Here is a 57,671-nt window from a genome sequence, read left to right on the forward strand (position 1 = left end):
ATTTGTATAATTCCTATATAAATACTTGCTTTTATCGGATGGTATGTTATATTTTTTAAAGTAAAAAATAAAATAACACTGACTTAATTTGGAGTGAACATCATGCTGCATCAATTTTCTCGTAACGAGCTTGCGATTGGAAAAGAAGGCCTTGATATCATGAAAAATAGCACGGTTGCCGTTCTCGGAATTGGCGGTGTCGGCTCGTTTGCCGCGGAAGCCCTTGCCCGTTCTGGTGTCGGCCGCTTAGTGCTGATCGATAAGGATGATGTTGATATTACCAACGTTAATCGCCAGTTGGTAGCATTGCTTTCTACAGTTGGCCGGCCAAAGGTTGAAATTATGGAAGAACGGATTCGAGATATTAATCCTGATTGTGAAGTTATTTCACTAAAAATGTTTTATACGGAAGAAACATATGAAGAAATATTCAGCCACCATCTGGATTTTGTTGTCGATGCTTCCGATACGATCGTCTATAAAATTCATTTGATGAAGGAATGTTTAAAACGAGGGATCCCGATGATTTCCAGCATGGGAGCGGCTAACAAAATGGATCCGACACGTTTTCAAATCGCCGATATTTCAAAAACCCACACAGATCCGATTGCCAAGATTATCCGGACAAAGCTTCGCAAAGAGGGGATTCGAAAGGGGATTCCGGTTGTTTTTTCCGATGAAAGTCCGATTGTCATTCGTGAGGATGTCCGCAAGGTTGTCGGTAACGATGCTGCGGAGATTAGAAAAGCAAAAATGCCGCCATCATCGAATGCTTTTGTCCCATCAACATGCGGATTGATTATGGCCAGCTATGTTGTGAGACAATTGCTTAAGGATATTAAGATCCAACGCGTGAGCGATGAGAAATAGAATTGTTAGATTTGGCCCCGAACTAAAGTGTTCGGGGCTATATTATTTTTTAATCTTCACAAATTGTTCCTAATTATAGGATGAGAACTTCTTTATAATAAAAATATAGATAAGAAAAAATCTGTATTTTTCAACTATTGGAGAAGGTGGTACGAAAAAAAGAAAAACGTGTCTGGAAGGTTAAGATGGGTGACATTTTTGAGAGCGTATACAATTGACTGAATTGAATGTGAACAAAGGAAACTGTCTATGAGCCGTTCAGTAAGGACAAACAGCCGCTGTTTTAGCAAGTAGGATACATTGGATTAGCAAACAGATTGGAGGGAATGATGATGACGGCAGTTGCTGAAAAGCTTAACCTTGAGGAAAGATTAAAATCTATTTTTGGGGACAGAGTCAGAATGGACCGGATTGAATGTAAAATGTATTCCTATGATGTAGGGGCTCTCCCTGGTTTGGTGAAACCCTTTCTTCCGGTAGGAATTCCAAGCGGGGTTGTCCGGCCAAAAACAGAAGAGGAAATTTTTCGGCTTGTAAAACTAGCTAAGGAAGAAGGCTTGAAACTTGTTCCGAGGGGAATGTCTACTTCCGGATTTGGGGGTGTACTTCCGGATAATGGAGCTATTGTTGTCGATCTTTCAGGAATGAACAAAGTGATTGCGATAGACAAGGAGAATCTTCTTGTAACGGTAGAACCTGGTATTATTTGGGAAGCATTGCAAACCAAACTCCACAGAGCTGGATTGGACTTAATTCTTTATCCGACTTCCCTGCCCTCTTCCACTGTAGGAGGTTTGCTTGCTCAAGGGGGAACCGGATTTGGCGGCTATGAATACGGACTCTTTAAGGAAAATGTTTCAGAAGCAACGGTTATTTTTCCGGACGGAGAATTAAAAACCGTTTCAAAAGAAGAACTTCTCCTTTATATCGCAGACTTAGAGGGAATTACCGGAATTATTACCAGAATCACGTTTAAAGTCAGAAAATTGGAGCCTGAAATCCACCGCTTAGTTTCTTTTACAGACAGCCAAAAAGTGGAGAATGTGTTAGAGGCTGTCCGTAAGGCGGATTTGCCAATTTGGTCGATCACCTTGCAAAATCCTCAAGCAATGAGGCTGAAAAAACAGATTCCGATACGGAAAGGCCATCCTTATGAAGAGAGAAATCGCCGAAGGGAACCTGAACTCCCTGAAACATATGTCCTTTTATTGGCATATCCTGCTTCAAGGAGGAAGGATATTGATCCTGGGCTGGAACAGATGATTCAAGAACATAGTGGTGTTGAGCTGTCTGAAGAGGCAGCAGAGCACGAGTGGCAGGAAAGGTTCAAACCGATGCGTTTTAAACGGGTCGGGCCTTCTTTAATCCCGACGGAGGTTGTGGTTCCGTTGGCAAGGTTAAGTAAGGTCTTAAATGAAATCGATGAAAAAATAAAACATCCCCTTGTTCTCGAGGGCATGGCCGTAAAAGGAGATAAAGTCGTGTTGCTCGGGTTCATTCCCCATGATGAACGGACATTTGGCTTTAATATGGCTTTTGCCTTATCCTTGTCCGTTATTGAAATCGCCAAAAAGCACGGGGGATCTTCCTATTCAACTGGCTTGTATTTCCGCCGTGAAGCGAAGAATGTACTTGGTACTGAACGTTATGAAAAGGTGAAGAATTTTAAAGAAAGAATGGACCCGGATGGCATCATGAATCCGAATAAGGTATTGGGGCGGGGAGTAATTGATACGATTATGGGAACGGCGGCAACGCTAGAACCAATAATCAGACCCTTTGCCAATGCTGCAACCGCTCCGTTCGGGGAAGCTGTACGACAGGGAAAGAAAAAGGGCATTCCTGCTGATGTTGCTTACTATGCAACCGCATGTGCCCGCTGTGGTTACTGTGTATCCACATGTGAGCAGTTTTCAGGCAGGGGCTGGGAATCTCAATCACCAAGAGGCAAATACCATTATATTCGGGAAGTTATAGCTGGAAGAGAAAAATTTAATCCCGAAACGGTTAACAATTTCTTGCTTTGTACCACTTGTGAAGCGTGCAACATCCGCTGCCAGTTGGATATGCCGGTTGAACATAATTGGATGGAAATGAGGGGGACTCTGATTCATGAAGAAAAACGGATGACATTCCCTCCGTTTGAGATGATGGCTGCATCAGTCCGGGGAGAACGCAACATTTGGGCAGGCAAAAAGGAAAAACGGGCCAATTGGGTTCCTGAAGAGATAAAACCAAAAATAAAGGAGAAAAGTGATGTTCTGTATTTCGCTGGCTGTACGGCTTCATTTGTCAATACAGACGTTGCCCAAGCAACGGTTCGACTGTTGGATAAAGCGGGAATTGAGTTTACCTATATGGGGACCGACGAAGCCTGTTGTGGCATTCCAATGAAAGTTGCGGGAAAATGGGATGTCTTCGAGGAGATTTTTGAGCACAATGTTTCCGAAGCTCGAAAACGGGGGGCAAAAACGATTGTTACATCCTGCCCTGCCTGTGCTTTAGTTTGGAAGGAACTATATGCCGAACTGGCTAAGGAAAAGGGAATAGACTATGATTTTGAGGTCAAGCATTATTCAGAAATTGTTTCAGAGGCGATAAAAGAAGGAAATCTTACATTTGATCATGAAGTGCATCAACGGGTCACTTTCCATGATTCCTGTCATATAGGCAGAGCACAGGGAATTTATGAACAGCCGCGGGACATGTTAAAAGCCATCCCGGGAGTTGAATTTGTTGAGATGGAACATAACCGGGAAGAAGGACTATGCTGCGGGTCGGTCCTGACTCTTGTCGGCGAAACCCCTGTTGCCCCCAAGTTGGGTGGAAATCGACTACAGGAAGCAATCGATGTAAAGGCAGATACTGTCGTTGCCCTGTGCCCATGCTGTCAAGTCCAGTTAAGGGATTCCAATATTAAGAACCAATTTAATTTAAAGGTAACAGATTTGGCCCGCATTGCCATGGAGGGACTTGGCTATGATATAGAAGATAAAACCGAATACTCAATGGAAATGTGGGGATACTTTGAAAAATTCATCATGCTCATGAAGCCGGAAGTACTGGCAGATATTATGGCCTCCCTATTCAAGCCGATGTTCGATAACATGCCTTCAAAAATGGTAAGCATGATGAAAGCAATGAAGCGTACCCCGGGGGGCCTTGCGATGATGGAAAAAATGATGCCAACCTTGATGCCCAAAATGGTTCCGGATCTGATGCCTAAAGTGATGCCTGATATGTTGCAGGAAGTATCAAGGAGGGTCGGGCCGCTGCCGGATGATATGGAGGAATTGATGCCTGATCTCCTGCCAAAAACGATGGAATCGCTAATGCCAAATATGCTTCCACTCATCATTCCATATATCACACCAAAAATGATCGACTATATTCAAAAAAATCTGTAGAGTTCAAGAAGCCTGAATAAAAATGCTGACCTTAAAACAGGCCAGCATTTTTTGCACTTAAAATGTTTTCGCTATTTCAGCGGCTTTTTGAACTGCTTTTTCAACTATTTCGTTGGCTTTATCTGGTGCATGGTCCATTCCTTCGACAAATAATTGATGAAAATCTGTGATTCCTAAGAAAGTAAATAAAGTTTTTACATACTGGCTTGCCGGGTCTGAACCATTGTAGAAACCGCCGTTAGCCTGAATATGCAAGAGTTTCTTGCCTTCCACTAATCCAACTGAACCTGAATCAGTGTATTTAAAGGTTTTGCCAGCAACTGTAACTGTATCAAACCAAGATTTTAACCGAGTGGGTACGCTCAAATTCCATAAGGGATTGGCGATGACAATTTTATCCTGTTCCAAAAAGTCAGCAGTAAAGGAATTAAATAAGGTAACTTTATGCTGCTGAGCATTCGATAACCGGTGGAAAGGTGTCCCTTTACCTAATTCATCCCATGCGTCCAATAAATCTCCGTCGATTTCCGGCACATTCATATTATATAAATTGATATCCTCAATAATATCATCAGGATGATGCTCCTTATAAGATTGAACAAAAGCATCTGTTACCTTCATAGATCGGGATACTCGTTGATTTAAGGGATGTGCTCTGACGATTAACACTTTTGCCATTTATCATACCTTCCTTCAAAATTAATCATTTTTACTATAAACAAACTAAAAAAATATTGCATTATCCAAACGAATATTTCATTAGTTTGACAAATATTTGTGGAGAAAATATGTAAAAGAGACTTCGCCGGTTTCCACCAGTATTATTTTGCACCAAATCCTTGGTTTTATTTAAAAACAAAACACTGCTGATCAGCAGTGTTTACTGTGCTTTGATTAAAAAGCGGCAATGATCTTCATTATCTGTTTTGCAGGTAATCCGTTGAACATTTTCAATTCCAAGAACTTCTTTAAACATATTCGTTTCGCAGGTACAAGCCTTTTTGTACGCCTTGGCGACAGAAAAGATTGGGCAATTATATTCAATCAGTTCATACGTATCTTGCCCCAGTTTGTTAAGTTCCGCCATATAGCCTTTGTCGCGTTGAATTTTCTGCAATTCCGCGACTTTCTCGTGGAAATTCTTATTTGCCATTTTTGGCAAATAGCTGAGTCTTTGTCTTTCGCTCCTTTTCTCAAAAAGAAAATCAATTATTTCTTCCCCATGTAATGCTTCTAAATCGTGAAGAAATTCAAGCGTTAACGTTTCATAATGATTGGGGAATAGTTCATCTGCCTTTGATGATAAAGAATATACTTGTATCGGTCTGCCCATTGGTTTTCTGACTTCGTTTATGGTGAGGAAGGAGTCGCGTTCCAATATATTTAAATGCTTTCTGACAGCCATTTCCGTTATTCCTAAAAAAGTAGACAGTTCACTGACAGTTAGGTTTGTTTTCTTTTTTAATAATTCGAGGATTTTATCTTTTGTTGATATTCGTTCAATCATTTTTTTCACCTGCTCATTATGTGGTCTTGAGAAAAATCCCTAGAGGACCGTAAATGATTATTTTCTAAACAAAAAGGTATAAAAACTATTTTATTTTACCATACATCTGAATAGAGAAAAAGTTAAAAAGGAATCATTACTTTGGTAAAATACCATCTTTATATTTTTAAACTTATCAGTTGAAAAAGTTAATGAAGAAGTTCTATAATTAAAAGGTAAACAATTATGAGGAGGAATGAACAATGGCAAAATATGAACTTCCTGCATTACCTTATGCAGCAAATGCACTTGAGCCTTATTTCGATGAGCAAACGATGAATATTCACCATGATCGTCACCACGCTACATATGTTAATAACTTAAACGCAGCCCTAGAGGGTCATGACGATCTATCTGCCAAAAGCGTTGAAGATTTGATTGCAAACCTCGAGGCTGTTCCGGAAAATATTCGTACTGCAGTACGTAATAATGGTGGCGGACATGCAAACCACAGCCTATTCTGGAAGGTTCTTGCGCCGAATGCAGGCGGTGCCCCAACCGGCGAGATTGCTGATGCGATTAATCAGGCTTTTGGCAGCTATGATCAATTTAAAGAGGAATTTACCAAGGCAGCCACAGGCCGTTTTGGTTCCGGTTGGGCTTGGCTTATCGTTGATAACGGGAAACTGGCGATTACCAGCACTCCAAATCAGGATAGCCCTCTAATGGAAGGGAAAAAACCAGTTCTTGGTTTAGATGTTTGGGAGCATGCTTATTATCTTAAGTATCAAAACAAACGTCCTGATTATATTGCCGCTTTCTATCATTTAATTAATTGGGATGAAGTCAATAAACTATATAAAGCGGCCCAAGCTTAAAAAGAAGTTATCAAAAAAAGGATCCCTCGTGTTCAGTTACAAGAGGGATCCTTTTTAGCTATTTTTTGGGGGTTAATTTTTCATAAACGGCAGCAAAGGCTTGTTCGAATTTACCCGTTTTCTTAGGATGATAGTATTGTTTATGTTTAATTTTATCAGGCAAATATTGTTGTGGTACCCAGCCGTTCGGATAATCATGAGGATATAAATAACCGATTCCGCGTCCAAGCTGTTTTGCCCCCTTATAATGGGCGTCCCTTAGGTGGTCCGGGACATCACCGGTCATTCCTTTGCGAATATCCTCGAGGGCCGCATCAATCGCCATTATGGCGGAATTAGATTTGGGAGACAGGCATAGTTCAATGACAGCGTTGGCAAGCGGAATTCTCGCTTCTGGGAAACCGATTCTTTCTGCTGTTTCAATTGCTGCCAGCGTTCTTGCTCCAACCTGTGGATTAGCCAGGCCAATATCCTCATAGGCAATCACAATTAGCCGTCTGCTGATGCTGGGAAGGTCTCCTGCTTCAATCAATCTGCCTAGATAGTGAAGTGCGGCATTGACATCACTGCCCCGGATTGATTTCTGAAAGGCGGAAAGCACATCGTAATGGGCATCGCCGTCTTTGTCAGCGGTAATACTTTTCTTTTGCAGGCATTCTTCAGCCGTATCAACATCGATATGAATGATGCCCTCTTCATCCGGATCGGTGGAAAGAACAGCCAGTTCTAACGCATTTAATGAACTTCTCACATCCCCGCCCGACCCCTGGGCAAAATGATTTAGGGCATCTTCTGAGATTTCTACCTTCAGTTTTCCTAATCCCCGTTCCTCATCCTCAAGGGCCCGTCTTAATGCCTGCTTTACTTCTTCAGGAGTTAACGACTTAAGTTCAAAAATCTGGCAGCGGCTGCGGATGGCGGGGTTAATTGCGTGATAGGGGTTGCTCGTTGTTGCTCCGATCAGGACAATCATCCCATTTTCCAAATAAGGCAAGAGAAAATCTTGTTTTGCTTTGTCTAAACGGTGAACTTCATCTAGCAATAATATCACTTTTCCGGACATTTTTGCTTCGGCGGCAACGATTTCCATATCCTTTTTATTATTTGTAACAGCATTAAGTGTTCGAAAAGCGTATTTTGTACTGCCGGCAATGGCACTGGCGATGGAAGTTTTCCCAATTCCCGGTGGCCCGTAAAGAATCATCGAGGTCAGTTGTTTTGCTTTTACCATCCGGGCAATAATTTTTCCCGCTCCGACAAGATGCTGCTGGCCAACAACTTCTTCAATGGTTCTTGGACGCATACGGAAGGCTAAAGGTTTTTGCTGCATTTCGATCTCTCCAAACAAATTTTCGCTCTTACCTTTACCATACCATTTTTTATTGGAAAAGCATACGAAAGAAGAATATGTTATAATGCTAATGCCTATCAAATTACTGAGATTAGAATTTAAATTATTTATTGGATAGAGGTGCTATAAATGAAAATTTCAACAAAAGGCCGTTACGGTCTAACGATTATGATCGAGCTTGCGAAAAATTATGGAGAAGGGCCGACTTCACTAAAATCAATTGCTCAAACAAATGACTTATCGGAGCATTACTTGGAACAGTTAATTGCCCCGCTGCGAAATGCCGGATTAGTAAAAAGTATCAGAGGGGCATATGGAGGCTATATTTTATCTAATCTGCCTTCCAAAATTACCGTTGGTGATGTGCTTCGCGTATTGGAGGGGCCGATTACACCCGTCGAAGGAATTGAAGAGGAGGAGCCGGCCAAGCGTGAGTTATGGATTCGGATCCGTGATGCGATTAGAGATGTAATTGACAATACAACATTGGAGGATTTAGCCAGCCATAGTGAAGACAATGATATGGAGGGTTATATGTTTTATATTTAGGAAATAATAGAGCATTATTTTGAATGAAGGTGTAAATATGGAACGAATCTATCTCGATCATGCCGCCACTTCCCCCATGCATCCAAAAGTGATTGAAAAAATGCTGAAGGTCATGAAGGAAACGTTCGGAAATCCATCCAGCATTCACTCATTTGGACGGGAAGCGCGGCATTACCTTGATTTAGCAAGAGCAGCTTTAGCTGGCAGTATTGGGGCAAAGGAAAATGAGATTATTTTTACCAGCGGTGGAACCGAAGCGGACAATATGGCCTTATTCGGGGTGGCCGAGAGCTACCAACATAAGGGCCGGCATATTATTACGACACAAGTAGAGCACCATGCGGTTTTGCATGCGTGTCAAAAATTAGAAAAGCAGGGTTTTGAGGTTAGCTATTTGCCTGTGGATGAAACGGGACGTATCTCCATCGCTGATCTAAAATCGGCATTGCGGGATGATACAATCTTGGTGTCAGTCATGTATGGCAATAATGAAGTTGGCACATTGCAGCCGATCGCCGAAATAGGCCAAGTCCTTGAAGGTCATCAGGCAATTTTCCATACGGATGCGGTTCAAGCTTACGGGGTGGAAAAAATGGATGTGAACGAAAGCCATATTGATTTATTATCTGTCTCTGCCCATAAAATAAATGGCCCCAAAGGGATTGGTTTTTTATATCTTAGATCCAATATAAAAATTGCTCCTAGGGTTTTTGGCGGTGAGCAGGAGCGGAAAAGGCGTGCCGGAACGGAGAATGTAGCTTCCATTGCTGGCTTTCATGAAGCGGTCGTCATTGCGGCGGCGGATCGTGAACGAAAACGTGCAAAATTTCAAGGATTTAAGCGCCTCTTAATCGAAAGACTGCAAGATCAAGGAATTGAATTCGCAATAAACGGATCACTTGAACATTCACTGCCACATGTATTAAACTTAAGTTTTCCGGGTACAAATGTCGAGTCGATGCTGATGAATCTCGATTTAGCAGGAATTGCAGTATCAAGCGGTTCAGCGTGCACAGCCGGGTCAATTGAGCCTTCGCATGTGCTTGTTGCCATGTTTGGAAAAGGGTCGGAGCGTTTAGCCAATTCGATTCGCTTCAGCTTTGGCTTTACCACAACGGAAGAAGAAATTATCAAGGCAGCGGAAGAAATCGTTAAGATTATTATGCGGCTAAAAAAATAGATTTTTTGCTAATAAGGAAAAGAGAGAGGTGAAATGAAGTGGAAAGGAAAGATCCGAAAAATACCCGGGTCGTAGTCGGCATGTCCGGCGGTGTTGATTCGTCAGTTGCCGCATTATTGTTAAAACAGCAAGGCTATGACGTGATCGGGATTTTTATGAAAAACTGGGATGATACGGATGAATTCGGAGTATGTACAGCGACCGAAGATTATAATGATGTCATCCGAGTCTGCAATCAAATCGGGATTCCTTATTATGCTGTTAATTTTGAAAAGCAATATTGGGACAAGGTGTTCACCTATTTCTTAAACGAATACCGCGCTGGACGGACGCCGAATCCAGATGTGATGTGCAATAAAGAAATCAAGTTTAAAGCATTTCTGGAGTATGCCATGAATTTAGGGGCCGATTATTTAGCGACAGGCCACTATGCCCGTGTGGAGTTTCGTGATGGTGAATACAAAATGCTGCGCGGCTTAGATGAAAATAAGGATCAAACTTATTTTCTCAATCAATTGACACAGGAGCAGATCAGTAAAGTCATGTTCCCGATCGGACATTTGGAAAAATCAAAGGTCCGCGAAATTGCCAGGGAGGCAGGGCTGGCAACAGCCGCAAAAAAAGATAGTACTGGAATTTGTTTTATTGGCGAACGGAATTTTAAAGAGTTTCTCAGTCAATATCTGCCAGCACAACCGGGAAATATGGAAACATTTGAAGGCGAGATCAAAGGACGCCATGAAGGGTTAATGTACCATACGATTGGTCAGCGCCATGGACTTGGGATTGGCGGTGCCGGTGAACCCTGGTTTGCCATCGGCAAGGATTTAAAACGGAATGTTCTTTATGTGGGACAAGGCTTCCATCATGAAAAACTTTATTCCGATTCCATTATTGCTACAGATGTCAGCTGGGTTTCTAACCGGGAAAAACCTGCGGAATTTGATTGTACGGCAAAATTCCGCTATCGTCAGGAAGATCATAAAGTAAAAGTACGCCTATTGGCAGACAATAAGGTGGAGGTTATTTTCTATCAACCCATCCGGGCGGTAACACCGGGTCAGGCTGCTGTTTTTTATCATGGTGATGAATGCCTTGGCGGCGGAACGATTGATGAAGTGTATAAAAATGGTGAGCGTTTAACATATGTTGGGTAGAATTTTGCTCTGATTCCTCTTAGATGAATCAGGGCTTTTTTTTCTGAGGATTAACGGATATATCGATTTGCATACCATAAGGTAATCTCTGTCTGGACTTGTCCATTAAAACGGAGAAATATGATATACTTCCCTTTAGAATGGAGTTGAATAGGATGGACAAAAACCGACTAGGTGTACAATATATGCAGGAAGGCAACTTGGAAGAGGCGGCAAAAACCTTTAATGAGGCGATTAATGAAAAACCCGACGACCCAATCGGATATATAAACTTTGGAAATGTACTCTCAGCGCTGGGTGATAATGAGAAGGCCTTAAAGTTTTTCCAGAAAGCCATCGAGCTTGATGAAAATGTTCCGGCCGCTTATTACAGTGCCGGCAGCCTCTACTTTGACCATGAACAATTTGCGGAAGCAAAGCAGATGTTTGAGACGGCGATGAAAAAAGGGTTGGAATCAAGCGATACCTACTTTATGCTTGGGCTTACGCTTGTTCACTTAAGTCAAGGCAAATTGGCATTGCCCTATTTACAAAGGTCAGTGGAACTAAATGAAAATGACACGGAGGCGCGCTTTCAATATGGACTGTGTCTGGCACAGGAGCAGTTTATTGACGAAGCGATGATCCAGTTTGAAAAATGTCTTGAATTGGATCCAAACCATTCTGATGCCTATTATAATCTTGGTGTTTCCTATGCCTTTAAAGATGACTTCGAAAAGGCCATCCGCTTGTTTAACAAAGCACTGGAAATTCAACCAGACCATCTACTGGCCGGCCATGCAAAGAAAATGATCGAACAAGCCTGACGACAAAACGAAAATTGATCTGAAAGGAGGGAGCCATATGGCACAGCAGGAATCTCTCGATTTATTTGGGGACGAGGGTCGATATATTAAAGGAAGACCGATTGTGACCATTTTTCACAATGAACAAAATCTTTACACCGTTCTTCGGGTTCGTGTCGATGAAACCAATCATTCATACGATGAGAAAGAAGCAGTAATCACCGGCTATTTTCCCAAAGTGTATGACCAGGAAACGTATATTTTTTACGGGGAATTTAAGGAACACCCTAAGTTTGGGTTGCAATTTCAAGCCAAGCACTACCGCAAAGATATGCCGCAGTCAAAACAAGGGATTATCGCCTATTTATCCGGAGAAATGTTTAAAGGAATAGGGAAGAAAACGGCAGAAAATATTGTTAATACATTAGGCGAAGATGCGATTTCCAAAATCCTCAATCAGCCCTCATTGCTGGATTCAGTGCCGAAACTCCCTCCAGATAAAGCAAAATCATTATATGATACGCTAATGGAACATCAAGGGCTCGAACAGATTATGATTGCTCTTAATCAGTACGGCTTTGGACCACAGCTATCAATGCGAATTTATCAAGTTTATAAAGAGGAAACTTTGAATATAATTCAAAAAAATCCCTATAAGCTTGTCGAGGATGTCGAAGGAATCGGGTTTGGCCGGGCAGATGAATTGGGATTCCAGCTTGGAATCTCCGGAAATCACCCGGACCGGATTAAGGCTGGTTGCTTGTATGTGTTAGAAAATGAGTGCATGCAAGCAGGACATGTTTACATGCTTGCTGAAGACCTGCTTGAACAAGTAAAAGCACTTCTTGAAGAAAATAAGCGTGATCAAATTGAATTCCTGGATATCTCCAATGAGATAATCAAGCTTGAAGAAGAAGGAAAAATCATTGGTGAGGAAAAGCGGATTTATTTGCCCTCGTTATTTTTTGCTGAAAAAGGACTAGTAACCAGTATTCAGCGGATCTTAAAACAAACTGAATACAAAGATCAATTCCCGGAATCGGAATTCCTGCTTGCATTAGGAAGTTTAGAAGAACGGCTTGGGGTTCAATATGCCCCGACGCAAAAGGAAGCAATTCAAACGGCGCTCATGTCACCGATGCTGATTTTAACCGGCGGACCGGGAACGGGAAAAACAACGGTCATCAAGGGGATTGTCGAGCTTTACGGGGAATTGCATGGCTGCTCATTGGACCCTCAGGATTATTATAAGAAGGACGAAGCTTTTCCATTTTTACTGGCGGCCCCAACTGGAAGAGCAGCCAAAAGGATGAGCGAGTCAACAGGACTACCGGCAGTAACGATCCACCGGCTCCTCGGTTTTAACGGCACAGAAGGCTTTGACCGCGATGAGACAAGCACATTGGAAGGAAAAATTTTAATTGTTGATGAAACCTCAATGCTTGATATATGGCTGGCCAATCAACTGTTTAAGGCTTTGCCGGAAGAGATCCAAGTCATCCTCGTCGGCGATGAAGATCAGCTTCCATCGGTGGGCCCGGGTCAGGTGTTAAAGGATTTACTCCGATCCGAGCGAATTCCAACCGTCAGACTGACAGATATTTATCGCCAGGCAGAGGGATCGTCAATCATCGAGCTTGCCCATGAAATCAAACAAGGACGGCTGCCCGCTGATGTTACCATGAAGCAGACGGATCGCTCGTTTATTAAGTGCTCTACAGCACAGGTCGCCCAGGTGGTTGAAAAGGTTGCTCTGAATGCAAAATCTAAAGGATATACCGCGAAAGATATTCAGGTGCTGGCACCGATGTATCGCGGACCGGCGGGGATCGATCGGTTAAATCTGTTATTACAGGATATCTTTAATCCGAATCCTGACGGCAAGCGCAAGGAAATTTCTTTTGGTGAAGTGAAGTACCGGATTGGCGATAAGGTGCTTCAGCTTGTGAATAAACCGGAGAACAACATTTTTAACGGTGACATTGGTGAAATTATTTCCATCATCTATGCCAAGGAAAATACGGAAAAACAAGATTTGGTCTATATTTCCTTTGAAGGAACTGAAGTTGAATACACAAGGCAGGATTTAAACCAAATTACCCATGCCTATTGCTGCTCCGTCCATAAATCACAGGGCAGCGAATTTCCGATTGTGATTCTTCCGATTACAAGAAGCTATTACCGAATGTTACAAAGGAATTTAATTTATACCGCTATTACCAGAAGCAAGCAGTCATTGATTCTGTGCGGCGAGCCTGATGCGCTCAAAATGGGTGTTGAAAGAGCGGATGAATCAAAACGATTAACCACATTATGTGAAAAGCTTCAGGAGGCCGTGCCTTCAGCTGGAGAGAAAATTGAACGAACTACAAACATGAAACCTGAACTGTCATTAGAGGAAGAATTAATGCTGGTCGATCCAATGATCGGAATGGAAAACGTTACACCTTATGATTTTATAACAAATGACTGAAACTAAGAATGTTCGAAGGAGGTGTCACTCTTTGCGAACATTTTCTTTATTGAAAGGGCAGCCTGTTTTTGAAACAAAAAGCGGCCGAAAAATTGGTGAAGTCACTGATCTTTATATGTCAACGGACGGAATCGTGAAAGGTTTATTAGTCAAAAAGGGCGTGTTCATCAAACAATCCTGCTTTTTGGATATCAAGAAAGTTGCCTCCTTTGGCTGGTATGGAGTAATGATTGAGGACGAAAACATTTTGGTGAAACAAAAGGAGAGTTCGGAATATACAACAGCTCATTCCCTTGAAGGGATGATGATGCTCACGGAGAGCGGCAACACTCTTGGGTTGCTAAAAGACGTATATTTTCAGGAAGAATTGGGCACAATCGTAGGGTATGAAATCACGGATGGCTTCTTTTCAGATATTATTGAAGGTAAGCGATTGATCCAGACCCGGAAGCCCTTAACAATCGGAAAGGACGCCATTATCGTTGATGTAAATCAAACGTGAGGTGTCATTCCATGTTGAAGTGTCCCAATTGCGGAAGTAAAGATATTGGTAAAATTGGCATCAACCAATATTATTGCTGGAATTGCTTTATTGAACTTTCTGTTGCCAAAGGAATCATCAATACTCACCAGGTCGAAGAGGATGGTACCTTGAGTTCCTTGGATGATTTATTTGATGAAGAACAACGCCGCTACACCCTATAGAATTGCCAAACGCCAATTTGATAAGAGGTGAAGACGGATGAACAAGTTGATGACGTCAATGATAGCTTTTGGTGCAGGAATGGCTGCTTATAATCTGGTACAAAGAAATAATTTGATGTCAGGCCGGCAAATGAAACGGATCCAAAGAAAAGTGAAACGTGTTTTTGTTTAATTTATGCTTCCCCTTACTTGAGGGGAAGTTTTTTACATATTTCCCGGTTATGTCTCGAAAACTAGCTTTGAGGAGGCATTGTTTTGTGGATATTCGGGTGAAATGGTATTACCGCATCGGATTTTTACTCCTGTTATTAATTGCTATTTTTGTTTTCTTTAAGATCAGATATGTCTGGATGCCGATTGTCAGAGTAGCAGTCATTATTGCCATTCCCTTCGTAATTGCCGGATTTATCACTTATTTATTACATCCGATAGTGGAAAAACTGCATGATAAAGGGCTATCAAGGGGATGGGCAATTATTTTGATTTATATTGTTTTTTTTGGCGGAACCGGATTTGCTCTTTATAAAGGGATACCGGCAATGATTGATCAGCTTAAAGATCTATCAGAAAGTGCACCGATGTTTGCGGAACAATACCGAGAGTGGATTCAAACACTGCAATCCCATACAAGGGAATGGCCAGATGGGCTGCAAACAAAGTTAAATGATGAAATTGATGCCTTCGAAAAAAGGTTGGATTCCTTATTATCGGCAATCGTTAACGTATTAGTAGATTTTTTAAACTCGGCGGTCATTCTCACGATCATTCCGTTTATTGCCTTTTATATGTTGAAGGATTTCCCTTTGATCAAACGGTCGGTATGGTATATGACTCCAAGATCCTGGCGGAGAAAAGGGACACTTTTTTTAAGGGATGTTGATAAATCACTGGGAAGTTACATCCGCGGGCAGTTGTTGGTCTGCATCATTATTGGCTGTATTTCGGCCTTATTATTTTGGATATTTCATTTAAAATATCCGCTGCTTTTAGGTTTTATTATCGGAGTAACAAATGTTATCCCCTATTTTGGTCCATTTATCGGAGCGGTTCCGGCAGTTATTATTGCGGCAACGACATCAGGAAAATTGGTGATTATAACGCTTGTCATCGTTTTTGGGCTACAATTTCTTGAAGGAAATATACTATCCCCTTTTATCGTTGGGAAAAGTCTCCAAATGCATCCGCTGGTGATCATGTTTGCGATTACAGCAGGAGGAGAAATTGGCGGAATGCTCGGGCTGATCTTAGCTGTCCCTGTTTTGGTCATTTTAAAAGCGGGGATTATTCATGCCAAAAATCATTTTGCCAGTGATAAGGTTCGAAAACAGGATGCGAGTAGCGGCGAGAATTGACAAACGTTTTATTGGTGGATATAATTCGTCATATAGAATATATGTAAAAAATGTTGAAGGATCGAGTATGTTGTAGACCATCTGCAGCACATTCAAATTTATGTGCATCAGAGAGGAACTCCCGCGGCTGAGAGGATTTCCAGATGAAGGACAACAGAATGCTAATCCGGAGTGCAGCTAATTCCTGCCGTAGACCTTGCGTTAAAGGTATTGAGAGATGAGTTTCTATTGGGACTCATAATCAGGGTGGTACCGCGAGTTAAACTCTCGTCCCTGTCCAGGGGATGAGGGTTTTTTTTGTTGAAAAAAGGCACAACACAATGTAATTTAAGTTCAAGGATTCATAAACACTTTTGATAAAATATACATTGCTCTTTCGCACACCGCCTACTATCTTAATAAGCAAACTAAATAGGAGGTACATATGAAAAATTTATCTGGCTCACAAATACGGAAAATGTTTTTGCAATTTTTCCATGAGGAAAAGGGACATCTAATTGAACCAAGCGCATCGCTAATCCCCCATGATGATCCGTCATTATTATGGATCAACAGCGGTGTGGCCACATTAAAAAAATATTTTGATGGGCGTGTAGTCCCGGAAAATCCAAGAATAACGAATGCGCAAAAATCCATTCGTACAAATGATATTGAAAATGTTGGAAAGACCGCTCGTCACCATACATTCTTTGAAATGCTGGGTAATTTCTCCATCGGTGAGTATTTCAAGAAAGAGGCGATTACCTGGGCTTGGGAATTTTTGACTGATAAAAAATGGATTGGCTGGGATCCGGAACTGTTATCTGTCACGATTCATCCAGAGGACCATGAGGCATACGATATTTGGCACAATACGATTGGACTTCCAGAGGAACGAATCATCCGCCTCGAAGGGAACTTCTGGGATATCGGGGAAGGCCCGAGCGGCCCGAATACGGAAATTTTCTATGACCGCGGACCGCAATACGGTGATGACCCGAATGATCCAGAGTTATATCCTGGCGGTGAAAATGAGCGCTATTTGGAAGTGTGGAACCTTGTTTTCTCGCAATTTAACCATAATCCTGATGGCACATATACACCACTGCCCAAGAAAAACATTGATACCGGAATGGGCTTGGAACGGATGGCTTCGGTTGTCCAAAATGTACCAACCAATTTTGATACCGATTTGTTTATTCCGATTATCCGGGCAACAGAGGAAATCTCCGGGGTTAAATATGGAGCCGATAAAGAAACGGATGTAGCATTTAAAGTAATCGCCGACCATATTCGAACTGTGTCGTTTGCCGTCGGAGACGGAGCCTTGCCGTCGAATGAGGGGCGCGGCTATGTATTAAGACGGCTGCTCCGCCGTGCGGTCCGCTATGCAAAGCTGATTAATATCAATCGCCCGTTTATGTACGAGCTTGTTCCGGTTGTTGGCGAAATCATGGCTGATTTCTATCCGGAGGTAAAAGACAAGGAAGAGTTTATTCAAAAGGTAGTTAAAAACGAGGAAGAACGGTTCCATGAAACGCTTCATGAAGGCTTAGCCATTTTAGCCGAATTAATAAGGAATGAAAAAGCTAAAGGCAGCGACACTATTAATGGAGCGGATGTGTTCCGTCTCTATGATACCTATGGCTTCCCTGTGGAATTAACCGAAGAGTACGCCCTGGATGCAGGCATGAAAATTGATCATGAAGGCTTTGAGGCAGAAATGGACATGCAGCGTGAGCGTGCCCGTGCTGCACGTCACGATGAAAGTTCGATGCAGGTTCAAGGCGGTGTCTTAAGGGATATCAGGTTAGAAAGTAAGTTTGTTGGCTACGGAGAACTTAAGACCAATTCAACTGTCATTGCCATCATCAAAAACGGTATCCTTAGCGAGGAAGCTACAGTTGGCGAAGAAGTCCAAATCATGCTTGATGTGACACCTTTTTATGCGGAAAGCGGCGGTCAGATTGCTGACCATGGGGTAATCGAAGCTGGCGGGGTCAGCTTATTTGTAAAGGATGTTCAAAAGGCACCAAACGGACAAAATCTTCATCAAGTTGTGGTCAAATCCGGCACGTTAACAACGAATCAAAAGGTTACCGCTGCCGTTGATGCGGACAACCGTGCAAAAATCACCAAGAACCATACAGCCACACACTTGCTGCATCGTGCCTTAAAGGATGTGCTCGGAGAACATGTAAATCAAGCTGGATCTCTCGTTGAACCGGAACGGCTTCGTTTTGACTTTTCTCATTTTGGACAAATTAAGCCAGAGGAACTGGAACAAATCGAAAGAATTGTCAATGAAAAGATTTGGAACAGCCTTGAGGTGAACATCAGCCAAAAACCAATTGCAGAAGCGAAAGCAATGGGAGCAATGGCCCTCTTCGGTGAAAAATATGGGGAAATCGTTCGCGTTGTCAAGGTTGGCGATTACAGCCTTGAATTATGCGGCGGCTGTCATGTTCCTAACACAGCTGTGATCGGTTTGTTTAAAATTATCTCCGAGGGTGGTATTGGTGCCGGTACCAGAAGGATTGAAGCGGTAACAGGCGAGGCAGCCTACAAAGCATTAAATGATTTGGTTGGCACATTAAAGGAGGCTGCTGAAAAGCTAAAAACAAGCCCGAAAGAAGTGCTGGGCCGGATTGACGGGTTATTGGCTGAAATCAAGCAGCTGCAAAGGGAAAATGAATCTCTTGCCGCAAAACTTGGAAACATTGAAGCCGGCAATTTGGTAGAGAAGGCTAAGAGCATAAATGGTGTAACGGTTCTTGCGGCAAAGGTTCAGGCGGCCGATATGAATAACTTAAGAAATATGGCCGATGACTTAAAGCAGAAGCTGGATTCTGCAGTGATTGTACTTGGCAGTGTTCATAATGAAAAGGTCAATTTAATTGCTGTGGTAACAAAGGATTTAAATGAAAAAGGGTTCCATGCCGGAAAATTAATTAAAGAAGTCGCAGCTAAATGCGGCGGTGGCGGCGGTGGACGCCCTGATATGGCCCAGGCCGGCGGAAAGGATCCGGAAAAACTTGATGCAGCCCTTGCATTTGTCGAGGAATGGGTAAAAACTAGTTTGTAATATGGACAAAGTAGTGTAAAATAAAGGTAACTATTCCATTCGAGGTGTACTTTTATGAGCTCATTTGACAAAACAATGAGATTTAATTTTCCTGAAGAACCTTTTGAACATGACGTTAATGATGTTCTTTTGCAGGTTTACGAAGCGTTAAAGGAAAAAGGGTACAATCCGATTAATCAAATTGTCGGTTACCTTTTATCGGGAGATCCGGCGTACATTCCTCGACATCGTGATGCCCGTAATATTATTCGAAAACTGGAACGGGATGAAATTATAGAGGAGCTAGTCAAATCCTATCTTAGACAACAACGAGAGGTTTAATAATATGCGTGTAATGGGTCTGGATGTCGGCTCAAAAACAGTTGGTATTGCCCTTAGCGATGAACTAGGGTGGACGGCACAAGGCCTTAAAACCCTTCATATCAACGAAGAAAAACAGGAGTTTGGTTTTAAGGAAATCGGTCAATTAATTACAGAGTATCAAGTTAGTCAAGTCGTTGTTGGCTTTCCCAAAAATATGAACGGTACAATTGGCCCCCGTGGTGAGGCTAGTAAACAATATGCTGCAGAAATTGAACGGCGTTTTGGAGTTTCGGCAATTTTGTGGGATGAGCGGTTAACAACAATGGCTGCAGAACGGGTATTGCTGGAAGCCGATCTAAGTCGAAAGAAGCGAAAGAAAGTCATTGATAAAATGGCCGCAGTGATGATCCTGCAGGGTTATCTTGACAGTAAAAAATAATGAGGTGAAGCAATGGGACACGAACATAAGTCTAATCATGAGGAAGAAGATCGTTATATTACCCTTATCAATGATAATGGTGACGAAGAATTATTTGAAATCCTGTTAACCTTTGATTCAGATGATTTTGAAAAATCATATGTCTTATTTTATCCGGTCGGAGCATCCGAGGACGGAGAAGAAGGCGAAGTTCATGCATATGCCTATATTCCCACCGAGGACGGCGGCTTTGGCGAATTAATGCCAATTGAGACTGACGAGGAATGGGATATGGTTGAAGAAGTATTTAATACTTTTTTAGAAGACGAGGACGAAGACTAAAATGAAAGGAACCGGCTGCAAATGGCTGGTTCTTTTTTACTTTTAGGACAAATTCATTGAGAAATTGACAATTTTCTATCAATATGCTGAAATAATTACATGCCAATTATACAGTCGAATGATATTAAGTTTTTTTATTTAAGCAGAATACAGATGATTAAAAATGTTTGTTAATGTATGAATATCAAGGGAGGGAGGAATAAAATGACGACGGACAAAAAGGACATCATTCGCCATAAATTGCTGGAATCTCAAAAAGAAGCAAAGGTTGTAAGAAAAATTGTAACAATTATATCACTAATCCTGGTCTTATTGATTATTATTGTTGGCGGCGGAGGTTATCTCTACATAAAATCGGCATTAAATCCGATTGATCCAAACAGTAAAATTCATACAAAAGTTGCGATTCCAATTGGTTCCTCGGTCACAAGTATTGGTGAAACACTTGAAGATCATGGGATCATTAAGAATGCCAGAGTATTCAAGTATTATGTAAAATTTAAAAATGAAGCCGGCTTCATGGCCGGCGAATACGAACTGAGTCCTTCCATGGATATTCCCGAAATTGTCAGCCGTTTGAAAACAGGAAAGGTTCTTGCGCAGCCAGCCGTTAAAATGACGATTCCTGAAGGAAAACAATTGAAAGAAATTGCTGCCATTATGGCAAAAGCGACGAAACAAAAAGAGGCAGATGTCTTTAAGCAAATCAATGATGCCTCGTTTGTAAAGAGTTTAATGACGAAATATCCCAATCTATTAACAAATGAAATCTTAAATACAGCAGTAAAGTATCCGCTTGAAGGATATCTATACCCGGCAACCTATTCATTTTATAAGAAAAATCCCACTGTCGAAGAAATGGTAGATGCCATGCTTGAAAAAACACAGTCAGTCCTGGCAAATTATTCAGAGGAAAGCAAAGAAAAGAAGCTGACTGTCCATCGATTATTAACGATGGCTTCCCTCATTGAAGAGGAGGCGACCAAAAAGGCCGATCGAAAAGCGATTTCGAGTGTGTTTTATAACAGATTGAAAAAAGGGATGCCGCTGCAAACTGATCCAACGGTCCTTTATGCCCAAGGGAAACATAAACAAAGAGTATATTATAAGGATTTAGAGGTAAATTCACCATACAATACCTATAAACATCAAGGGCTGCCGCCGGGGCCAATTGCCAATGCCGGGAAAATTTCGATTGAAGCAGCGCTTGAGCCGGAGAATACCAACTATTATTATTTCTTGGCTGCTCCAGACGGCAAAATCATTTTTTCAAAAACATTAGAAGAACATAACATAGAGAAAGCAAAGCATATTTCCAACAAAAAGTAGCGGTTATTTAAGGGGGAATTGATAGCATTCCCTCTTATTTTGTGGTAAAATTGTTCAAGTGTTTAATAAGTAAACGATAGCGTTACTCACAGCAAATTTGTCTTAACGAGACGAACCGTGGTTGAACGGTTGTACGTTTTTTCTGTGAACGCTTTTTTTCATGTCTAAAGAGCGGTGTTTTGGCAAGAATTGATTTAAGGATTGAGGTGAAGGCAGCTTGTTAAATGAGAAGCTGCATTTATATATTAACGGGTTAATTCCTGAACGCAATCCATTATTTATGGAAATGGAGCAGTTCGCCCAATTACATGGCATCCCTATTATGGAGCTGGCCGGAATCGAAACGATGCTGCAGCTGCTTCGGATTCAGCAAGCTAAGAACATCCTTGAGATAGGCACGGCGATCGGCTATTCGGCCCTTCGAATGGCAGAGACTCTTCCTAATGCTCGGATTGTGACGATTGAGCGGGATATCGAGCGGATTGGGCAGGCTCGAGAATTTATCCAACGTTCTAAGCATAGTCAGCAAATCAGCTTGATTGAAGGAGATGCGCTTGAAGTTGAACAGGAAATCAGTGGACATGCCCCATTTGATGCCATTTTTATTGATGCGGCTAAAGGACAATATAAAAAGTTTTTTCAGTTATATGCCAAGTATTTAAACAAGGACGGATTAATGATTACCGATAATGTATTGTTTAAGGGACTTGTGGCAGAACCAAAGATTGAAAACAAAAGAACGCGGAATCTTGTCAAGAAGATTGCTGAATTTAACCGTTGGTTGATGAACCATCCTGATTATGATTCCGTTATTCTGCCCGTGGGGGACGGTGTAACTGTAAGCAAAAGGAGAGGTGAGAGAAATTGACGAAACCGGAATTACTCGTGACACCCATTTCTGTTGATGATATAGTGCCATTAGTGGAGGCGGGTGCAGATGCTTTTGTTATCGGTGAACAAAGATATGGTTTAAGACTTGCCGGAGAATTTAACCGGGAAGATGTGGCAAAAGCGATTGCTCTTGCTCACGCTAACGGAAAAAAAGTCTATGTTGCCATGAATGCCATTTTTCATAACGAAAAAGTGGAGGAATTAGCTGAGTACTTACGATTTGTTTCCAGTGTAAACGCGGATGCCGTCATTTTTGGCGATCCTGCCGTATTAATGACGGCCCGGGAAGTTGCTCCGGAAATGAAGCTTCATTGGAGCACAGAAACAACAGGAACAAACTGGTATACGTGTAATTATTGGGGGCGTAAAGGTGCTAAACGTGCGGTACTAGCCCGAGAAATTAACATGGATGCCATTATCGAAACGAAAGAACAGGCAGAAGTGGAGATTGAGGTCCAAGTCCACGGAATGAGCTGTATGTTCCAATCAAAACGATCTTTGCTTGGCAATTATTTTGAATACCAAGGGAAAGTAATGGAAGTCGAAAATCATAAACAGCAAAAAGATATGTTTTTACATGATAAGGAACGGGGAAATAAATATCCGATTTTTGAAGATGACAATGGAACCCATATCATGAGCCCGAATGATATATGCATAATTGATGAACTTCAAGACATGCTCGAAGCAGGTGTTGATTCGTTTAAGATTGATGGAATTTTAAAGAGTCCGGGATATATTCTAGCTGTCACAAAGATTTATCGGGAAGCCATTGATTTATATTTCGAGAACCCCGATTTATATGAAGATAAAAAGGACGAGCTGCTTGAAAAAATTGAAGAAATTCAACCGGCTAACCGTCCGTTGGATACAGGATTCTTTTTCAAAGAAACAGTCTATTAAAAGGAGGGGCTCAACGATGAATACAGTGAAAGATCGGATTTCTGAAATGATTGATGGAAAGCGTGTGATTGTAAAGAAGCCGGAACTCCTTGCTCCAGCAGGCAATCTGGAAAAATTAAAAATTGCCGTTCATTATGGAGCCGATGCTGTCTTTATTGGCGGGCAGGAATATGGTCTCAGGTCCAATGCAGATAACTTCACATTAGAAGAAATCAAAGAAGGCGTAGAGTTTGCGAAACAATACGGGGCAAAGATTTATGTGACGACAAACATATATGCCCATAATGAGAATATTCCCGGCTTGGAAGAATACATGCTTGGCTTAAAAGAGGCAGGCGTGGCCGGAATTATTGTGGCGGACCCTCTTATTATTGAAACATGCCGCCGGGTGGCACCTGAAATTGAAGTTCACTTGAGTACACAACAATCGCTTTCCAATTGGAAGGCAATCCAATTCTGGCAGCAAGAGGGCTTGGAGCGGGTGGTGTTAGCTCGTGAAACAAGTGCTGATGAGATACGTGAAATGAAGGAAAAGGTAGACATTGAGATCGAAACCTTTATTCATGGTGCCATGTGTATAGCCTATTCCGGCCGTTGTGTCTTGAGTAACCATATGACTGCACGGGATTCCAACCGCGGCGGCTGCTGCCAGTCCTGCCGTTGGGATTATGATCTTTATCGTCTCGAAGGCAGTGATCAGGAGGTGCCTCTGTTTGCCGAAGGTGATGCGCCATTTGCGATGAGCCCGAAGGATCTGAATCTGATTCAGTCGATTCCGAAAATGATTGAGCTTGGTATTGACAGCTTGAAAATCGAGGGCCGGATGAAGTCGATTCACTATATTGCAACGGTTGTCAGTGTATACCGAAAAGTGATTGATACGTACTGTGCGGACCCCGACAATTTTGAGATTAAACAAGAATGGCTGAAGGAACTGGATAAGTGTGCTAATCGGGAGACGGCCCCGGCGTTTTTCGAAGGTGTCCCAGGGTATAAAGAGCAGATGTTTGGTAATCATAGCAAGAAGACTAGTTACGAATTTGTCGGTCTTGTGTTGGATTATAATCAAGAAACGCAAATGGTGACCTTACAGCAGCGAAATCATTTCAGACCGGGGGATGAAGTGGAATTCTTTGGACCGGAAATTGAAAACTTCACCCATGTTATCGAAAAAATTTGGGATGAAAAAGGTCAGGAACTGGATGCCGCCAGACATCCACTGCAAATCGTTCAATTTAAGTTAGATAAACCGGTTTATCCTAACAACATGATGCGAAAGGGGAACTAGTGATGCGTAAACCGGTGGTTATCGGTGTTTCCGGCGGCTCCGGCTCAGGAAAAACCAGCGTAACAAAGGCCATTTATGAAAGCTTTAAAGATCATTCGATTTTAGTGATTGAACAGGATTATTATTATAAGGATCAAAGTCATTTGCCGTTTGAGGAGCGGTTAAAAACAAATTATGATCATCCGCTGGCGTTTGATAATGATTTGCTGATAGCGCATATTAAGAAGCTGTTGCGTTATGAACCGATTGAAAAGCCAGTTTATGACTATGCCCTTCATACTCGTTCTAATCAAGTCATCCATGTGGAACCAAAGGAAGTTATCATTATTGAAGGGATTTTAGTTCTTGAGGATGAGCGGCTAAGAAATTTAATGGATATAAAACTATTTGTTGATACGGATGCTGATATTCGAATTATCCGCCGCTTAACCCGCGATATTAAAGAGCGCGGGCGCAGCTTTGATTCAGTGATCGACCAATATACGAATGTAGTAAGACCGATGCATAATCAGTTTGTGGAACCAACAAAACGATATGCAGATATTATTATCCCTGAGGGCGGTCAGAATCATGTTGCGATCGATTTGATGGTGACAAAAATTCAAACAATTCTTGAACAAAAGTCATTTTTGTGAAACAATAGCAAAAGATAAGAAAAAAGAATCCTTGAATGGATGATAAGCTTGCGCGCCCTGATGAAAAGGACGCGCACTATGTATTATGCTGATAAGCAAATAAATTCAGATTGATACCACAATTCTAATGGGGGATTGTGAAGACTAGAAGGAGTGAGGATTTTGGCTGCAGAAAAAGAATTTCCAATGACACAGGCTGGAAAAGAAAAACTTGAACAAGAACTTGAATATTTAAAAACAGTGAAGCGTAAAGAAGTAGTTGAAAGAATAAAAATTGCCCGGAGTTTTGGTGACCTATCTGAAAACTCCGAGTACGACTCTGCGAAAGAAGAACAAGCATTTGTTGAAGGCAGAATTACGACAATAGAAAACATGATTCGCAACGCCAAAATTATCGCTGAAGGTGAACTTGCCGGCGATTCGGTTACATTGGGCAGTTCTGTGACGTTTGTAGAGCTTCCGGATGGCGAAGAAGAGACTTATATCATTGTCGGAAGTGCCGAAGCGGATCCATTTGAGGGGAAAATCTCCAACGATTCGCCCATTGCCAAAAGCCTGTTGGGCAGAAAAGTAGGCGAAGAAGTTACCGTGCAAACTCCTGGGGGAGAAATGACTGTTAAAATTGTATCGATTAAATAAGGGAAGTTGTTTGAAAACAGGAAACCTCGTCAAAACTTTTGACGAGGTGTTTTTTTATGTGGCGAAGACGAACGCTGGGCTTGCTTTTTATCTTCAGCTTTATTTTTTTTCTATTCTTGGCTCGATTAATGCAAATTCAATTGTTCAAGACAGAAAATTTTTCGCAACATCATCTAAATTTACTTGAGGAAAGTGTCAAACAGCGGACCCAGGAATTGATGCTTGACAATGGCAGGGGAAATTTCTCTGATCGAAATGGTCAGCCGCTGACTCATAAACAGGCAAATGTGCTAGTTTTGTTTCCTTTTTTAAAAAAAATGGATTGGCAGGTGGAAAAGGTTGCTGAGATTACTAAAATCCCGGCAGATTCACTGTTGTCGGCTGTTAATTCAGCGAAAAAGCCGTTTGCTTACGGTGAACCGGATCCAATGGAGCTAACAAGTAGGCAAATGGATCAAGTGAACGCGTTAATGATCCCCGGCGTCTTTGCGGTTGAAAAAAAATATGAACGGACAAAGGTACCATCCGAACAGCTAATAGGACTTACAGGAGAAAATGCTGAGGAATTAAAAAAACGCTATCCTGATAAAGAACTTTCAGAGAAAACGTTAATCGGGATTTCAGGACTTGAAGAAAGCTTTGATGAATTTCTTCTTCCCGAAGGAAAATCGAAGCTGATTTTTCATGTGGATGGCGTTGGCGCACCGTTATTTGGGATCAATGTCAAGTATGTCGATCCGGCCAACCCCTTCTATCCGGTCAATATCCGCACCACTATTGATAAAACCATCCAGCAAAAAGCCGAGGAGCTAGTTGATCGATATCAGATAAAAAAGGGTGGTTTAGTCCTTCTCAATATAGAAGATAACAGTGTGCTGGCACTGGTTTCGCGGCCGGCAATCAACAAAAAGGATCCCTATAATGGTTCTGGATTAACGAATCAAATGTTAAAGCAGCAAATCCTCGGATCGGTATTTAAGACAGTGGTCGCCGCGGCAGCGCTCGAACATAATGTAGACAACCCCAACCGCCTTTTTAATTGCAGCCAAAAAATCAATGGCAAACCAGAGCGGAAATATCATTACGGACTATTGAATTTTACTGATAGCTTTGCCAGAAGCTGTAACCGGACCTTTGGAGAATTGGCCAAAGAACTGCAAAAAAAGGATCCGAATATATTAGAGGAATTTGCAACTAAGTTGTCCTTAACCGGATCAGTCGGATGGCGAGGAGATATTTATCATACAAGTGATTTTAAACAGTTGACGGATGAGGATAAGGGGCGTGTATTTTTGTCTGACGAGGCGAGAAAGGATGCCAACCTTGCAGCCATGTCGGGAATCGGCCAGCATGAAGTACGGGCTACTCCGTTGGCCGCTGCCAATATGATGGCCACGATTGCCAGAGGTGGTCAAAAAGAAATGGTGCGGGTTGTCTCCAAAATTGAATACAAAAACGGTACGACGATGGTGGATTTTTCAGAGAAAGATCTGGAAGGAGAAACCATCTCACCCTATACGGCAATGAAATTACAAAAATTATTACGTGAGGTGGTCGTTAATCCCAATGGTACCGGCAAATGGTTTAAAGGTCTGCCCTATGATGTAGCGGGGAAGTCGGGAACCGCTGAAACTGGGAAATATAAGGACGGAAAACAGCTCCATAACAAGTGGTTCGCCGGTTATTTTCCCTACCAACACCCGAAATACGCTTTAGTAACGGTTAATTTGGATGTAGCAGATAGTGAAGGTGGAGTCAATCTTTTGTTCGCTGATATGGTAAAAGCTCTATATGAAAAAGACAATTAAAACAAAGTTTAGTTGATAAAAAATGCTGCCGTTATGCTAACAAGCTTACGGCTTTTTCCATTTTCAGGACAAATGAAGGATATTCCTTCAAGTTCTGTGCAATTCATGTTAGAATATTCACAGCCTAGTTTTTAGGAGGAGAGTTACATGAATAATGATTTAAATCAACATTCACGTTCTGGCTACAGGGCTAAACGAAGAAAAACAAATCTTATTTTAAATAGCCTGATCATCATAGTACTCGCATTAATCATCTTTGTTGCTTATAATATTTTTGCTTCTGGTGATAGTGACAACACTTCCCAGCCAAAACAAAAACCAAAAACGGAACAAGTAAAAAATGAAAAAAAGACTGATGATACAGCGTTAAATCAAGAGTCTGCTAAAACAGAAGAGGCAGCGAAAGAAGATACCGGCGATGAAAATGAGACTACGCAAAATGATCAACAACAAAATAATGAACAAGCAGAAGAGGCCTCAACCGAGGGGACAGATTCTTCGCAGGCAGTTGTTTCTGACGGGGGCAGTTCCGCAAATGTCATCCGGACCATTGAAAATCCTGCATGGAAACCAGTTGGAACCTCGCAAACAGGTCAACATACGCCAGTGTACAATTCCAACTCAGTAGATTGGCAGGAAATGTTAAATGCAATTACTTATGCAACGGGTTTAGATCAAAACAATATGATTGTTTGGTTTTTAGGGAGAGATCGTAGTACGACAAATGCCTCAATCGGGACGGTCTCCTCTAAAGACAAGCAGCAAAAGTATAGGGTCTACATTAAATGGGTTGACGGGGAAGGCTGGGTCCCAACAAAAGTTGAAGAATTAGCCAAGATTGATAGATAACAGCGGAGGGTAACAATGAAAATTGCAATCATCGGAGCAATGGAAGAAGAAGTGAGCTTATTAAGAGATCATATCAAGGGACGATCTGAAGAAACGATAGCGGGCTGTGAATTTACCTTTGGAAAATTACATGAAACAGATGTCATTCTTTTGCGTTCAGGTATTGGCAAGGTAAACGCTGCCATGTCCACCACCATTTTACTTGAAAAATATAAGCCTGACTTAATTATCAATACTGGTTCGGCCGGTGGGACGAATCCGGAACTCAATGTCGGAGATGCAGTAATATCAACTGAGGTTCGCCATCATGATGTCGATGTAACTGCATTTGATTATGAATATGGTCAGGTTCCTCAGCTCCCTGCTGCCTTTTTGGCAGACGAGAAATTAATTTCGATCGCTGAAGCTGCAGCAAAGGAACTGGATCATTTTCAAGTCGTTAGAGGTTTAATTGCCTCGGGTGACTCCTTTATGGACGATCCTGAACGCGTAAAATTTATTCAAACGAAATTTGAGCATGTCCTGGCAGTTGAGATGGAGGCTGCAGCCATTGCCCAAGTAGCCCACTGCTTTGCTGTTCCATTTGTGATCATTCGCTCGCTATCAGATATTGCCGGCAAACAATCCGAGATCTCATTTGATCAATTTATTGATAAAGCAGCAACCAATTCCGCCACATTGGTGATGAAAATGGTCGCTGCGCTAAAATAGAAAACTAGTGGGTGTCAGGCACCAGAAAAATGTGCCTGACACCCCTTTTTTTAAGTTCACAAAAATACTTTTAAAAAAATGGTTTACAATGAGGTAAAAAGTGGTTATACTTACCGTAGTAAGTAAAAAATTCCAAAAGGAGGTCGAAGAAGATGATTTTAGTAAATGGCGTAACTGGAACTAATGGAACTGGTAAAACTTTATATTCGAAGATCACTCATTCGACCGGATTGGAATGGATTGCCTAAGCTTTTAGTTATTTTACATATCCATGCCGCAGGGAGAATGACGCCTTGCGGTATTTTTGTGTCTAAAAAACTGCCGCAGGGAGTGACTTCTTGCGGCTTTTTTGTGCCCTTTTGTTGGGAAAAGGGGGGAGTATTGCTAAAAAGCAAATGATAGCTTACCAACTGGGGGGCTCAAAGGGATCCGCCTTGCATAAGCTGGCAATTGTAAATAAGTTGAAAGAATTTAAGGAGGTGATTCTAAATGACTCTGAACATTTTATTTTTCTCGATTACAATCAGAAAACGTAAAGTAAGTTATGAGGAAGCTATTCAGCAGGAAATGGTTGATAAGCTCTATGAGCAATACAGAGACCGTCAAATGTCCATTCATCATATTATGTAATGGCTTTGATTTAAAGGAAGTGATAAAAATGACCTTGAATATTTTATTTATGACGATCACAATTACAAAACGTAAAATAAGTCAAGAAGAAGCAATCCATCAGGAAATGGTGGAGAAACTCTATGAAGCGCATAAAGAGCGTCAAATGACCATGTATCGAATCATGTAATGTCCAACAAAATAAACGAAAGAAAGGTGGTTTTTATAATGATGTTTAAGTTGAAAGGCCGTGGAGATAGCATATGGGGTATGAAAGATACCACCTAGCCTAAGGAGAACTTACTGGGGGTGAATAAATAATGCCATTGCATATTTTATTATTATCCCTGATTTTTAAAGGGAAGAAAAAATATTAATACTATCATAAATTGTTCGGTTTGCTAAGAAATAAGACACTATGTTAACAAAATGTTCACATCTCCAAAAGGTAGATACTGTGAATATATGATAAATTTAAGGTACACAGGATCTGTCAAAGGGGTGGAGATATATGTTCTTAGTAGTGATGGCTTTCGTCATTACCGGAGTGATTGGATGTGTCATTTCGGCTGAGATCAGTGCAGAGGCATAGAAAGCACCCGTATTTTTATTGAAAATATGATCTGGAATAAGTAAAAGAGGCTGTCCGAAAGGTCATGGTGTCAGGCACCAATCAGGACAGTCTCTTTCCATTTATTCTTCAGTAAGTGTTACATGTAGGAATGATCAAAAAAATCTACAGCTAAATTTTGCCAAAATAATAGCTTATGCATTTCGCATAAGCAGTAATGATGTTAATAAAAGGATGCATACCACCACCAGGCTCCAAAAATTACTAAAAGGATAAACAGAACGATGACGACTGCAATCCATATACCGCCCCACCCGCAGCCTCTATATGGTGCAAAGTAACCGTAGGAAGGGTACGGATATCCATAGGCCATGTGGAAACCCCCTCTCCCCCTTTCTTATTTCATAATATATGTAACTGGATATTAATTGCATAGGCTTAAGCGGAGAAAATGATTCGGATTATTTGACATCTGCAGCAATACTACGGTATAAGTGGAAGGATGAGGATTACCGGAGGGATTACAGGTGAAAAAGAGTTTACTGTTTAGTTTAATATCGATAGTCTTACTAATCGCTGCCGGCTGTACGAATAAAAGCGGGCAAGATTCTAAACCCGCTGGCGGCAATTATGCAAAAGCCAAAGTGAATTATGAAATAAAAGAAACGAAAGCGTTTAAGCTAAACCGAATCTATGGCATCGGCTATCCCGGAAATGATACAGGGCTTTATCTTGCCTCAAATCAAGGTTTAATCATATACAGGGCAGGAAAGTGGTTTGAATCAACGGCTAATCGACACCAGTATATTGGTTTTCAAGCGGTAAATACCGGGTTTATCGCAAGCGGCCATCCACAAAAGGGAACAGGCTATAAAGACCCGTTGGGCATTATGAAAAGCAATAATAAAGGAAAAAGCATGGAGCCAGTTGCATTTTATGGGAAGGCAAATTTTCACTTTTTAGCTGCTGGTTATGCAGGTCCTGATATTTATATGATAAATGAAAAACCGCTTGAACAGTTAAGCCAAGGGGTGAATTATTCCAAGGATAATGGTCAAAATTGGCAAGTGAGTAAGCTCAAAGGGTTTCAAGCGGATTCATTGGGAATGATTGCCGTCCACCCGGAAAAGGGGGATATAATCGCAATGGCTACGAGGTCAGGAATTTATTATTCAACCGACAATGGCGATACAATGAAACTTGTTACTGATCCATTTATGGTTACAGCTGTCACCTTTCTCGGCGATTCCCTGTTATTCTCCAGTGTCGAAGAGAATAAAATCCTGTTAAAAAGGTTAGATCCGGTAACAGGTAATCAAACAACGCTTAGCTTTCCATTTCTCGATTACGATAATCCGATTACTTATTTAGCAGTGAATCCGAAAAATAAAAAACAAATAGCCTTTTCAACTTATAAAAATGATGTCTATGAGTCAGTCGATGGTGGCGAAAAATGGATCAATCTTTTGAGCAATGGTAAAAAGGAGCTAGAATAATCTGGCTCCTTTTAATTCGAATCCAGCTCCACAAGGAATGCTTCGTCAGTGTAACCAAGGCGCTTGCGCTTTTTATTTTTTCTTTCGCTCTTTTTCAGCCCGGTAAAATTCATGGAACATTTTCATAAGAGCCCGCTTTTCAATTCTCGAAACATAGCTGCGGGAAATACCCAGTTCTTTGGCAATTTCCCGCTGTGTTTTTTCTTTTTGCAGGTCAAGACCAAAACGGCCAATAATTACTTCCTTCTCCCGATTATCGAGCACTTCGATATATTTTTTTATTTTTTCAAGCTCCATATTTAACTGAATCGTATCAATAACGTCCTCTGATTCCGATTTTAGCACGTCAATTAAGGAAATTTCGTTGCCCTCTTTATCCTGTCCGATTGGATCATGTAATGAAACATCTTTTTTTGTTTTCTTCAGCGCTCGTAAATGCATCAAAATTTCGATTCTAATGTCAAAAGAGGTGCATGTCAAGGACAAACTTCCCGACACATTTACAAAGGGGGGCGCTTTGACCGACGTCCTAAGTTCAATTTAGGTCGTTCACATTGCGTTCAACTCAATTTGAGTTAGACGAATCTGACAACATGTTCATTACACAATGTAACGGTCGAATCCGCCGTTATGTACACGTTGTACAATTCGAAAATCCGTTCGTCACGTTATGTGCCTATCGAATCCCGATGTCATGACAAAAATGTTAGTACCTAATTATTCCTAATCGAAAACCATGCGACGTCGCACGATTTAAGGTTGCGTCAATGCAACGTAAAGCCGTCGATTTGAGGTTGCACGAATGCAACGTAAAGACCCTGACCAAGCCGCCGCCCAAACCCATCTAATTAGTCGCCACGAAAACCGCTTGAATCACGCAACTTACTTCCAATTGTTACCGTGGATATTACAGCTATGTTACAAATATTACAGTTAGATTAAATTTCATTTCACAACCTTGTTAGGGGGGTTGGCGGCACATTTACGAAGTAGAAGACGCCGATATTCGTTAGTATCCACGATACTTCGTTATATTCTTCGATTGATTGATAAAAAACATTCTTTCGGAACTAAAAAACAAGTTCCTCAAGAACGTTGCAAGCATAGCTTGCTTGGCTTTGGAACATAAGTGACAAAGTCAATTAAAGATACGACAAAGATTATCGCAATATACATTCGATTAGATTGTCGAAAAGTACGTCATAGACGAATAAGACGAATACATAAGAGAATAGATTGCCGCTTTCCGTTGGTGGCATTGACATATTCTATTGATTCCCCGTTGTGACGGGTGCGGTTGTTGTGTGACACTATTGTCCCGACTTCCGCATTTTTTTTAGTTAAACGGTTGTTATTTACCCGTATAGTCCATTTGTATATTGAAGCGGATTACCCGTCCCCAATCGGGAATGCTTCGAACTATTTGATAACGGATTTGTTTGTTCCAAGTTTGAACGACCTATTGCGGATTGCCCGTCTTGTTTGGCGGGTATTTTTTTTTGGTCTGTTAAGTGTATTTTACAACAATTTTAATAAGGGGGCGATACTATGGACGTATTTGTCGTAAAGGCATTGCGGCAAAATCTTGGCTTAAGCCAATCCGATTTCGCCCGTGAAGTCGGGGTCAAGCAACAAACCATTTCGAAAGTGGAAGCGGGCGTCATGCCGCTATCCGACCGATTGAAGAACCGAATCATTTATCGCTTTAACGTGAAGCAAGACGAAATTGACGCTATCAAGGCGTTGAAAAACATTCGAAATGGGGGCGTAAATCAATGAATTACGAATTTAACGCAAACATGGATTTGAATTCTTACGGGTTTGTAAAATATTTATATCGTGAAGTATCGAAAGAAATCACGAAACTTGAAGCGTCGGAACTTGCTGAACAAATGAAAATCAATGATTTGAAAGGTCAACAAAGATTGTTGCAAGTGATTCTTTACAAAATGGAACAAGAACGCTAAATGAACTAAATTCTATTGGGACGTCGTGTCCCCGCTAAAAAGGGGGAATGAATTATGAACTATCAAACATTTGTTGAGAAAAAACAGGAAATGGAAGAAGCACTTGCCGCAAAGAACCGGGAATTGAATGAATTGCAATCCGTAATCGTTGAAGATACAAACGACATGATGAAATCCGCATTCGACGAAGTGAATTTCGCCAAAAAGCAAGCGAAAGTCGAATCAAAAAAGTCCAAGATTGAAGCGTTGAAACAACTGATCCCGCTAATGAAAAGCCAAATCGAAAAGTTCATAGCGGATAATCGAGAAGTCATTCGAAATCATGAAGCGGAAGTCTTGAAACGTAAACAAGCCGAATACGACGAAAAGGTCAAATCGGTAATTGCGAAACGTAACGCATACTTGAAGGAAGTTCACGAATTGTCGAAGCTACGTGACGGACGAATCAACCAAAAATCCATCTACAAAGCGGGCGAAAATGAAATCGGGGTCACACAAGAATTGTTGCTTTTAGTTTACGGGAAAACCATGATTCATTCGGCGGGAACGTTGCCGTCATGGATTGAAAACGAATAAAGGGGGTTGGAATAATGGCGTTTTCAAATAAAAAATCACTGGAAACTATTGCAAAGGGATATTCGGAAAGTCCGAAATCGAAGAAGATTGTTCAAGAAGTGAAGGAACACGCAAAAAACAATCACGAACAATTAGAGTTTTGGCGTAAATTGCACAATGAGGGACACACGCTTCCCGCCGTTTGCTTAATTGCAATCGGCATTCATGACGAGCAAATCCGCCAACAAAAAGAAAGGGAAGCAAATGGGGTGTTTTTTGTTCGCTAAAATAAAATAGCCCAGCTTGCTATGAACTGGGCTACTTCGTATACGTACGCCGAGATTTATTTTAGAAAACGTATTTTTTTGTTGCTTTAGTAAATAATATAAATGAGGTGGTAATATGGACAAAAATATGTTAAAGCTCACTTCTTCCGAAATAGGAACATTATGGAGCGAGTATGTAAACGGTACAATGGCAGATGTAGTAAATAGATATATGATTTCTATTATTGAGGACGAGGCGATTAAAGCCCTTTTTGAAGAAGCACTTAAATTGTTCGAAAAACAAAAGCAGCAAATCGTCACTTTTATGGAGAATGATGGGTTTCCTGTTCCCATTGGATTTAATGAATCTGACCTTTTTAAAGGGACGTCGAGATTGTTCACGGATATATTTTGCCTGAATTATTTACATATTATGACCTTGCATGGTTTGCTGGGACACTCCTCAGCATTAACTGTTTCCGTTAGAAAAGATTTAAGGGATTTTTACGATTCATGCGATAACGATGCGAAAAAGATGTATCATCAGACGATTGAGTTATTACTTGAAAAGGGGAATTTTCAAAGAGACCCATTATTTTATCCAGCTAAAAACCCTGAATATGTTTCCAGCAAAGATTTCAAAGATGGAATTTTTGGAAAAGGTAGAACATTAGCAGCGACAGAAATCATTGGTATTTCTTTCAACCTTAAAAAAAGCATTATGGCTAAATGTCTTTCTATAGCATTCAGTCAAGTTACTCAATCAAAAGAAGTTAGAAAATTTTTAACTGATTCCGAAAAAACGGCTGATGGGCAGATAAAAGCATTTGCAAAAATAATGCAAGCCGATAACTTACCATTTCCGAAATCTTGGGAAACAGAAGTGACAACTTCAACGGACTCCCCTTTTTCCGATAAGCTAATGCTGTATCATATGGGATTCTTGCTTCAAGCTGCACAAAATTATCATGGGGCAGGGTTAGCAGCAGCTATGCGGACAGATCTTGTCGCGACTTATGAGAGTACAATCCTACAAAATCTTATGGTTACAAAAAAATGGTTTGATTTGATGATACAAAATAAGTGGTTAGAACAACCGCCGCTTGCTCCAAATAGAACTGAAATCGCAAAAGAAATATAATGTTCTTCCCACAGGAGGGACATTTTTTATTTTAAAAAAACCCCTTGTTTAACAAACCTGACCCAAGTACATTCCTTTACGATTTTAATTTAAATAAGAGGATTAGAAAATTCTAGTTCACGTTTTGGAATATCAATGACAATTCTAAAATACCCGCAACAACGTCGTTATATGTCCGATTATAGAAATATCACTTTACTTCTTTATTGCATTAAAATGTTGATACATAAGAGATTTAACGGTCTCTCGCCTGCCACACGAAAACCAAAAGTGACATTCCGCTCGATATAACGTGAACCAAACGATAGGGAGTGATTTCTTTCAAATATTCGCAACCGTTGCTTTATGCGTTCTGAAATGTCCGAAATTTGCATGGGAAGGAATTATTACAATACTTACAGTCGCAAGAGATTCAACCGTTATTGATATGATACAAGGGACACAATCGGAAAGTACGGCATTACTGATTTTTCGTAATTTCGTTTACATGATTACAAGAATACGGACGGTCAATTCGAAATATCAGTTATTTGAATTTCACGTTATACGACGAATCAAAAAAAACGCATTTTTGATATACGACGAATCCTAACTGACAATTCCATTGTTTATAGGGTTTGTTGAAAGGGTAAAAATACAATTGGTCGTGTAATGTATATTATATGTCGAATAAAAATGGCGTAAATTAAACTTACATCATGAAATTGTATGTAACGAAGCGGGGCGGAATTAATAGCAACGGGTTTGTCCATAAGATAATGATTGCCATGACGTGACACAATCCGTATGAATATACAATGTTTATTATAACGTTGCAAGACCGCACAGAAGCCGCATAGAACGTCGACAATCAACCCACGACCAAGACACTATTCGGAAGGGATTCAAACGTCACACACTCAAACACACGAAGCATACGGGCGTAATTTCGACCCCCATATAGGGGGGGTCTTGGCGGCGGAAGAAGACGGATTCACAATATACATAACAATTTTGAAATATCGGGTCACTGGACGTCACCAAGCAACGTTGACCAAGCGTTGGCGGAATCGTGCTATAATACTAAAAAACTATGAAAGGCGGAATCCACTATGGCAAAGAATGAATATCTAAACGGAAGACCAAACGTCGGCAAAGTAGAAATTCAACCCGCTATAATCGAATTCATGCGGCAAAAAGGCGAAGGCGTGGAAGTGTCACACGAAGAAATTTCGGATTTCATTTACAACAAATTCGGCATTCGGTTCGGAGAAATCAATCACGTTATGTGGGGATTGCGTCGGGACGATTCACGGGTCGTCAAGGGAAAGCGGGGTTATTCGAAGTTAGTTGAATAAAAGTCAATTGAACGGCTTTCCAACGTTTGCTATAATGAAGGCGATATCTTCAAGTATTGTTCACCCCGCAAACATGCGGAAGCGAACTCCGTCCCAAATACTAACATGGGGACGGTTCTTTTTTGTCCCAAAGAAAAGACGTCCCGTCGATTGGAACGTCTTTACATACGAATGAATTCGACTTTGCCGCTTGGATACACTCTAATTTCACGAATAGCCTTTCGAAGAAGTTCTTGCTTCCGTTCAAGTGTCAACGTCTTAGTTTTTTCCGCTTGCAAATATTCCTCAACAACTTCGGAAAGGATTTCGTCATTGGCTTCTTCTTGTTGCATTTCGTCAAGCAAAGCGGCGGTTTCTTCTTTTAACTTCAACAATTGATCTTCTTCTTCTTTCAAGTCTATCAATTGGTTGCGGATATCTTCTTCATCAACAATGTCGGCGTTCATGGTCAAGAAGTTCAATAGTCGCTTCCGTCCCGCTTTGATTTGTTCAAGTCTGGCGTCAATGCGTTGCAATTCCGATTCTTCAAATGAAATATCGGTGTCGTCTTCGGTCGTTGCCGCCGCTTCCGATAAAGATTGACCTTTCGTTGTCATTAGATTGACAAACGCTTCCCAAACGGCTTCGTCCAAGTCTTCACATTTGATTCGGTTCCCGCAACCTTTATGTTTTGCCCCCGCCGTGTTCTTGACGTCGGAATATTCGAAGATATACGTTCCCCAATTCTTTGCACGACGCCCCGTCATAGTATTGCCGCATTCACCGCAACGAACTAAGCCGCTTAATAGATACGTGTTCTTTGAAGTGCCAGCCCAACGGCGTCTTGATTCCTTCAACAATTTTTGGGCATATTCAAATGTCTTCTTTTCGATAATCACAGGGACTTCAACGGGAATCCATTCTTCTTTTGGTCGCATGGTCATGGGAATCTTATCTTCGGGATTCTTCTTGTATTTGTTGGCAAGCATTCCGTCTGTATTCCATTTGTTGTGATAGAATACACCCGTGTAGGTTTCATTCATAAGAATCTGGCGAACTACTTGCCTATGCCAAACGCCTTTTCGTTTTTTGGTCGGAATTCCTTTATCGGTCAAATAATGGGCGATTCCGTTTATACCCTGTACCCGCCCCCGTGGGTCAGTAAAGAGTTCGAAAATTAATCGAACAATCTTTGCTTCGGGTTCATAGATTTCGAGTTCTTGCGATTCTTTGTTGAACTTGTATCCATAAACTTTGACGTCTTTGACTACTTTGTTCTTCCGAGCCTTCGCCCGTCTTCCATTGGTCATTCGTTCTTTGATTTTCGCCTTTTCGAATTCCGAGAATGCCCCTCGCATTTGGTAGAACAAAATTCCTTCGGGTGTATTTTTGTATTCGGAATTGACGAAGATTAATTCTGCCCGCTTTTCTATTTCCTCTGTAACAATCAATTGATTCGCAAGTTTGCGGGAAAGTCTATCGGGGTCATAGACAATCACTTTGTTGATTAATCCTTCCCTAAGGTCATTCCGCAATTTTGAAAGTGCTGGACGTTCAAGGAATTCCCCCGAATACCCGTCGTCCACGTATTCAATGCAATCGGCATTCCTTCCCGCTTTGTCACGACATTGATGAATTTGGTCTTGTAATGAATATCCGCTTTTAGCTTGTTCTTCGGTGCTTACACGAACGTATAGTGCTATCATTGCTTTGCCGCTTCTCCTTCCGTATTAAGTCCTTTATTTCGTTGTAACAGTCAATGAGTGCTTGGTCGGTGGAATTATCGTCGATAATAACGACGTGGATTTTTTCTTTCGGAATGTATCCTTTTTTCATGGTAGGACGTCACCCCCGTTTGATTTCATGTTGTTACACAAAAACATGTGGTCGTTGAAACGGTCATTGTGACGTTTTATAGAAGAATGTTAGTAGATTGTTTGTTGCGTGGTATGTTTTGCCGCTACACTATTGACTTTACAATTTCATTTTCAATACAGCGGGCAGCGTATGTGGCCAGCTTTGTCCCTTTACCTTCAGAATAGCTTTCAATCGCTTTAATCAGACCAATTGTCCCAATAGAGATCAGGTCTTCTGAATCTTCCCCGGTATTTTCAAACTTTTTGACAATATGCGCTACGAGGCGTAAATTATGTTCAATTAACATATTGCGGGCGTGCGGGTCCCCTTCTGCCATTAACCGTAAATACTTTCTTTCTTCTGCGGCGGATAGGGGCTGCGGAAAGGCATTATTCTTAACATACGATACAAGAAATAAAAACTCTTTCATTAAATAGCCAAGCGCCGTTAAGATTCCTGACATCCGTATCCCCCCCGTAACTTAGGTATTAGCCTAATATTAATTCCTATGAAAAAAACGAAAAATTGTGTCTGTCCCAGTAATTTTATTTAGGCAACTGTTTTAAAATAAAATAAAAGACCTACCAGGCACTGAAACCCAGTAAGTCTTTTTCAGGATAAGATTGAATAGCTGATTAAAATTAAACTTTTTTTAGCCTAAAGGTACTAACCATTAAGAAAGATAAAATGATAATCGTAAATAAGAACGTTTGGGGCGGAAGATAAGGTATCGCTAAAAAACTAAGGGTGGCAAGGCAGCCGGCAGCCGTGATTGGCAGCCCGGTAAAGTAACCATTACTTTCCGTAATATTAAATCTTGCCAGGCGAAAGGCACCGCAGCCAATGTAAAAAACAGTAAAGAATGAACCAGGTCCGCCGAATTCATGTAAAATTCCTTGGTAAAGTAATAGTGCAGGAGCTACTCCAAATGATATAATATCACTCATGGAATCCAGCTGCTTGCCAAGCTCGGATTCAATATTAAATTTGCGGGCAATCATTCCGTCGAATCGGTCAGCCAAGGCAGCAATAAAAATGAGCAGCAAGCTTAACCGTAAGTTCCCATGTAAACCAAACACAATGGCAAATCCGCCTAACGATAAATTAATCAAGGTCATGACATTGGCCGTTTGTGATTTCAATTTTTTAATCGTTTGGTCCAATACATCCAATAAAAACACTTCTCCTAACCACTCCTTTCTTTACAGGGAGGGAAATATTTGGCAGTTTTGCTTTATTCTATATTATTTAATTCTAAAACTTTTATGTCTATTCGTAAAGAGTATTTTTACACTTTTTGGAGGGTCATTCCATGCTTCAGTTTTTTTATCGTCTTCTAATTGAATTAACCAATGGCAGGTGGTCATCGGCAATTTTAAAGAAATTCACCCGTTCTCGAATCAGCCGGGTGGTGGTACCGTCATTTGCGAAAGTATATCATCTGAATCAAGCGGAAATGGTGAAAGGTTTACGAGATTACCCTACACTCCATGATTTATTTATTAGACAGTTGAAAAAGGATGCCAGAGCGATTGATCAAACGATAGATTCAGTAGTCAGCCCCGTCGATGCCGTGATCGAAGATTTTGGGCGGATTACAGAAACAAACGAAATGATTGTCAAGGGAAAACCCTATTCTATCGAAGAAATGCTTAGTGACCGTGACGTGGTATCAAAATATCTAAATGGGACATATATGATCCTCTATTTAAGCCCGAGTCATTATCATCGGATTCATAGTCCTGTTGATGGTATTGTGACTAAGCAATGGACGCTAGGCAGAAAATCTTATCCGGTAAATAAATGGGGGATAAAATATGGCGTTCGTACACTGGCCAAGAATTATCGGGTAATTACCGAAGTTAAAACGTCGGCCGGCCATGTTGCCATTGTCAAAGTGGGGGCGATGTTTGTTAATTCTATTGAAACAACCTTTCGGGGTACTGAATTGCAAAAGGGTGAAGAAATAGCTTATTTTAGTTTTGGGTCAACGGTAGTTTTATTATTTGAGCCAGGAATCTTTCAGGTGGACCCATCCATTCGCACACCAAAAGAAATTAAAGTGGGCGAAAAAATGGGTACGTTACAGTTAAAGAAAGTGGAGCATTAAGACATGTATTAGTTTTTTCTTATAACATTGAAAGATGCGCCCAAAAAAAGAAGCGCCCTTTACGGGCAGCTTAGGAAGTTAGTTTTATTTTATGATATAAGGACCGGCGGCGAATTTCAGATTCAATCAGTTGAATAAAATCTTGGCTTAATTTTAGTTCTTTCGCTTTATAATAAGACTCGATTAATAATTCATCCGACAGTCTCTGCATGTCGGGGTTCACCTCCATTCATAAATTAAAGGTTCTAAAAATCGGAAAAGATTCATAAAATAGTACATTCCATTGGTGTACCCTTAATCTACCAAATTTATTCAACTAGAACAATCGTTCTAGTTATCCACAAAAGAAGGTGGATAACTTGTGGTTAAATTGTTTATAAACGGGTGAGATCTGTATGATTCAATGGGTATAATGTTAATAACTTTATCCACAGGTGATGAAAAGGATGATTTTTGTCGAAAAATTTTTTACAAAAATTCATAGAAATGCCATAATTAATTGGAATCCCGATTGCAAAGACAAATCGGGTGATGAAAAAAATTACACTGTTGATTAAAATGAACTATATCCTTTGAAACAGAGGATAAAATTGGATAGAATGGTACAAGAAATGTTTGACTTACATAATGAGGTGTAAACTTAGTGCTAAAACAATTTTTACCGAATGAACATTTTAAAAGTGTTCTTGATATATCACCAGAAAAATTAAAAGCAAGAGGAATAAAAGGAATCATTACTGATTTGGATAATACCCTGGTGGAATGGGACCGTCCAAGTGCGACACCACAGTTAGTGAAATGGTTCGATGAGATAAAGCAAAATAATATCATGGTTACAATTGTTTCCAATAATCATGAAGATCGGGTCAAGGCATTTGCTGATCCACTGCAAATTCCCTTTATCTTTCAAGCACGCAAACCTTTAGGAAGAGCGTTTAAGCAAGCCCTGGCTCAGATGGGGATGCAGAAGGATGAGGTCGTAGTTATCGGCGATCAATTGTTAACCGATGTTTTGGGCGGGAATCGGAGCGGTTTTCATACCATCCTGGTGGTGCCGGTTGCCCAGACCGATGGCTTGGCGACTAAATTTAACCGTTTTGTTGAACGCAGAATTATGAATTGGTTCCGAAAAAAAGGTATGTTACGGTGGGAGGATTAAGCAGTGAGTAACCAGCAACATATTTGTATTGGCTGCGGCGTTACGATCCAGTCAGAAAATCCGGAAGAAATCGGCTATGCTCCAGCATCTGCGCTTGAAAAGGAAATGATTATTTGCCAACGCTGCTATCGCTTGAAGCATTATAATGAGATTCAAGATGTTCATTTAACCGATGATGATTTTTTAAAAATTTTACATGAACTAGGCAATAGGGAAGCACTTATTGTCATGATCGTCGATATATTTGATTTTAACGGCAGCTGGCTGCCGGGCTTACATCGCTTTGTCGGCAAAAATAAAGTCGTCCTGGTTGGAAATAAACTTGATCTATTGCCCAAATCGGTAAAGCATAACAAGTTAATTCAGTGGTTAAAGCATGAGTCAAGAGAACTTGGCTTAAGACCTGACGAAGTCTTCCTGGTAAGCGCCGGAAAAGGTTGGATGATGAAGGAAACGGCAGCATCCATCGATGAACTGCGCAATGGCAAAGATGTCTATGTGGTAGGCTGCACCAATGTGGGGAAATCGACGTTCATTAACCGTATCATAAAAGAGGTTACAGGTGAAGGGGATGTGATTACTACTTCTCATTTTCCGGGAACGACATTGGATATGATTCGAATTCCACTTGATGACGGCAGAGCCCTAATCGATACACCAGGGATTATTAACCATCATCAAATGGCCCACTTTGTCACAAAACAAGATTTAAAAGTGATAACACCTAAAAAAGAAATTAAACCTAAGGTGTATCAATTAAATGAAGGACAGACGTTGTTTTTTGGGGGATTGGCCCGGTTTGATTATATCAGTGGCGGTCCAAAAAGGTCCTTCGTTTGTTATTTGGCCAATGAATTAACGATTCATCGAACAAAAACAGACAAAGCAGCGGAGCTTTATAAAAATCATGTTGGGGAAATGTTAACACCTCCAGGGCGGGAACAAATGGATTCGTTTCCGGATCTGGTGAGGCAGGAATACATGATTAAAGAGGCAAAGACAGATATTGTCTTCTCCGGTCTAGGCTGGATCACGGTGAATGAACCGGGAACAAAGGTGGCTGCCTACGTTCCAAGAGGTGTGCAAACGGTATTACGGCGGTCATTAATCTAAAAATGGGATGGAGAATAAATGAAAAAACTATTTGCTGTTATCGGCGATCCAATTGGGCACTCAATGTCTCCTGTAATGCATAATGATTTATTTTCATTTTATCAAATAGATGCCACCTACGTCCCCTTTCAGGTCAAATCAGAAGATTTACAGGATGTTATGAAAGGACTGAAGGCAATGGGAGTGGGCGGCTTTAATGTGACCGTACCGCATAAGAGTGCAATCATTCCCTTCCTCGACGAGGTGGACGAATTAGCCGCCCGCATCGGTGCCGTAAATACAGTGGTCAATGAAAATGGCAGGCTAAAAGGTTATAATACGGATGGTCCCGGTTTTCTAGAGGGGTTAAAGACCCACATCTCTACAGTAGCTGGAAAAAAAGTTTTAATCATCGGGGCAGGCGGTGCTGCGCGGGCCATCTATTTTACATTGGCAAAAGAAAAACCTTTGGCGATAGATATGGCCAACAGGACAATTGAAAAGGCCGAACAGCTCATCGCAGATTGCCCATACACCGTTTCTTCAACGGCCCTTAGCTTAGCAGAAGCAGGAAAAAATTCAGGGGAATATGATTTGATCGTTCAAACAACATTGATTGGTATGGCCCCAAAAACGGCAGAACAGCCGCTGCAATTAAGCAGTATAAAGAATCAATCGTTGATTTGTGATATAATATACAATCCGTTGGCGACTAAATTTTTAACGGCAGCCAAGGAAAAAGGAGCAAGTGTCCAAAACGGAATTGATATGTTTGTTTATCAGGGAGCACTGGCTTTTGAAAAATGGACAGGAGTTTTCCCCGATGTACAAAGAATGCGAGCAAATGTTTTAAAACAACTAGGAGGTAATCCATGTTAACGGGTAAGCAAAAAAGATTTTTACGATCGAAGGCGCACCATTTAGATCCCATTTTTCAAGTGGGCAAAGGCGGAGTGAACGAAAATATGGTCAAACAGATTGCAGAGGCCCTTGAGGCAAGAGAGCTTATTAAAGTCAGTGTGCTGCAAAACTGTGAAGAAGATAAAACGATCGTTGCTGATGAACTGGCTGAAGGTTCGGGTGCAGAAATTGTGCAAATTATCGGGAATACGATTGTGCTATATAAGGAATCGGCCGAAAATAAACAAATTACTCTTCCATAAAGGGGGGCTGACATGAAGAAGGTTGGGATATTAGGCGGCACCTTTAACCCGCCACATTATGGACATTTGTTAATCGCAAGTGAGGTCCAAGAAAGCCTCCACCTTGATAAAATCTGGTTTATGCCCAATCATGAGCCGCCGCATAAGCAAAAGCCGGAATCTGCCAATGATCAGAACCGGCTGCAAATGTTGAAACTTGCTGTCAGCGGAAATCCTAGTTTTCAAATTCAAACGATTGAGCTCGAACGAGAAGGACCGTCTTATACGATTGATACGATGAAATTGCTCAATGAAAAGTATCGCGATCATCAATTTTACTTCATCATTGGCGCTGATATGATTGAATATTTGCCGAAATGGTATAAAATTGATGAACTTGTGAAGCTTGTGCAGTTTGTCGGTGTCGCACGGCCATCCTATAGCCGCCAAACAGATTATCCGGTTCAATATGTCGATGTTCCGGTAATCGATATATCCTCGAGTATGATTAGAGAGCGGCTTCATAACGGGAAATCCGTAAAATACTTATTGCCTGACAATGTTATTGCCTATATTAAGGAGAATCATTTATATGGAACGTGAAAAGGCTTTAAAGCTTGTAAAGGAACAATTAACTGAACATCGGTATCAGCATACGCTGGGGGTAATGGAAACGGCCATCTCCTTGGCGCGGCACTATCGGGCTGATGAAAAGAAAGCAGAGCTGGCGGCGATATTTCACGATTACGCCAAATTTCGTCCGAAAGAAGAAATGAAACGAATCATCATTGACCAAGGATTTCCCAGCGATTTACTTGAATATAATCCTGAACTATGGCATGCACCTGTTGGCGCTTATTTGACAAAAACAGAAGCGGGAATCACTGACCGGGAGATTCTTGACGCCATTCGCTACCATACATCTGGGAGACCGGGAATGACACTGCTGGAAAAAATCATTTACCTCGCTGACTATATTGAGCCGGGCAGGCATTTTCCCGGAGTTGACGAGGTCCGGGAATTGGCGCAGGAAAGCTTAAATCAGGCATTAATAAAATCACTCCAAAATACGATTATCTTTTTATTGAAAAAGAACCAAATGGTCTATCCGGAAACATTTCACACGTATAATGATTTGCTCAAAAAACAGGAGGCTTGATGAATGGAAAAACAGGAATTGCTTAAACTGACTGTAAAAGCTGCGGATGATAAACGCGCGGAAAATATTGTCGCTCTGGACATGCAAGGGATCTCCCTAATTGCCGACTATTTTATTATTTGCCACGGTAATTCCGATAAACAAGTACAGGCAATCGCCAGAGAAATCCGGGAAAAAGCGTTGGAAAAAGGTTATCAGGTAAACAGAATTGAGGGGTTTGAAGAAGCCCGCTGGGTGTTGATCGATTTAGGCGATGTAGTGGCCCATGTGTTCCATCGTGAGGAACGAATTTATTATAATTTGGAACGGCTTTGGGGAGATGCCCCCAGGGTAGATGTTCTTAGTGAGTTAAATTCATGAGCTATCAACAGTTTGCCTATCTTTATGATGAACTGATGAAAGAAGCCCCATATGATCAGTGGGTACAGTTTGTCAAAGAAAAACTTGCAAACTGCAATAATCTGGGATTTTCCAGCACTACAAGCCAACTGCGTTTACTTGATGTAGCCTGCGGTACCGGTGAGCTTTCCGTCCGCTTCGCTAAAGAGGGATTTCAGGTTACAGGTGTTGATTTGTCTGAGGATATGCTGGCGGTTGCCCAAGCAAAGGCAGCAGCAAATGGCATAGAGATTCCGTTTTACCAACAGAATATGGCGGAGCTTGAAGGTTTGGGGCAGTTTGATGTAGTTGGTATCTTTTGTGATTCGCTCAATTATCTGGAAACAGAAGAGCAGGTAAAGGACACCTTTTTACATGTTGCCGAGCATTTAAAATCTGGTGGGTTATTTATTTTTGATGTCCATTCCATTTATAAAATGACTAAAGTTTTTATTCGGCAAACCTTTGCCTTAAGTGACGAGCCGATATCTTATATTTGGAACAGCTTTCCTGGTGAATACGAGAATAGTGTGGAACATGAGCTAAGCTTTTTTGTTTTGGATGAATCCAGCGGTAAATATGACCGCTACGATGAACTCCATTTTCAGCGAACTTTTTCGCTTGAACAATACTCCTCCTGGCTCATGGAAGCTGGCTTTGAACTTTTGGATATTAACGCTGATTTTGAACATATCGCACCGCACGCTCAGTCAGAAAGAATATTCTTTGTTTCGGTAAAAAAATAAAAACCATCTTTTTTTCGAAAAAGATGGTTTTTTGTCGTAGATCTTGCAGGAATTTCTCAAAAAAAGTCGAATTATAAGTTTGAGAACTGCATCTCAACTTTTTCAAGCTCTTCTTTAAACTTTTCCTGAGTTGCCTTGAAAAGGTGTTCAAAAACGTCTCCAAGCTCCTTCTCCAATACCTTTATACCTTCACCGGTGATACCGCCTTTAACACATACCTTTTCCTGCAGGGATGGCAAGGTGTAATGACCTTGTTTTAATAATTCCCCGAGACCGATCGTCATTTCACTTGCCAAAGTGGTTGCTGTATTTTCATCGATTTCCGTTACATTTACCGCAGCAATAATAAAGCGTTGCAGCAAATAGCTAAAGAAAGCAGGACCGCAGCTGACAATATCGGAGGCAACTCTGGTAATATTTTCATCAATCATTAATGGGACTGATATTTTCGATACTAAATCTGTAATTGTGGTCTTCCAATGTTCATGACAATTTTCCCCATATGTGATCAATGATATTCCCGCCAAAGCCCGATTGGTAATACTCGGAATGACTCTCGCCACTGAACAGGGTACTTTTGATTCGATTTGACTTGTATTGATAGGACTGGTAATCGAGACAAGACATTTTTCTTTCGTCAAAAAAGGCAGTATCTCATCAATTATTTTAAATACATCTAATGGCTTGACACAAATAAATAGTAAATCGGATTCTGCTGCAACCTCTATGGCATTTGCCCCGACTTGGATCTCTTCATATTTATCTTTAAGCACCATCGCTTTTGCAATCGTCCTATTTGTGATCATCATGGAAGAAGGGGAAATGGCTTTTCCATCCAATAAGGCCTCCACCAATATCCTTCCCATATTACCAGTACCGATGATCCCTATATTCATGATTCCCACCCTCCCTTACGTGCAGGTTTCTTTTATAACCATATGATTCTTAAGAATGAAATATACCTTTTGAAAGGATGGATTCCAATGAAGGACTGGATAATGGGGCACAAGAATTATTTATTTGCCGCCGTTTTGCTGCTTATTGGCGGTATTTATTACTTTACTAACAATAGTAATAAGGAGGATCAGCTGCTTTCGACTACTTCCACTGCCGAAGCGGAACTTGGTTCGGCCAATCAAGAATCAGGAAAGGAAAAACAAAAAGATGAATTGGAACAACCCGAATCCATTATGGTTGATGTAAAAGGACAAATCCATAAACCGGGGGTTTATCAAGCACATAACGGGGAGCGGGTCATTGATGTCATTAACCGGGCCGGCGGGGTAACCGAAAAAGCTGACAAAACCCAAGTGAATTTTGCCGAACATATTCAAGATGAAATGGTGATTTACATACCGGCAAAAGGAGAGGAAGGGCTAATGACACCTGCTCCATCAGCGGGTAGCGGGGTGACAGCAAATGGGTCCGCTAGTCAAGCAAAAATAAACCTGAATCAGGCAGATGCGACTGAACTGCAAAATCTTCCGGGAATTGGGCCGGCGAAAGCGGCGGCAATTATTGAGTACCGGGAAACAAGCGGTGCTTTTCAAACAGTTGAAGATTTAAAAAACGTCAGTGGAATTGGCGATAAAACATTTGAAAAGCTAAAGGATTTGGTGGATACTCGTTAATGCTTTCGATTGACCATCCACGCCGGGAACATTACACTAAAAGAAAAGTCCGCTTCTGCTTCGGTGAAGTATGCTATTGTTTAAACGCGGGTATTGGACAAACCATTTACATTTTTTCAGGGAGTGGGAATCATGGATCGAATATCATGGGATCAATATTTTATGGCTCAAAGCCATTTGCTTGCATTAAGAAGCACTTGTACAAGGCTGACAGTAGGGGCAACTATCGTTAGAGACAAGCGGATTATTGCGGGAGGCTATAACGGCTCCATAGCTGGCGGTGATCATTGTATTGATAAAGGCTGCTATGTGATTGATAATCATTGTGTCAGAACGATTCACGCTGAAATGAACGCCCTATTACAGTGCGCCAAGTTTGGGGTGCCAACGGATGGTGCCGAAATTTATGTCACCCATTTCCCGTGTCTCCAGTGCTGCAAGGCCTTAATTCAAGCGGGGATTAAAACGGTTTACTATGCACAGGATTATAAGAATCACCCTTACGCGATTGAATTATTTGAGCAGGCAAACGTTAAAGTGGAAAAAGTTGAATTGACCGAGCAGGTCATTGATTTTCGAAAAATAAGTCAATAACATCCCCTTATTTGCGCCGGTGCCATCACCGGCGTCCCCAATGCAAGTGCAAATAACTTAAATGGGAGAAGAGAATCATGACTGGAAAATATTTTTATTTTGCGTTGGCAGCATTATTAGCTGTTTTGGCTGCCGAAGTTAAATTCCTTCCCTTCTTTTTGTTAACCCTTCTTTATTTTTTTATGTTACATAGATATAAACATTTTAATTCTCCCCAATTATTGCTGGTTGCCGGGATTTCCATTATTTATTTGTTCTTGGGCCAAGCGGCAGCTTTACAACATAAAACCAACATCCCCGAGTCAACAACTATATTTATGATTGAATACCTTCAGCCTCCTAAAATCGATGGTGACCTGTTACAAGTAGAAGCGAGGGAGTTACACTATAAGGAAAAGTTAATCATTCGTTATAAAATAAAGTCAGAAGCAGAGAAAAAAGCACTGAAGCAGCAAAATTATTTTCAATATGTGTCCAAGGTGACAGGCACCATGTCAAAGCCGAAAACGGCCAAAAACCCCAATAGCTTTGATTATCGAAAATATCTGGCAGCAAGAAGCATTTATTGGATTGTTGAACTGCAAGAATCCCCCTTTCAAGATTGCCTCAAAATTAAGCCTTCGCCTTTGACCATATTAAAACAGCTTCGGCATGACGGGATCCGTTATTTAGAGGGTCATTTTCCAGCGGAAGTTGCAGGACTATCCGCCGCATTAATTTTTGGCGACAGAAGTATGCTGGACCCTGGTTTATTGGGGGCATATCAAAGTACGGGAATTGTTCACCTGCTGGCAATATCAGGGCTCCATGTGTCACTGTTAGTCGGGATGTTTTTCGTCCTCGGAATTCGCTGCGGGTTCACAAGGGAATTCATGACCAATTTTCTGTTACTGTTGTTGCCAATCTACGTTGTTCTCACCGGTGCTTCTCCATCAGTAATCAGGGCGGCCTTAATGATTTTTCTTGTTTTGCTTACCGCTAAGTGGAAGCAATATTTAAAATTGCTGCCGATCGATGCTGTAAGTGCAGCTTTAATGCTGTATTTGTTGTTTAATCCGATGGTCATCTTTGATGTTGGATTTCAGCTTTCCTTTTCTGTAAGTGCAGCCATTATTTTAACGGCACGGCAGATCATTAATCGTTATAAAGAAAACAGCAAAAGAATCTTGGTTACTTCTATTACTGCCCAGTTGGCAGCGTTGCCTTTTTTGCTATACCACTTTTTTGAAATATCACTGATTGGTATTTTCGCCAATATGTTTTATATTCCGCTTTTTTCCTTTGTTTATCTTCCAGGGCTTTATCTGTTATTTTTTATGCAATTCCTATTTGGTATAACGCCGAAAATTTTGCTGCAATTGTTTTTATCTGTGATCAGCTTTTCAAATAAAGTGATTACGTTCCTTGCTGATTTTACGGTTTTCTCGTTCATCCCCGGGCGTCCCAGTCTATTTGAGTTGCTGATTTATATCTGCATAATCCTTGCTGTGTTCTATCTGTGGGAAGTAAGGACCTATCCAAAAAGAAAGCAGCGCCTGCTCCTATTGACAATAATACTATTTACATTCCAACCAATCTGTAATTGGTTAACTCCTTTTGGCGAGATTACGATGATCGACGTCGGACAGGGTGATAGTATTTTCATCCGGCTTCCGTTTGGAAAGGGAAATTACCTGATCGATACGGGAGGTACAATGAACTTTTCTAAGGAACCGTGGCAAATGCGGGCAAAAACTTATGAGGTGGGAAAAGACGTTGTTGTTCCATTCTTAAAAGGAAAAGGCATCACTAGAATAGACAAATTAGTCTTGACACATGGCGACATGGATCATATCGGTGGGGCTTTCTCCCTAATCAATGAAATGGAGGTTAAAGAAATTCTGCTGCCTGCAGTTGCTGAAACCGCTGAGACGGAGCGGGCTATTGTGGAACAGGCTAAAAACAACGGCATTCCTGTTTTAAGGGTTGCAGCAGGTGACAAGTGGACAGTCAGGGGAAATGAATTTTACATTCTTGGACCGGAAAGAAATTTCAGCGGTGAGATAAACGGAGGCTCGATTACCTTATATGCCAAGATAGGTGGACTAAGCTGGTTTTTTGGCGGTGATCTTGATCAAGAGGGCGAAGAAAAAATAACCAATCACTACCCCAAATTAACCGTTGATGTCCTTAAAACAGGTCATCATGGTAGTAAAACCTCCAGTGCCGACGCATTTATCCAGCAAATAGAGCCCAAGATTGCCCTCATATCAGTTGGCGAAAACAATCGCTATGGTCATCCGCATCAAGAAGTGTTGACACGCTTCCAACAACAGAATACGAAAATTTTCCGGACGGATAGGCAAGGAGCCATTACATACCGATTTTATCGTGGAAAAGGAACCTTTTCGACGTTTTTGCCATAAGATAAGGTAGATTCTTAAATAAAGAAAAAAGAGACCATTTCTAAGGATAGTCTCTTTGTTAGAAGTATGTAGCTGGTCACTTAAGCACCGACAAGCTTAACGACTGTTGCAATAATAAACATTGTTGCGAAAAAACCAAAAGATACGATAAAGCCAACCCCTGAATCAACTGCATCGTTACGCGTACATTGCGGATTTTTTTCAAATTCGTTCACAGTCCACCCCTCCTATTTCAACATATAGTATAAGCGATTTATCAAAAAAAATCTAGCCTGCCCACATCGTTTTCCTGTACTGACAAGAGTTGTCACAAATGTTTGAAGCCGATAAGGCTACAATAACATTAATAGCTTGGAGTCCCGCTTGATTTTCAGCAGTTCCTAGGGCTGCTGCATCAGGCGTTCATTATAGATCGGGAATTGGCTACTAGGATTCAGCTGCCAATTCCCTCTTCAATTGTCAGTAAAGAAAGCAGTCCCCCTTTTTCCTTGCTTTTAATACTTGTCAAATGGAGCAAGCTTCATTACGATAATAAGGAATGAATTTTTAGGGGAGCGCTGAAAATGGTATTAGAAGCTTGGCGGAGAATTGAACAAAAGGAAATAGCTCCTATTTATTTAGTATATGGAACGGAAGCCTTCTTAATCAATCAAACGAAAAACCTTATTTTAAATCAGATGTTGACAGAGGAAGAAAAAGATTTTAATTTTGCGGTCTATGATTTAGAAGAAACACCGATTGAAGTTGCTGTGGAGGATGCAGAGACTTTTCCATTTTTAGGAGAAAGGAAAGTAATTTTCTTACATAGTCCAACCTTTTTAACGGCTGAGAAGGCTAAGGAAAAGGTTGATCACAATTTAAAAAGATTTGAGGCCTATTTACAACAGCCCGCACCATATACGGTCATGGTCATCTCGGCACCATATGAAAAATTGGACGAACGAAAAAAGATAACCAAAGAGCTGAAACGAAAAGCAGAAGTCATTGAGGCAAAAAAATTAAATGAATTTGAACTCAAAAAATGGATAAAGGATCAAGCAATATCCCGCGGTCTGGAAATAGACGACAGGGCAATAGAGCAATTGCTTACACTTGTTGGTACAAATATGTTTATGATTGTTAGTGAACTGGACAAAATCACGCTATATGCAGCAGATGAGAAAAGAATTGATGTTAACTTGGTTGAAAAATTGGTGGCAAAATCACTAGAGCAAAATATTTTTACGTTAATTGAAAAAGTTGTCCAGCGCCGGCTCGATGAAGCATTAAGAATTTATTATGATCTGCTGAAACAAAATGAAGAACCGATTAAAATTTTGGCTCTCTTAGCGGGACAGTTTCGCTTGATTTATCAAGTAAAGGAATTATCACGCAGGGGGTATGGTCAGCAGCAAATTGCTGGCTTTCTAAAGACCCATCCTTTTCGGGTAAAACTGGCACTAGGACAGGCTGCTAAATTTACCGATGAGGAACTGATGAAACTAATGGCTCTTCTTGCCGATGCAGATTATCAAATGAAGACCGGCGGCATGAACAAGTCATTGTTGATTGAGATGTTACTATTTGGCATGAAAAAATAAAAACGATTCCTAAAAGCAGGAATCGTTTTTATTTAAAAGATTAAGAAAGTATAAATTTTCGACTTTGAGAATTGTCCAGCGCTTGCGCTTTTCTAATTACAAAGCATTTACCTTTTTGGTTAAACGTGCCTTTTTCCGGGCAGCAGCATTTTTGTGGATTAAACCTTTTGCAGCAGCCTTGTCTAATTTGCTTGCAGCAGCACTTAGTGCTTCTTTCGCAGCAGCGGCATCATTTAGAGTAACGGCAGCTTCTACTTTTTTAACAGCAGTACGCATCGCAGATTTTTCCATTGTATTTTGAGCATTACGTGCTTCGCTAGTTTTTACACGTTTGATAGCAGACTTAATATTAGGCATTCCATTCACCTCCTAAAAAGAATCGAGACTATATGAACTCGACTTACACATTCATAAACGATTATTGCAACAAGAGATATTTTATCAAACAGAAACCCATATTGCAATATCGAATTCATTGGTTAAACGAGATTAACTTGCATGATTTACCTGAAAAAAGGTGAAAATAGAAGATAGTTTTATGCTTAGGGGTGATTCGTGAATGAAACAGTCGATTGACTTAAGTAACTATTCTGTACGGACAGATCTGGCGATTGAAGCCAGGGAAATGGTTCTGGAGCAAAACTCGGTTGACCAAGAAAAAAATCTCTCGAACATTGAAGGAGTCATCATTAAAGAAAAAGAAGTGGATAACATAAAAATTTCTTTAGTGGAAGTAACAAAACAGGGCGAACAGGCAATTGGCAAGAAATCAGGAAGATATTTAACTCTGGAAGTCCAAGGCATTCGGGAACAAGATACCGGCGTCCAGCAAAAGACAGGAGAAGTATTTTCCCGAGAATTTGCTCATTTCTTGGAAAGCATCGGAATTAAGAAAACCGATTCATGCCTAGTCGTCGGTCTTGGTAATTGGAATGTGACGCCTGATGCACTCGGACCGATGGTCTGCGAAAATCTGCTCGTCACCCGACATCTCTTTCAACTTCAGCCGGAAAATGTCGCAGATGGTTACCGCTCTGTCAGTGCTTTATCCCCCGGAGTGATGGGACTGACTGGGATTGAGACGAGTGATATCATTTTTGGAGTGGTGGAGAAAACAAAACCCGACTTTGTTATTGCCATCGATGCTCTAGCATCCAGGTCGATTGAACGGGTAAATTCCACGATTCAAATTTCCGACACCGGGATCCACCCTGGATCAGGGGTGGGGAATAAACGCAAGGAACTGAGTAAAAATACATTAGGGGTACCCGTTATTGCCATTGGAGTTCCTACAGTTGTCGATGCTGTTTCGATAACCAGTGATACGATTGACTTTATCCTTAAACATTTTGGTAAAGAGTTGAGAGAGGGAGACCGCCCGTCAAGAGCGTTGGCACCGGCGGGCATGACGTTTGGCGAACGCCGCAAATTAACCGATGATGATCTTCCGGACGAAGAACATCGCAAGACATTTCTGGGGATCATCGGGACATTAGATGAGGAAGAAAAGCGGAAATTAATCCATGAGGTGTTATCCCCATTGGGTCATAATTTGATGGTAACACCAAAGGAAGTGGATGTATTTATCGAAGATATGGCTAATCTCCTAGCCAATGGGTTAAATGCTTCGCTTCATGGCACAGTTAATCAGGATAATGCGGGATTTTACACAAGATAAGAAATAACAGCTAAAAAAAATCCTCTTAAAACATTCAAAACGGTTCTACCAATTCTAGTAATATCATAGTATTTACTAGAATCTGTTTTGCGGGGTGGGACCATGAAAAGAGCTTCAGGAACATTTGTCTTCGTTAAGGGGACAAGCTTACTAAAAGCCGCTGCAGCGCTGATACTCTTTATGCTATTGATTTTCTCGATTAGCGGCCTGTTAACTTCATTAAAGCCACAATACAGATTAACTTCTGCCTCTGTTAATCAAGCAGCAACTAATGTAAATGGCGAATTGCTTTATCAATTGATGGGCTGGGAAAATCACCATTTCTTATCGGTGAAGCCCAATACATCCGAGCCCAAGTTAACAAATATTGTCTTCAAGCTGGCAAGCAATATTAATTTGGATGATCCAAGAAGTCTGCTTGGTCGGGAATTGCCGGGATTCTTCCAATTTGATGGTCAGATTCTCGTAGCCGGTGAAGGAACCAATTATACAAACATGCCGATGGAGTCGGCACCGCCACTGGAGATTATGAAAGCAGAACGCGAGGCAGCACTGCAGAATTTGGAGGATCTGGAAAAAACGGAAGAGAGAACGCCGATTACTCCGGGACAAACAACCGGTGGGCGGAAAGTGGTTTATCTGTATTTTTCACATAACCGGGAATCCTATCTGCCATATCTTAAAGGGATAAATAATCCGGACTTTGCTTATCATTCGAAAATAAATGTGACAAATATTGGTGATCGATTAAAATCTAGATTTGAAGAACAAGGAATTGGAACATATGTTGATAAAACAGATATACAAGGGAATTTGAATAAAAAAGGCTTGAATTATACTCAATCTTATCTGGAGTCCCGATCAGTTGTTCAAGCTGCAATGGCGGAGAATCGTGACTTACGATATATTATCGATATTCATCGTGATGCAAGCCGTAAACAGGCAACAACGGTCACGATAAACGGAAAATCGTTTGCAAGACTAGCCTTTATTATTGGAGGAAAAAACCCGAATTACGAAAAAAATTATAAACTGGCGGAAGAACTCCATAATCTTCTACAAAAAAAATATAAAGGGTTAAGTAGAGGAGTAATTTTGAAAAAAGGTGCTGGATCTAACGGTGTCTATAATCAAAACATATCTGAAAATGCGATATTAATCGAATTTGGCGGTGTTGATAACACTTTTGAAGAGTTAAATCGCTCAGCTGATGCACTCGCCGATGTGTTTAGTGAGTATTACTGGCAGGCAGAAAAAGTAAATAAGGACATGGAACAGTCGAAAACTAAACAATAGAAGTAAGGGATCGATCATATGAAGATGTTCATGCTAAAAAGTTTTCTATTAGCGGCATTAATGTTTATTGCCGTATTAACGGGGATGGAACTCGCCAATAATGGAATTCACAAAATGAAGGGGTATCATGACCCAAATTTTCAAAATACTATTTCTATTAATGAAGACGACAGAGAATTTAATGCCACATCCATGGGAACAGACACCTCCAGTCATGACATCGAAGCGAAAAAAAAGCAGCTGGAAGAAATAAATGGATTTAATTTCTTTTCTTCAATGGGGAAAAAATTGTCTGGCGGATTGTCTAGTGCTTCGGAAAAATTGATTCAGCTGATAGCGAAGTAAAATAATTGCGGTCTATTCGGTGACCGCTATTTTTATTGAATCTTGCAATTCGTGCTGATATAATCAAAAATAGTTTACGTGTGGCGTGTTTAGTAGGAGTGAACGACATGAATAGAGAAGTACGACTTAAAAGACAATCTAAAATTAGAAATTTTTCAATTATTGCTCATATTGATCATGGAAAATCAACATTGGCAGATCGTATTTTAGAAAAAACAAATGCCCTTTCATCCCGTGAAATGAAAGATCAACTGCTAGATTCGATGGATTTGGAAAGAGAACGGGGCATTACGATCAAATTAAATGCTGTCCAATTAAGCTATAAAGCAAAAGATGGCGAAGAATATATTTTTCACTTAATTGATACCCCTGGGCATGTCGACTTCACCTACGAGGTATCCCGCAGTCTTGCTGCTTGTGAAGGGGCCATTCTCGTAGTCGACGCAGCCCAAGGAATTGAAGCACAAACATTGGCCAATGTATATTTAGCACTTGATAATGATTTGGAAATTTTACCGGTGATTAATAAAATTGATTTACCAAGCGCCGATCCGGAAAGAGTTCGCCATGAAATTGAAGATGTGATTGGCTTGGATGCATCGGAAGCTGTTTTGGCTTCGGCAAAAGCCGGCATTGGAATTGAAGAGATCTTAGAGCAGGTGGTTAAAACCGTACCTGCACCTACAGGAGATCCTGATGCTCCGTTAAAAGCGTTGATTTTCGATTCCTTATACGATGCGTATCGCGGCGTTGTTGCCTATATTCGTGTTGTCGACGGGACGGTCAGGGCCGGAGACAAAATCAAAATGATGGCCACCGGCAAAGAATTTGAAGTAACCGAAGTTGGGGTTCATAATCCAAAAGTGACCCCATGTGATGAACTAACCGTCGGTGATGTCGGTTATTTGACGGCGGCGATCAAACATGTTGGGGATACCCGTGTCGGGGATACGATCACAAATGCCAAAAATGGCGCAACCGAGCCCCTCCCTGGTTACCGCAAGCTCAACCCGATGGTTTATTGCGGGATGTATCCGATTGATACGGCAAAATTTAACGACCTGCGTGAAGCACTTGAAAAGCTGCAGTTAAATGATTCTGCGCTGCAATTTGAACCGGAAACCTCTCAGGCACTTGGTTTTGGCTTCCGCTGTGGCTTCTTAGGGCTGCTTCATATGGAAATTATTCAGGAACGAATCGAGCGG

Annotated in this window: 60 protein-coding genes and 3 pseudogenes (1 of these 63 running past the window's edge); 51 read left to right on the forward strand and 12 right to left on the reverse strand. The window is 41.0% G+C overall.

What is annotated here, in order from left to right; all coding sequences use genetic code 11:
* Positions 1 to 102 precede the first annotated feature (102 nt).
* Together JK635_RS03365 and JK635_RS03370 are read left to right on the forward strand one after the other, a co-directional pair.
* Positions 103 to 870 carry a tRNA threonylcarbamoyladenosine dehydratase gene (locus JK635_RS03365; protein WP_202652370.1) on the forward strand — a complete coding sequence of 256 codons (768 nt, stop codon included), beginning with the start codon at positions 103 to 105 and terminating at the stop codon, positions 868 to 870.
* Positions 871 to 1,196: 326 nt separating this feature from the next.
* Positions 1,197 to 4,277 (forward strand): FAD-binding and (Fe-S)-binding domain-containing protein, encoded by a 3,081-nt coding sequence (locus JK635_RS03370; RefSeq protein WP_235887850.1) that lies wholly within the window; start codon positions 1,197 to 1,199, stop codon positions 4,275 to 4,277.
* Positions 4,278 to 4,334: 57 nt separating this feature from the next.
* Here JK635_RS03370 and JK635_RS03375 read toward each other — a convergent pair whose 3' ends face one another.
* Together JK635_RS03375 and JK635_RS03380 are read right to left on the reverse strand one after the other, a co-directional pair.
* Positions 4,335 to 4,955 carry an NAD(P)H-dependent oxidoreductase gene (locus JK635_RS03375; protein ID WP_202652372.1) on the reverse strand — a complete coding sequence of 207 codons (621 nt, stop codon included), beginning with the start codon at positions 4,953 to 4,955 and terminating at the stop codon, positions 4,335 to 4,337.
* Between the two features lie 202 nt (positions 4,956 to 5,157).
* Positions 5,158 to 5,784, reverse strand: a complete 627-nt coding sequence (locus JK635_RS03380; protein ID WP_202652374.1) for a helix-turn-helix transcriptional regulator — start codon at positions 5,782 to 5,784, stop codon at positions 5,158 to 5,160.
* Positions 5,785 to 6,026: 242 nt separating this feature from the next.
* Between JK635_RS03380 and JK635_RS03385 the strand changes: the two genes are divergently transcribed.
* On the forward strand, positions 6,027 to 6,641 hold the full coding sequence (locus tag JK635_RS03385; RefSeq protein WP_202652376.1) for a superoxide dismutase: 615 nt from the start codon (positions 6,027 to 6,029) through the stop codon (positions 6,639 to 6,641).
* Between the two features lie 58 nt (positions 6,642 to 6,699).
* Here the strand turns inward: JK635_RS03385 and JK635_RS03390 are convergent, their stop codons facing one another.
* Positions 6,700 to 7,971 (reverse strand): replication-associated recombination protein A, encoded by a 1,272-nt coding sequence (locus tag JK635_RS03390; protein WP_202652378.1) that lies wholly within the window; start codon positions 7,969 to 7,971, stop codon positions 6,700 to 6,702.
* 150 nt (positions 7,972 to 8,121) lie between these two features.
* Here JK635_RS03390 and cymR point away from each other — a divergent pair, with 150 nt between their 5' ends.
* From cymR to JK635_RS03510, 24 genes are all read left to right on the forward strand, one after another.
* Positions 8,122 to 8,541, forward strand: coding sequence for a cysteine metabolism transcriptional regulator CymR (gene cymR, locus JK635_RS03395; protein ID WP_202652380.1), 420 nt, complete (start codon positions 8,122 to 8,124; stop codon positions 8,539 to 8,541).
* Between the two features lie 37 nt (positions 8,542 to 8,578).
* Positions 8,579 to 9,721 carry a cysteine desulfurase family protein gene (locus JK635_RS03400; protein ID WP_202652382.1) on the forward strand — a complete coding sequence of 381 codons (1,143 nt, stop codon included), beginning with the start codon at positions 8,579 to 8,581 and terminating at the stop codon, positions 9,719 to 9,721.
* 38 nt (positions 9,722 to 9,759) lie between these two features.
* Positions 9,760 to 10,878 carry a tRNA 2-thiouridine(34) synthase MnmA gene (gene mnmA / locus JK635_RS03405; protein WP_202652384.1) on the forward strand — a complete coding sequence of 373 codons (1,119 nt, stop codon included), beginning with the start codon at positions 9,760 to 9,762 and terminating at the stop codon, positions 10,876 to 10,878.
* Between the two features lie 155 nt (positions 10,879 to 11,033).
* Positions 11,034 to 11,684 carry a tetratricopeptide repeat protein gene (locus JK635_RS03410; RefSeq protein WP_202652386.1) on the forward strand — a complete coding sequence of 217 codons (651 nt, stop codon included), beginning with the start codon at positions 11,034 to 11,036 and terminating at the stop codon, positions 11,682 to 11,684.
* Positions 11,685 to 11,721: 37 nt separating this feature from the next.
* On the forward strand, positions 11,722 to 14,136 hold the full coding sequence (gene recD2, locus JK635_RS03415) for an SF1B family DNA helicase RecD2 (protein WP_202652388.1): 2,415 nt from the start codon (positions 11,722 to 11,724) through the stop codon (positions 14,134 to 14,136).
* Between the two features lie 31 nt (positions 14,137 to 14,167).
* Entirely contained in the window at positions 14,168 to 14,638 is a 471-nt protein-coding gene (locus JK635_RS03420; RefSeq protein ID WP_202652390.1) for a PRC-barrel domain-containing protein, read from the forward strand.
* An 11-nt stretch (positions 14,639 to 14,649) separates the two neighbouring features.
* On the forward strand, positions 14,650 to 14,841 hold the full coding sequence (locus JK635_RS03425) for a YrzR-like zinc ribbon domain (RefSeq protein ID WP_202652392.1): 192 nt from the start codon (positions 14,650 to 14,652) through the stop codon (positions 14,839 to 14,841).
* A gap of 37 nt (positions 14,842 to 14,878) precedes the next feature.
* Entirely contained in the window at positions 14,879 to 15,013 is a 135-nt protein-coding gene (locus tag JK635_RS03430; protein WP_202652394.1) for a YrzQ family protein, read from the forward strand.
* 85 nt (positions 15,014 to 15,098) lie between these two features.
* A complete protein-coding gene (locus JK635_RS03435) occupies positions 15,099 to 16,193 on the forward strand; it encodes an AI-2E family transporter (protein WP_202652396.1) in 1,095 nt (364 codons plus the stop codon).
* 424 nt (positions 16,194 to 16,617) lie between these two features.
* Complete coding sequence (alaS, locus tag JK635_RS03440) at positions 16,618 to 19,257, forward strand: alanine--tRNA ligase (protein ID WP_202652397.1); 2,640 nt, start codon at positions 16,618 to 16,620, stop codon at positions 19,255 to 19,257.
* A gap of 54 nt (positions 19,258 to 19,311) precedes the next feature.
* Complete coding sequence (locus JK635_RS03445; RefSeq protein WP_202652399.1) at positions 19,312 to 19,578, forward strand: IreB family regulatory phosphoprotein; 267 nt, start codon at positions 19,312 to 19,314, stop codon at positions 19,576 to 19,578.
* 4 nt (positions 19,579 to 19,582) lie between these two features.
* Entirely contained in the window at positions 19,583 to 19,999 is a 417-nt protein-coding gene (gene ruvX, locus JK635_RS03450; protein ID WP_202652401.1) for a Holliday junction resolvase RuvX, read from the forward strand.
* Positions 20,000 to 20,011: 12 nt separating this feature from the next.
* Positions 20,012 to 20,320 carry a DUF1292 domain-containing protein gene (locus JK635_RS03455; RefSeq protein WP_202652403.1) on the forward strand — a complete coding sequence of 103 codons (309 nt, stop codon included), beginning with the start codon at positions 20,012 to 20,014 and terminating at the stop codon, positions 20,318 to 20,320.
* 204 nt (positions 20,321 to 20,524) lie between these two features.
* Positions 20,525 to 21,649: an endolytic transglycosylase MltG gene (gene mltG, locus JK635_RS03460; protein WP_202652405.1), complete on the forward strand. Its 1,125-nt coding sequence runs from the start codon at positions 20,525 to 20,527 to the stop codon at positions 21,647 to 21,649.
* A gap of 217 nt (positions 21,650 to 21,866) precedes the next feature.
* Positions 21,867 to 22,517, forward strand: a complete 651-nt coding sequence (locus JK635_RS03465) for an O-methyltransferase (protein WP_202652407.1) — start codon at positions 21,867 to 21,869, stop codon at positions 22,515 to 22,517.
* A complete protein-coding gene (locus JK635_RS03470) occupies positions 22,514 to 23,443 on the forward strand; it encodes a peptidase U32 family protein (protein WP_202652409.1) in 930 nt (309 codons plus the stop codon). Before JK635_RS03465 ends, JK635_RS03470 begins: the two co-directional genes overlap by 4 nt.
* A gap of 16 nt (positions 23,444 to 23,459) precedes the next feature.
* A complete protein-coding gene (locus JK635_RS03475) occupies positions 23,460 to 24,731 on the forward strand; it encodes a peptidase U32 family protein (protein WP_202652411.1) in 1,272 nt (423 codons plus the stop codon).
* Positions 24,731 to 25,366, forward strand: a complete 636-nt coding sequence (udk, locus tag JK635_RS03480; protein ID WP_202652413.1) for a uridine kinase — start codon at positions 24,731 to 24,733, stop codon at positions 25,364 to 25,366. The genes JK635_RS03475 and udk overlap by 1 nt, the downstream gene beginning before the upstream one ends.
* Before the next feature lie 162 nt (positions 25,367 to 25,528).
* Positions 25,529 to 26,005 carry a transcription elongation factor GreA gene (gene greA, locus JK635_RS03485; RefSeq protein ID WP_202652415.1) on the forward strand — a complete coding sequence of 159 codons (477 nt, stop codon included), beginning with the start codon at positions 25,529 to 25,531 and terminating at the stop codon, positions 26,003 to 26,005.
* A 56-nt stretch (positions 26,006 to 26,061) separates the two neighbouring features.
* Positions 26,062 to 27,813 carry a peptidoglycan D,D-transpeptidase FtsI family protein gene (locus JK635_RS03490; protein ID WP_202652417.1) on the forward strand — a complete coding sequence of 584 codons (1,752 nt, stop codon included), beginning with the start codon at positions 26,062 to 26,064 and terminating at the stop codon, positions 27,811 to 27,813.
* A 147-nt stretch (positions 27,814 to 27,960) separates the two neighbouring features.
* Complete coding sequence (locus tag JK635_RS03495; protein WP_202652419.1) at positions 27,961 to 28,662, forward strand: YrrS family protein; 702 nt, start codon at positions 27,961 to 27,963, stop codon at positions 28,660 to 28,662.
* Between the two features lie 15 nt (positions 28,663 to 28,677).
* Entirely contained in the window at positions 28,678 to 29,373 is a 696-nt protein-coding gene (gene mtnN, locus JK635_RS03500; protein ID WP_202652421.1) for a 5'-methylthioadenosine/S-adenosylhomocysteine nucleosidase, read from the forward strand.
* A gap of 489 nt (positions 29,374 to 29,862) precedes the next feature.
* Positions 29,863 to 30,003 carry a YrzI family small protein gene (locus JK635_RS03505; protein WP_202652423.1) on the forward strand — a complete coding sequence of 47 codons (141 nt, stop codon included), beginning with the start codon at positions 29,863 to 29,865 and terminating at the stop codon, positions 30,001 to 30,003.
* Between the two features lie 28 nt (positions 30,004 to 30,031).
* Positions 30,032 to 30,172 carry a YrzI family small protein gene (locus tag JK635_RS03510; RefSeq protein ID WP_202652425.1) on the forward strand — a complete coding sequence of 47 codons (141 nt, stop codon included), beginning with the start codon at positions 30,032 to 30,034 and terminating at the stop codon, positions 30,170 to 30,172.
* Between the two features lie 604 nt (positions 30,173 to 30,776).
* Here the strand turns inward: JK635_RS03510 and JK635_RS03515 are convergent.
* Entirely contained in the window at positions 30,777 to 30,926 is a 150-nt protein-coding gene (locus JK635_RS03515; protein WP_202652427.1) for a sporulation protein YjcZ, read from the reverse strand.
* Positions 30,927 to 31,080: 154 nt separating this feature from the next.
* Here JK635_RS03515 and JK635_RS03520 point away from each other — a divergent pair, with 154 nt between their 5' ends.
* Complete coding sequence (locus JK635_RS03520; protein ID WP_202652429.1) at positions 31,081 to 32,049, forward strand: F510_1955 family glycosylhydrolase; 969 nt, start codon at positions 31,081 to 31,083, stop codon at positions 32,047 to 32,049.
* Between the two features lie 72 nt (positions 32,050 to 32,121).
* Here the strand turns inward: JK635_RS03520 and JK635_RS03525 are convergent.
* Positions 32,122 to 32,508 (reverse strand): annotated as a pseudogene (locus tag JK635_RS03525) (sigma-70 family RNA polymerase sigma factor); the annotation flags it as partial.
* Positions 32,509 to 33,597: 1,089 nt separating this feature from the next.
* Here JK635_RS03525 and JK635_RS03530 point away from each other — a divergent pair.
* The 6 genes from JK635_RS03530 (at position 33,598) to JK635_RS03555 (ending at position 37,315) form a co-directional block, all read left to right on the forward strand.
* Positions 33,598 to 33,828, forward strand: a complete 231-nt coding sequence (locus tag JK635_RS03530) for a helix-turn-helix transcriptional regulator (protein WP_202652431.1) — start codon at positions 33,598 to 33,600, stop codon at positions 33,826 to 33,828.
* Positions 33,825 to 34,016, forward strand: coding sequence for a hypothetical protein (locus tag JK635_RS03535; protein WP_202652433.1), 192 nt, complete (start codon positions 33,825 to 33,827; stop codon positions 34,014 to 34,016). The genes JK635_RS03530 and JK635_RS03535 overlap by 4 nt, the downstream gene beginning before the upstream one ends.
* A 54-nt stretch (positions 34,017 to 34,070) precedes the next feature.
* Complete coding sequence (locus JK635_RS03540) at positions 34,071 to 34,592, forward strand: hypothetical protein (protein WP_202652435.1); 522 nt, start codon at positions 34,071 to 34,073, stop codon at positions 34,590 to 34,592.
* Positions 34,593 to 34,606: 14 nt separating this feature from the next.
* A complete protein-coding gene (locus tag JK635_RS03545; RefSeq protein WP_202652437.1) occupies positions 34,607 to 34,858 on the forward strand; it encodes a hypothetical protein in 252 nt (83 codons plus the stop codon).
* 115 nt (positions 34,859 to 34,973) lie between these two features.
* Positions 34,974 to 35,978 carry a DUF3231 family protein gene (locus JK635_RS03550; protein WP_202652438.1) on the forward strand — a complete coding sequence of 335 codons (1,005 nt, stop codon included), beginning with the start codon at positions 34,974 to 34,976 and terminating at the stop codon, positions 35,976 to 35,978.
* Positions 35,979 to 37,069: 1,091 nt separating this feature from the next.
* Positions 37,070 to 37,315 carry a hypothetical protein gene (locus tag JK635_RS03555; protein WP_202652439.1) on the forward strand — a complete coding sequence of 82 codons (246 nt, stop codon included), beginning with the start codon at positions 37,070 to 37,072 and terminating at the stop codon, positions 37,313 to 37,315.
* A 161-nt stretch (positions 37,316 to 37,476) separates the two neighbouring features.
* Here JK635_RS03555 and JK635_RS03560 read toward each other — a convergent pair whose 3' ends face one another.
* The 3 genes and pseudogenes from JK635_RS03560 to pssA all read right to left on the reverse strand — a co-directional run bounded on the left by JK635_RS03560 (position 37,477) and on the right by pssA (position 40,332).
* Complete coding sequence (locus JK635_RS03560; protein WP_202652440.1) at positions 37,477 to 39,000, reverse strand: recombinase family protein; 1,524 nt, start codon at positions 38,998 to 39,000, stop codon at positions 37,477 to 37,479.
* A gap of 269 nt (positions 39,001 to 39,269) precedes the next feature.
* Positions 39,270 to 39,614, reverse strand: a pseudogene (locus tag JK635_RS03565) (sigma-70 family RNA polymerase sigma factor); the annotation flags it as partial.
* 178 nt (positions 39,615 to 39,792) lie between these two features.
* Entirely contained in the window at positions 39,793 to 40,332 is a 540-nt protein-coding gene (gene pssA, locus JK635_RS03570) for a CDP-diacylglycerol--serine O-phosphatidyltransferase (RefSeq protein ID WP_202652442.1), read from the reverse strand.
* A gap of 131 nt (positions 40,333 to 40,463) precedes the next feature.
* On the opposite strand from pssA, the gene JK635_RS03575 reads away from it, so the two are divergent.
* Entirely contained in the window at positions 40,464 to 41,261 is a 798-nt protein-coding gene (locus JK635_RS03575) for a phosphatidylserine decarboxylase (protein WP_202652444.1), read from the forward strand.
* Positions 41,262 to 41,331: 70 nt separating this feature from the next.
* On the opposite strand, the gene JK635_RS03580 is transcribed toward JK635_RS03575, so the two are convergent.
* A complete protein-coding gene (locus tag JK635_RS03580; RefSeq protein WP_202652446.1) occupies positions 41,332 to 41,472 on the reverse strand; it encodes a sporulation histidine kinase inhibitor Sda in 141 nt (46 codons plus the stop codon).
* A 432-nt stretch (positions 41,473 to 41,904) separates the two neighbouring features.
* Here JK635_RS03580 and JK635_RS03585 point away from each other — a divergent pair, with 432 nt between their 5' ends.
* From JK635_RS03585 to JK635_RS03620, 8 genes are read left to right on the forward strand one after another with little or no spacing between them, the layout of a single operon-like run.
* Positions 41,905 to 42,420, forward strand: a complete 516-nt coding sequence (locus tag JK635_RS03585; RefSeq protein ID WP_202652449.1) for a YqeG family HAD IIIA-type phosphatase — start codon at positions 41,905 to 41,907, stop codon at positions 42,418 to 42,420.
* 3 nt (positions 42,421 to 42,423) lie between these two features.
* Positions 42,424 to 43,533, forward strand: a complete 1,110-nt coding sequence (gene yqeH, locus JK635_RS03590) for a ribosome biogenesis GTPase YqeH (protein WP_202652450.1) — start codon at positions 42,424 to 42,426, stop codon at positions 43,531 to 43,533.
* A gap of 18 nt (positions 43,534 to 43,551) precedes the next feature.
* Entirely contained in the window at positions 43,552 to 44,391 is an 840-nt protein-coding gene (gene aroE, locus JK635_RS03595; protein WP_202652452.1) for a shikimate dehydrogenase, read from the forward strand.
* Positions 44,385 to 44,675 carry a ribosome assembly RNA-binding protein YhbY gene (yhbY, locus tag JK635_RS03600; protein ID WP_202652454.1) on the forward strand — a complete coding sequence of 97 codons (291 nt, stop codon included), beginning with the start codon at positions 44,385 to 44,387 and terminating at the stop codon, positions 44,673 to 44,675. The genes aroE and yhbY overlap by 7 nt, the downstream gene beginning before the upstream one ends.
* A 12-nt stretch (positions 44,676 to 44,687) precedes the next feature.
* Positions 44,688 to 45,257 (forward strand): nicotinate-nucleotide adenylyltransferase, encoded by a 570-nt coding sequence (locus JK635_RS03605; RefSeq protein ID WP_202652456.1) that lies wholly within the window; start codon positions 44,688 to 44,690, stop codon positions 45,255 to 45,257.
* Positions 45,247 to 45,813 (forward strand): bis(5'-nucleosyl)-tetraphosphatase (symmetrical) YqeK, encoded by a 567-nt coding sequence (gene yqeK, locus JK635_RS03610; protein WP_202652458.1) that lies wholly within the window; start codon positions 45,247 to 45,249, stop codon positions 45,811 to 45,813. The genes JK635_RS03605 and yqeK overlap by 11 nt, the downstream gene beginning before the upstream one ends.
* A 3-nt stretch (positions 45,814 to 45,816) precedes the next feature.
* A complete protein-coding gene (gene rsfS, locus JK635_RS03615; protein ID WP_202652460.1) occupies positions 45,817 to 46,173 on the forward strand; it encodes a ribosome silencing factor in 357 nt (118 codons plus the stop codon).
* Entirely contained in the window at positions 46,170 to 46,937 is a 768-nt protein-coding gene (locus JK635_RS03620) for a class I SAM-dependent DNA methyltransferase (RefSeq protein WP_202652462.1), read from the forward strand. Before rsfS ends, JK635_RS03620 begins: the two co-directional genes overlap by 4 nt.
* A gap of 71 nt (positions 46,938 to 47,008) precedes the next feature.
* Here the strand turns inward: JK635_RS03620 and comER are convergent, their stop codons facing one another.
* The gene (gene comER, locus JK635_RS03625) at positions 47,009 to 47,833 is read right to left on the reverse strand and encodes a late competence protein ComER (RefSeq protein WP_202652464.1); all 825 of its coding nucleotides are present in this window, start codon (positions 47,831 to 47,833) and stop codon (positions 47,009 to 47,011) included.
* An 87-nt stretch (positions 47,834 to 47,920) separates the two neighbouring features.
* Between comER and JK635_RS03630 the strand changes: the two genes are divergently transcribed.
* The 3 genes and pseudogenes from JK635_RS03630 (at position 47,921) to JK635_RS03640 (ending at position 51,567) form a co-directional block, all read left to right on the forward strand.
* Complete coding sequence (locus JK635_RS03630) at positions 47,921 to 48,568, forward strand: helix-hairpin-helix domain-containing protein (protein WP_202652466.1); 648 nt, start codon at positions 47,921 to 47,923, stop codon at positions 48,566 to 48,568.
* A gap of 132 nt (positions 48,569 to 48,700) precedes the next feature.
* Positions 48,701 to 49,147 (forward strand): annotated as a pseudogene (locus JK635_RS03635) (ComE operon protein 2); the annotation flags it as partial.
* 92 nt (positions 49,148 to 49,239) lie between these two features.
* Positions 49,240 to 51,567 (forward strand): DNA internalization-related competence protein ComEC/Rec2, encoded by a 2,328-nt coding sequence (locus JK635_RS03640; RefSeq protein WP_202652470.1) that lies wholly within the window; start codon positions 49,240 to 49,242, stop codon positions 51,565 to 51,567.
* 80 nt (positions 51,568 to 51,647) lie between these two features.
* Here the strand turns inward: JK635_RS03640 and JK635_RS03645 are convergent, their stop codons facing one another.
* Positions 51,648 to 51,782 (reverse strand): YqzM family protein, encoded by a 135-nt coding sequence (locus JK635_RS03645; protein WP_202652472.1) that lies wholly within the window; start codon positions 51,780 to 51,782, stop codon positions 51,648 to 51,650.
* Positions 51,783 to 52,130: 348 nt separating this feature from the next.
* On the opposite strand from JK635_RS03645, the gene holA reads away from it, so the two are divergent.
* A complete protein-coding gene (gene holA, locus JK635_RS03650) occupies positions 52,131 to 53,147 on the forward strand; it encodes a DNA polymerase III subunit delta (RefSeq protein WP_202652474.1) in 1,017 nt (338 codons plus the stop codon).
* 96 nt (positions 53,148 to 53,243) lie between these two features.
* On the opposite strand, the gene rpsT is transcribed toward holA, so the two are convergent.
* On the reverse strand, positions 53,244 to 53,504 hold the full coding sequence (gene rpsT / locus JK635_RS03655; protein ID WP_202652476.1) for a 30S ribosomal protein S20: 261 nt from the start codon (positions 53,502 to 53,504) through the stop codon (positions 53,244 to 53,246).
* 202 nt (positions 53,505 to 53,706) lie between these two features.
* Here rpsT and gpr point away from each other — a divergent pair, with 202 nt between their 5' ends.
* The 4 genes from gpr to lepA form a co-directional block, all read left to right on the forward strand.
* On the forward strand, positions 53,707 to 54,825 hold the full coding sequence (gene gpr / locus JK635_RS03660; RefSeq protein ID WP_202652478.1) for a GPR endopeptidase: 1,119 nt from the start codon (positions 53,707 to 53,709) through the stop codon (positions 54,823 to 54,825).
* Between the two features lie 102 nt (positions 54,826 to 54,927).
* Positions 54,928 to 56,121: a stage II sporulation protein P gene (gene spoIIP / locus JK635_RS03665; protein ID WP_202652479.1), complete on the forward strand. Its 1,194-nt coding sequence runs from the start codon at positions 54,928 to 54,930 to the stop codon at positions 56,119 to 56,121.
* A gap of 18 nt (positions 56,122 to 56,139) precedes the next feature.
* The gene (locus JK635_RS03670) at positions 56,140 to 56,466 is read left to right on the forward strand and encodes a DUF3679 domain-containing protein (protein ID WP_202652481.1); all 327 of its coding nucleotides are present in this window, start codon (positions 56,140 to 56,142) and stop codon (positions 56,464 to 56,466) included.
* Positions 56,467 to 56,573: 107 nt separating this feature from the next.
* Positions 56,574 to 57,671 carry the 5' portion of a translation elongation factor 4 gene (gene lepA, locus JK635_RS03675; protein WP_202652483.1) on the forward strand. It continues 738 nt past the right edge of the window, so only the first 1,098 of its 1,836 coding nucleotides appear in the window; its start codon is at positions 56,574 to 56,576; its stop codon lies beyond the right edge, outside the window.

It is taken from the genome of Neobacillus paridis (genome assembly GCF_016765675.1).
GTDB lineage: Bacteria > Bacillota > Bacilli > Bacillales > Cytobacillaceae > Neobacillus > Neobacillus paridis.

Bases quoted from the DNA above. Each gene is read 5' to 3' on its own strand.
- ruvX (WP_202652401.1), top strand. From the start codon at position 19,583: ATGCGTGTAATGGGTCTGGATGTCGGCTCAAAAACAGTTGGTATTGCC.
- alaS (WP_202652397.1), top strand. From the start codon at position 16,618: ATGAAAAATTTATCTGGCTCACAAATACGGAAAATGTTTTTGCAATTT.
- mtnN (WP_202652421.1), top strand. From the start codon at position 28,678: ATGAAAATTGCAATCATCGGAGCAATGGAAGAAGAAGTGAGCTTATTA.
- JK635_RS03475 (WP_202652411.1), top strand. From the start codon at position 23,460: ATGAATACAGTGAAAGATCGGATTTCTGAAATGATTGATGGAAAGCGT.
- gpr (WP_202652478.1), top strand. From the start codon at position 53,707: ATGAAACAGTCGATTGACTTAAGTAACTATTCTGTACGGACAGATCTG.
- JK635_RS03620 (WP_202652462.1), top strand. From the start codon at position 46,170: ATGAGCTATCAACAGTTTGCCTATCTTTATGATGAACTGATGAAAGAA.
- JK635_RS03550 (WP_202652438.1), top strand. From the start codon at position 34,974: ATGGACAAAAATATGTTAAAGCTCACTTCTTCCGAAATAGGAACATTA.
- JK635_RS03430 (WP_202652394.1), top strand. From the start codon at position 14,879: ATGAACAAGTTGATGACGTCAATGATAGCTTTTGGTGCAGGAATGGCT.
- JK635_RS03535 (WP_202652433.1), top strand. From the start codon at position 33,825: ATGAATTACGAATTTAACGCAAACATGGATTTGAATTCTTACGGGTTT.
- holA (WP_202652474.1), top strand. From the start codon at position 52,131: ATGGTATTAGAAGCTTGGCGGAGAATTGAACAAAAGGAAATAGCTCCT.
- JK635_RS03510 (WP_202652425.1), top strand. From the start codon at position 30,032: ATGACCTTGAATATTTTATTTATGACGATCACAATTACAAAACGTAAA.
- JK635_RS03505 (WP_202652423.1), top strand. From the start codon at position 29,863: ATGACTCTGAACATTTTATTTTTCTCGATTACAATCAGAAAACGTAAA.
- JK635_RS03390 (WP_202652378.1), bottom strand. From the start codon at position 7,971: ATGCAGCAAAAACCTTTAGCCTTCCGTATGCGTCCAAGAACCATTGAA.
- JK635_RS03515 (WP_202652427.1), bottom strand. From the start codon at position 30,926: ATGGCCTATGGATATCCGTACCCTTCCTACGGTTACTTTGCACCATAT.
- JK635_RS03640 (WP_202652470.1), top strand. From the start codon at position 49,240: ATGACTGGAAAATATTTTTATTTTGCGTTGGCAGCATTATTAGCTGTT.
- aroE (WP_202652452.1), top strand. From the start codon at position 43,552: ATGAAAAAACTATTTGCTGTTATCGGCGATCCAATTGGGCACTCAATG.
- JK635_RS03425 (WP_202652392.1), top strand. From the start codon at position 14,650: ATGTTGAAGTGTCCCAATTGCGGAAGTAAAGATATTGGTAAAATTGGC.
- recD2 (WP_202652388.1), top strand. From the start codon at position 11,722: ATGGCACAGCAGGAATCTCTCGATTTATTTGGGGACGAGGGTCGATAT.
- JK635_RS03445 (WP_202652399.1), top strand. From the start codon at position 19,312: ATGAGCTCATTTGACAAAACAATGAGATTTAATTTTCCTGAAGAACCT.
- JK635_RS03530 (WP_202652431.1), top strand. From the start codon at position 33,598: ATGGACGTATTTGTCGTAAAGGCATTGCGGCAAAATCTTGGCTTAAGC.
- JK635_RS03630 (WP_202652466.1), top strand. From the start codon at position 47,921: ATGAAGGACTGGATAATGGGGCACAAGAATTATTTATTTGCCGCCGTT.
- JK635_RS03540 (WP_202652435.1), top strand. From the start codon at position 34,071: ATGAACTATCAAACATTTGTTGAGAAAAAACAGGAAATGGAAGAAGCA.
- spoIIP (WP_202652479.1), top strand. From the start codon at position 54,928: ATGAAAAGAGCTTCAGGAACATTTGTCTTCGTTAAGGGGACAAGCTTA.
- comER (WP_202652464.1), bottom strand. From the start codon at position 47,833: ATGAATATAGGGATCATCGGTACTGGTAATATGGGAAGGATATTGGTG.
- rsfS (WP_202652460.1), top strand. From the start codon at position 45,817: ATGGAAAAACAGGAATTGCTTAAACTGACTGTAAAAGCTGCGGATGAT.
- JK635_RS03385 (WP_202652376.1), top strand. From the start codon at position 6,027: ATGGCAAAATATGAACTTCCTGCATTACCTTATGCAGCAAATGCACTT.
- yhbY (WP_202652454.1), top strand. From the start codon at position 44,385: ATGTTAACGGGTAAGCAAAAAAGATTTTTACGATCGAAGGCGCACCAT.
- JK635_RS03495 (WP_202652419.1), top strand. From the start codon at position 27,961: ATGAATAATGATTTAAATCAACATTCACGTTCTGGCTACAGGGCTAAA.
- JK635_RS03370 (WP_235887850.1), top strand. From the start codon at position 1,197: ATGATGATGACGGCAGTTGCTGAAAAGCTTAACCTTGAGGAAAGATTA.
- JK635_RS03580 (WP_202652446.1), bottom strand. From the start codon at position 41,472: ATGCAGAGACTGTCGGATGAATTATTAATCGAGTCTTATTATAAAGCG.
- cymR (WP_202652380.1), top strand. From the start codon at position 8,122: ATGAAAATTTCAACAAAAGGCCGTTACGGTCTAACGATTATGATCGAG.
- JK635_RS03380 (WP_202652374.1), bottom strand. From the start codon at position 5,784: ATGATTGAACGAATATCAACAAAAGATAAAATCCTCGAATTATTAAAA.
- rpsT (WP_202652476.1), bottom strand. From the start codon at position 53,504: ATGCCTAATATTAAGTCTGCTATCAAACGTGTAAAAACTAGCGAAGCA.
- JK635_RS03455 (WP_202652403.1), top strand. From the start codon at position 20,012: ATGGGACACGAACATAAGTCTAATCATGAGGAAGAAGATCGTTATATT.
- JK635_RS03545 (WP_202652437.1), top strand. From the start codon at position 34,607: ATGGCGTTTTCAAATAAAAAATCACTGGAAACTATTGCAAAGGGATAT.
- JK635_RS03670 (WP_202652481.1), top strand. From the start codon at position 56,140: ATGAAGATGTTCATGCTAAAAAGTTTTCTATTAGCGGCATTAATGTTT.
- JK635_RS03605 (WP_202652456.1), top strand. From the start codon at position 44,688: ATGAAGAAGGTTGGGATATTAGGCGGCACCTTTAACCCGCCACATTAT.
- JK635_RS03555 (WP_202652439.1), top strand. From the start codon at position 37,070: ATGGCAAAGAATGAATATCTAAACGGAAGACCAAACGTCGGCAAAGTA.
- JK635_RS03365 (WP_202652370.1), top strand. From the start codon at position 103: ATGCTGCATCAATTTTCTCGTAACGAGCTTGCGATTGGAAAAGAAGGC.
- JK635_RS03575 (WP_202652444.1), top strand. From the start codon at position 40,464: ATGCTTCAGTTTTTTTATCGTCTTCTAATTGAATTAACCAATGGCAGG.
- JK635_RS03490 (WP_202652417.1), top strand. From the start codon at position 26,062: ATGTGGCGAAGACGAACGCTGGGCTTGCTTTTTATCTTCAGCTTTATT.
- yqeK (WP_202652458.1), top strand. From the start codon at position 45,247: ATGGAACGTGAAAAGGCTTTAAAGCTTGTAAAGGAACAATTAACTGAA.
- mltG (WP_202652405.1), top strand. From the start codon at position 20,525: ATGACGACGGACAAAAAGGACATCATTCGCCATAAATTGCTGGAATCT.
- JK635_RS03410 (WP_202652386.1), top strand. From the start codon at position 11,034: ATGGACAAAAACCGACTAGGTGTACAATATATGCAGGAAGGCAACTTG.
- JK635_RS03400 (WP_202652382.1), top strand. From the start codon at position 8,579: ATGGAACGAATCTATCTCGATCATGCCGCCACTTCCCCCATGCATCCA.
- JK635_RS03560 (WP_202652440.1), bottom strand. From the start codon at position 39,000: ATGATAGCACTATACGTTCGTGTAAGCACCGAAGAACAAGCTAAAAGC.
- JK635_RS03375 (WP_202652372.1), bottom strand. From the start codon at position 4,955: ATGGCAAAAGTGTTAATCGTCAGAGCACATCCCTTAAATCAACGAGTA.